The organism is Micromonospora sp. NPDC048887 (assembly GCF_040649715.1).
Lineage (GTDB): Bacteria > Actinomycetota > Actinomycetes > Mycobacteriales > Micromonosporaceae > Micromonospora.
This window is the reverse complement of the sequence record NZ_JBEZGA010000004.1, coordinates 340,225-396,378: the sequence shown is the minus strand read 5'-3', so window position 1 is coordinate 396,378 and position 56,154 is coordinate 340,225. Positions and strand designations below refer to the sequence as shown.

56 protein-coding genes and 1 riboswitch (2 of these 57 cut by a window edge) are annotated in these 56,154 nt (G+C 73.8%); of the genes, 6 read left to right on the top strand and 50 right to left on the bottom strand.

Going from position 1 to position 56,154, the window contains the following annotated elements:
* The 14 genes from AB0C17_RS09575 to rpe form a co-directional block, all read right to left on the bottom strand.
* Positions 1 to 80: the 5' portion of an RNA methyltransferase gene (locus AB0C17_RS09575; protein WP_357386444.1), read on the bottom strand. It extends 805 nt beyond the left edge of the window; only the first 80 of its 885 coding nucleotides appear in the window; its start codon is at positions 78 to 80; its stop codon lies off the left edge, out of view.
* 32 nt (positions 81 to 112) lie between these two features.
* A complete protein-coding gene (gene rplT / locus AB0C17_RS09570; RefSeq protein WP_043324928.1) occupies positions 113 to 505 on the bottom strand; it encodes a 50S ribosomal protein L20 in 393 nt (130 codons plus the stop codon).
* 32 nt (positions 506 to 537) lie between these two features.
* Entirely contained in the window at positions 538 to 732 is a 195-nt protein-coding gene (rpmI, locus tag AB0C17_RS09565) for a 50S ribosomal protein L35 (RefSeq protein ID WP_007075851.1), read from the bottom strand.
* Between the two features lie 19 nt (positions 733 to 751).
* On the bottom strand, positions 752 to 1,399 hold the full coding sequence (gene infC / locus AB0C17_RS09560) for a translation initiation factor IF-3 (RefSeq protein ID WP_043324929.1): 648 nt from the start codon (positions 1,397 to 1,399) through the stop codon (positions 752 to 754).
* A gap of 325 nt (positions 1,400 to 1,724) precedes the next feature.
* Positions 1,725 to 2,198: a PH domain-containing protein gene (locus AB0C17_RS09555; protein WP_357386447.1), complete on the bottom strand. Its 474-nt coding sequence runs from the start codon at positions 2,196 to 2,198 to the stop codon at positions 1,725 to 1,727.
* Positions 2,199 to 2,259: 61 nt separating this feature from the next.
* Positions 2,260 to 3,105 carry an ATP phosphoribosyltransferase gene (gene hisG, locus AB0C17_RS09550; protein WP_357386449.1) on the bottom strand — a complete coding sequence of 282 codons (846 nt, stop codon included), beginning with the start codon at positions 3,103 to 3,105 and terminating at the stop codon, positions 2,260 to 2,262.
* Between the two features lie 43 nt (positions 3,106 to 3,148).
* The gene (locus AB0C17_RS09545; RefSeq protein ID WP_198039659.1) at positions 3,149 to 3,430 is read right to left on the bottom strand and encodes a phosphoribosyl-ATP diphosphatase; all 282 of its coding nucleotides are present in this window, start codon (positions 3,428 to 3,430) and stop codon (positions 3,149 to 3,151) included.
* Positions 3,431 to 3,456: 26 nt separating this feature from the next.
* Entirely contained in the window at positions 3,457 to 3,954 is a 498-nt protein-coding gene (gene ribH / locus AB0C17_RS09540) for a 6,7-dimethyl-8-ribityllumazine synthase (protein WP_091424378.1), read from the bottom strand.
* Between the two features lie 4 nt (positions 3,955 to 3,958).
* Entirely contained in the window at positions 3,959 to 5,224 is a 1,266-nt protein-coding gene (locus tag AB0C17_RS09535) for a bifunctional 3,4-dihydroxy-2-butanone-4-phosphate synthase/GTP cyclohydrolase II (RefSeq protein WP_357386451.1), read from the bottom strand.
* A complete protein-coding gene (pnuC, locus tag AB0C17_RS09530) occupies positions 5,221 to 5,916 on the bottom strand; it encodes a nicotinamide riboside transporter PnuC (protein ID WP_357386584.1) in 696 nt (231 codons plus the stop codon). Before pnuC ends, AB0C17_RS09535 begins: the two co-directional genes overlap by 4 nt.
* Positions 5,916 to 6,527 carry a riboflavin synthase gene (locus tag AB0C17_RS09525; RefSeq protein WP_073827704.1) on the bottom strand — a complete coding sequence of 204 codons (612 nt, stop codon included), beginning with the start codon at positions 6,525 to 6,527 and terminating at the stop codon, positions 5,916 to 5,918. The genes pnuC and AB0C17_RS09525 overlap by 1 nt, the downstream gene beginning before the upstream one ends.
* 1 nt (position 6,528) lies before the next feature.
* Positions 6,529 to 7,590 carry a bifunctional diaminohydroxyphosphoribosylaminopyrimidine deaminase/5-amino-6-(5-phosphoribosylamino)uracil reductase RibD gene (gene ribD, locus AB0C17_RS09520; protein ID WP_357477791.1) on the bottom strand — a complete coding sequence of 354 codons (1,062 nt, stop codon included), beginning with the start codon at positions 7,588 to 7,590 and terminating at the stop codon, positions 6,529 to 6,531.
* A 170-nt stretch (positions 7,591 to 7,760) separates the two neighbouring features.
* A riboswitch (FMN riboswitch) is annotated at positions 7,761 to 7,933 on the bottom strand.
* 80 nt (positions 7,934 to 8,013) lie between these two features.
* A complete protein-coding gene (locus AB0C17_RS09515; RefSeq protein WP_357386456.1) occupies positions 8,014 to 8,970 on the bottom strand; it encodes a response regulator in 957 nt (318 codons plus the stop codon).
* Position 8,971: 1 nt separating this feature from the next.
* The gene (gene rpe, locus AB0C17_RS09510; RefSeq protein ID WP_357386457.1) at positions 8,972 to 9,652 is read right to left on the bottom strand and encodes a ribulose-phosphate 3-epimerase; all 681 of its coding nucleotides are present in this window, start codon (positions 9,650 to 9,652) and stop codon (positions 8,972 to 8,974) included.
* A 261-nt stretch (positions 9,653 to 9,913) separates the two neighbouring features.
* On the opposite strand from rpe, the gene AB0C17_RS09505 reads away from it, so the two are divergent.
* Positions 9,914 to 10,801 (top strand): septum formation family protein, encoded by an 888-nt coding sequence (locus tag AB0C17_RS09505; RefSeq protein WP_357386459.1) that lies wholly within the window; start codon positions 9,914 to 9,916, stop codon positions 10,799 to 10,801.
* 76 nt (positions 10,802 to 10,877) lie between these two features.
* A complete protein-coding gene (locus tag AB0C17_RS09500) occupies positions 10,878 to 11,768 on the top strand; it encodes a septum formation family protein (protein WP_357386461.1) in 891 nt (296 codons plus the stop codon).
* Between the two features lie 45 nt (positions 11,769 to 11,813).
* On the opposite strand, the gene AB0C17_RS09495 is transcribed toward AB0C17_RS09500, so the two are convergent.
* The 20 genes from AB0C17_RS09495 to pyrR form a co-directional block, all read right to left on the bottom strand.
* Entirely contained in the window at positions 11,814 to 13,559 is a 1,746-nt protein-coding gene (locus AB0C17_RS09495) for a M28 family peptidase (protein WP_357386463.1), read from the bottom strand.
* Between the two features lie 230 nt (positions 13,560 to 13,789).
* Positions 13,790 to 15,442 (bottom strand): transcription antitermination factor NusB, encoded by a 1,653-nt coding sequence (locus AB0C17_RS09490; protein WP_357477787.1) that lies wholly within the window; start codon positions 15,440 to 15,442, stop codon positions 13,790 to 13,792.
* Complete coding sequence (gene fmt / locus AB0C17_RS09485; RefSeq protein WP_357386467.1) at positions 15,439 to 16,365, bottom strand: methionyl-tRNA formyltransferase; 927 nt, start codon at positions 16,363 to 16,365, stop codon at positions 15,439 to 15,441. The genes AB0C17_RS09490 and fmt overlap by 4 nt, the downstream gene beginning before the upstream one ends.
* Before the next feature lie 5 nt (positions 16,366 to 16,370).
* A complete protein-coding gene (gene def / locus AB0C17_RS09480) occupies positions 16,371 to 16,931 on the bottom strand; it encodes a peptide deformylase (protein ID WP_043324943.1) in 561 nt (186 codons plus the stop codon).
* A 42-nt stretch (positions 16,932 to 16,973) separates the two neighbouring features.
* On the bottom strand, positions 16,974 to 18,236 hold the full coding sequence (locus tag AB0C17_RS09475) for a cytochrome P450 (protein WP_357477784.1): 1,263 nt from the start codon (positions 18,234 to 18,236) through the stop codon (positions 16,974 to 16,976).
* 95 nt (positions 18,237 to 18,331) lie between these two features.
* Positions 18,332 to 19,312: an AAA family ATPase gene (locus tag AB0C17_RS09470; RefSeq protein WP_357477781.1), complete on the bottom strand. Its 981-nt coding sequence runs from the start codon at positions 19,310 to 19,312 to the stop codon at positions 18,332 to 18,334.
* A 229-nt stretch (positions 19,313 to 19,541) separates the two neighbouring features.
* On the bottom strand, positions 19,542 to 21,500 hold the full coding sequence (locus AB0C17_RS09465) for a primosomal protein N' (RefSeq protein WP_357477778.1): 1,959 nt from the start codon (positions 21,498 to 21,500) through the stop codon (positions 19,542 to 19,544).
* A gap of 59 nt (positions 21,501 to 21,559) precedes the next feature.
* Positions 21,560 to 22,765: a methionine adenosyltransferase gene (gene metK / locus AB0C17_RS09460; RefSeq protein WP_357477775.1), complete on the bottom strand. Its 1,206-nt coding sequence runs from the start codon at positions 22,763 to 22,765 to the stop codon at positions 21,560 to 21,562.
* 82 nt (positions 22,766 to 22,847) lie between these two features.
* Positions 22,848 to 24,056, bottom strand: a complete 1,209-nt coding sequence (gene coaBC, locus AB0C17_RS09455) for a bifunctional phosphopantothenoylcysteine decarboxylase/phosphopantothenate--cysteine ligase CoaBC (RefSeq protein WP_357477772.1) — start codon at positions 24,054 to 24,056, stop codon at positions 22,848 to 22,850.
* A gap of 14 nt (positions 24,057 to 24,070) precedes the next feature.
* Entirely contained in the window at positions 24,071 to 24,337 is a 267-nt protein-coding gene (gene rpoZ / locus AB0C17_RS09450; protein ID WP_013285517.1) for a DNA-directed RNA polymerase subunit omega, read from the bottom strand.
* 3 nt (positions 24,338 to 24,340) lie between these two features.
* Positions 24,341 to 24,892 carry a guanylate kinase gene (locus AB0C17_RS09445; RefSeq protein ID WP_357477769.1) on the bottom strand — a complete coding sequence of 184 codons (552 nt, stop codon included), beginning with the start codon at positions 24,890 to 24,892 and terminating at the stop codon, positions 24,341 to 24,343.
* A 25-nt stretch (positions 24,893 to 24,917) separates the two neighbouring features.
* Positions 24,918 to 25,235, bottom strand: a complete 318-nt coding sequence (mihF, locus tag AB0C17_RS09440) for an integration host factor, actinobacterial type (protein ID WP_013285515.1) — start codon at positions 25,233 to 25,235, stop codon at positions 24,918 to 24,920.
* Between the two features lie 175 nt (positions 25,236 to 25,410).
* Positions 25,411 to 26,250, bottom strand: coding sequence for an orotidine-5'-phosphate decarboxylase (pyrF, locus tag AB0C17_RS09435; protein ID WP_357477766.1), 840 nt, complete (start codon positions 26,248 to 26,250; stop codon positions 25,411 to 25,413).
* Positions 26,251 to 26,336: 86 nt separating this feature from the next.
* Positions 26,337 to 27,611 carry an adenosylmethionine--8-amino-7-oxononanoate transaminase gene (locus AB0C17_RS09430; RefSeq protein ID WP_357477763.1) on the bottom strand — a complete coding sequence of 425 codons (1,275 nt, stop codon included), beginning with the start codon at positions 27,609 to 27,611 and terminating at the stop codon, positions 26,337 to 26,339.
* A 141-nt stretch (positions 27,612 to 27,752) separates the two neighbouring features.
* Positions 27,753 to 28,763, bottom strand: coding sequence for a quinone-dependent dihydroorotate dehydrogenase (locus AB0C17_RS09425; RefSeq protein WP_357477760.1), 1,011 nt, complete (start codon positions 28,761 to 28,763; stop codon positions 27,753 to 27,755).
* 103 nt (positions 28,764 to 28,866) lie between these two features.
* Positions 28,867 to 32,214 (bottom strand): carbamoyl-phosphate synthase large subunit, encoded by a 3,348-nt coding sequence (carB, locus tag AB0C17_RS09420; RefSeq protein ID WP_357477757.1) that lies wholly within the window; start codon positions 32,212 to 32,214, stop codon positions 28,867 to 28,869.
* Positions 32,207 to 33,379 (bottom strand): glutamine-hydrolyzing carbamoyl-phosphate synthase small subunit, encoded by a 1,173-nt coding sequence (carA, locus tag AB0C17_RS09415; protein WP_357386489.1) that lies wholly within the window; start codon positions 33,377 to 33,379, stop codon positions 32,207 to 32,209. Before carA ends, carB begins: the two co-directional genes overlap by 8 nt.
* Positions 33,376 to 34,653 (bottom strand): dihydroorotase, encoded by a 1,278-nt coding sequence (locus AB0C17_RS09410; RefSeq protein WP_357477754.1) that lies wholly within the window; start codon positions 34,651 to 34,653, stop codon positions 33,376 to 33,378. The genes carA and AB0C17_RS09410 overlap by 4 nt, the downstream gene beginning before the upstream one ends.
* Positions 34,650 to 35,576, bottom strand: coding sequence for an aspartate carbamoyltransferase catalytic subunit (locus AB0C17_RS09405; protein ID WP_091424316.1), 927 nt, complete (start codon positions 35,574 to 35,576; stop codon positions 34,650 to 34,652). The genes AB0C17_RS09410 and AB0C17_RS09405 overlap by 4 nt, the downstream gene beginning before the upstream one ends.
* 58 nt (positions 35,577 to 35,634) lie before the next feature.
* Entirely contained in the window at positions 35,635 to 36,216 is a 582-nt protein-coding gene (gene pyrR / locus AB0C17_RS09400) for a bifunctional pyr operon transcriptional regulator/uracil phosphoribosyltransferase PyrR (protein WP_357386493.1), read from the bottom strand.
* Positions 36,217 to 36,502: 286 nt separating this feature from the next.
* On the opposite strand from pyrR, the gene AB0C17_RS09395 reads away from it, so the two are divergent.
* Positions 36,503 to 36,991, top strand: coding sequence for a helix-turn-helix domain-containing protein (locus AB0C17_RS09395; protein WP_013285505.1), 489 nt, complete (start codon positions 36,503 to 36,505; stop codon positions 36,989 to 36,991).
* 64 nt (positions 36,992 to 37,055) lie between these two features.
* Here AB0C17_RS09395 and nusB read toward each other — a convergent pair whose 3' ends face one another.
* The 4 genes from nusB to aroB form a co-directional block, all read right to left on the bottom strand.
* The gene (gene nusB / locus AB0C17_RS09390; protein ID WP_357386586.1) at positions 37,056 to 37,466 is read right to left on the bottom strand and encodes a transcription antitermination factor NusB; all 411 of its coding nucleotides are present in this window, start codon (positions 37,464 to 37,466) and stop codon (positions 37,056 to 37,058) included.
* Between the two features lie 23 nt (positions 37,467 to 37,489).
* Positions 37,490 to 38,047 (bottom strand): elongation factor P, encoded by a 558-nt coding sequence (gene efp, locus AB0C17_RS09385; protein WP_357386495.1) that lies wholly within the window; start codon positions 38,045 to 38,047, stop codon positions 37,490 to 37,492.
* An 86-nt stretch (positions 38,048 to 38,133) separates the two neighbouring features.
* Entirely contained in the window at positions 38,134 to 38,574 is a 441-nt protein-coding gene (gene aroQ / locus AB0C17_RS09380) for a type II 3-dehydroquinate dehydratase (protein ID WP_357477751.1), read from the bottom strand.
* A complete protein-coding gene (gene aroB / locus AB0C17_RS09375; RefSeq protein ID WP_357477749.1) occupies positions 38,571 to 39,647 on the bottom strand; it encodes a 3-dehydroquinate synthase in 1,077 nt (358 codons plus the stop codon). The genes aroQ and aroB overlap by 4 nt, the downstream gene beginning before the upstream one ends.
* A 92-nt stretch (positions 39,648 to 39,739) precedes the next feature.
* Here aroB and AB0C17_RS09370 point away from each other — a divergent pair, with 92 nt between their 5' ends.
* Positions 39,740 to 40,282 carry a DUF2243 domain-containing protein gene (locus AB0C17_RS09370; protein ID WP_357477746.1) on the top strand — a complete coding sequence of 181 codons (543 nt, stop codon included), beginning with the start codon at positions 39,740 to 39,742 and terminating at the stop codon, positions 40,280 to 40,282.
* Entirely contained in the window at positions 40,279 to 41,082 is an 804-nt protein-coding gene (locus AB0C17_RS09365; RefSeq protein WP_357477743.1) for a cytochrome c oxidase assembly protein, read from the top strand. The genes AB0C17_RS09370 and AB0C17_RS09365 overlap by 4 nt, the downstream gene beginning before the upstream one ends.
* Here the strand turns inward: AB0C17_RS09365 and AB0C17_RS09360 are convergent.
* The 11 genes from AB0C17_RS09360 to AB0C17_RS09310 form a co-directional block, all read right to left on the bottom strand.
* Positions 41,072 to 41,581 (bottom strand): shikimate kinase, encoded by a 510-nt coding sequence (locus tag AB0C17_RS09360; protein ID WP_357477740.1) that lies wholly within the window; start codon positions 41,579 to 41,581, stop codon positions 41,072 to 41,074. The genes AB0C17_RS09365 and AB0C17_RS09360 overlap by 11 nt on opposite strands.
* Positions 41,578 to 42,756, bottom strand: a complete 1,179-nt coding sequence (gene aroC, locus AB0C17_RS09355) for a chorismate synthase (RefSeq protein WP_357477737.1) — start codon at positions 42,754 to 42,756, stop codon at positions 41,578 to 41,580. The genes AB0C17_RS09360 and aroC overlap by 4 nt, the downstream gene beginning before the upstream one ends.
* 158 nt (positions 42,757 to 42,914) lie before the next feature.
* Entirely contained in the window at positions 42,915 to 43,727 is an 813-nt protein-coding gene (locus AB0C17_RS09350) for a shikimate dehydrogenase (protein ID WP_357477865.1), read from the bottom strand.
* 34 nt (positions 43,728 to 43,761) lie between these two features.
* A complete protein-coding gene (gene mltG, locus AB0C17_RS09345; RefSeq protein WP_357386505.1) occupies positions 43,762 to 44,967 on the bottom strand; it encodes an endolytic transglycosylase MltG in 1,206 nt (401 codons plus the stop codon).
* Complete coding sequence (gene ruvX / locus AB0C17_RS09340) at positions 44,964 to 45,425, bottom strand: Holliday junction resolvase RuvX (RefSeq protein ID WP_194802882.1); 462 nt, start codon at positions 45,423 to 45,425, stop codon at positions 44,964 to 44,966. Before ruvX ends, mltG begins: the two co-directional genes overlap by 4 nt.
* Before the next feature lie 127 nt (positions 45,426 to 45,552).
* Entirely contained in the window at positions 45,553 to 48,234 is a 2,682-nt protein-coding gene (gene alaS, locus AB0C17_RS09335; protein WP_357386508.1) for an alanine--tRNA ligase, read from the bottom strand.
* Complete coding sequence (locus AB0C17_RS09330) at positions 48,231 to 48,536, bottom strand: DUF6167 family protein (RefSeq protein WP_354866963.1); 306 nt, start codon at positions 48,534 to 48,536, stop codon at positions 48,231 to 48,233. Before AB0C17_RS09330 ends, alaS begins: the two co-directional genes overlap by 4 nt.
* Before the next feature lie 32 nt (positions 48,537 to 48,568).
* The gene (locus tag AB0C17_RS09325) at positions 48,569 to 49,030 is read right to left on the bottom strand and encodes a DUF948 domain-containing protein (protein ID WP_357386511.1); all 462 of its coding nucleotides are present in this window, start codon (positions 49,028 to 49,030) and stop codon (positions 48,569 to 48,571) included.
* Between the two features lie 146 nt (positions 49,031 to 49,176).
* A complete protein-coding gene (locus tag AB0C17_RS09320; RefSeq protein WP_357477862.1) occupies positions 49,177 to 49,794 on the bottom strand; it encodes a hypothetical protein in 618 nt (205 codons plus the stop codon).
* Between the two features lie 2,765 nt (positions 49,795 to 52,559).
* The gene (locus AB0C17_RS09315) at positions 52,560 to 54,050 is read right to left on the bottom strand and encodes a replication-associated recombination protein A (RefSeq protein ID WP_357477735.1); all 1,491 of its coding nucleotides are present in this window, start codon (positions 54,048 to 54,050) and stop codon (positions 52,560 to 52,562) included.
* Between the two features lie 74 nt (positions 54,051 to 54,124).
* Entirely contained in the window at positions 54,125 to 54,337 is a 213-nt protein-coding gene (locus tag AB0C17_RS09310; protein ID WP_018785054.1) for a hypothetical protein, read from the bottom strand.
* A 227-nt stretch (positions 54,338 to 54,564) separates the two neighbouring features.
* Between AB0C17_RS09310 and AB0C17_RS09305 the strand changes: the two genes are divergently transcribed.
* A complete protein-coding gene (locus AB0C17_RS09305) occupies positions 54,565 to 54,699 on the top strand; it encodes a hypothetical protein (RefSeq protein ID WP_357477732.1) in 135 nt (44 codons plus the stop codon).
* A 153-nt stretch (positions 54,700 to 54,852) separates the two neighbouring features.
* Here AB0C17_RS09305 and AB0C17_RS09300 read toward each other — a convergent pair whose 3' ends face one another.
* On the bottom strand, positions 54,853 to 56,154 hold the 3' portion of the coding sequence (locus AB0C17_RS09300; RefSeq protein WP_357477730.1) for an MFS transporter. Its footprint extends 57 nt past the window's final position; the window shows 1,302 of its 1,359 coding nt (coding positions 58-1,359); its start codon lies off the right edge, out of view; its stop codon occupies positions 54,853 to 54,855.

Here is a 56,154-nt window from a genome sequence, read left to right as displayed (position 1 = left end):
GCCGCGATGACCCTGGGGGTACGCGGGGTGAACGGTCCGGGAACGGCGTCGAGGCGCCTCCCCTGCGACGGTGACTGCATGGGAGACGCCTCGATCTGCCGTACGGGGTGGGTCAGGCGGCCTGGGCCGCGGCGCCACCGGTGCCCTCGGCCGCCACGGCGGCGCGGGCCAGCTCGACGATCGCCGCGAACGAGGCGGCGTCGTTGACGGCCATGTCGGCCAGGATCTTCCGGTCGACCTCGATGCCGGCCAGGCGCAGGCCCTGGATCAGCCGGTTGTAGGTCAGGCCGTTGGCCCGGGCGCCGGCGTTGATCCGCTGGATCCAGAGCTGCCGGAAGTCGCCCTTGCGGTCGCGACGGTCCCGGTAGGAGTACTGCATCGAGTGCAGCACCTGCTCCTTGGCCTTGCGGTACAGCCGGGAGCGCTGACCGCGGTAGCCGCTCGCGGTCTCCAGCAGGGTACGACGCTTCTTCTGGGCGTTCACAGCCCGCTTGACGCGTGCCATCTCAACTCCTTCTTCGGTTCAGGTGGCTCGCGTCAGCGGCCGAGCAGCTTCTTGATGCGCTTGGTGTCGGCCTTGGCCAGCTCGACGGTGCCGGTCAGCCGACGGGTCTGGGTGCTGGGCTTCTTCTCCAGGTTGTGGCGAAGGCCGGCCTGCTGGGCAACGATCTTGCCCTTGCCGGTCACCTTGACCCGCTTGCCCATACCCGTGTGGCTCTTCATCTTCGGCATTGGAACGTCTTCTCCCCTGTTACTGGCCGCTGGTCTCAGCGGTCGTGCCGGTCTCGCCGGCTGCTGCGGTGTCGCCGGCCGCCGGGGTCTCGCCGGCCGGAGCGGCCGGTTCCTCCGCGGCCCGGTCGCGCGGTCCACCGCGGGACGCCGTGGCGGCGACCGCGGAGGCCTTGACGGCCCGGTGCGGAGCGAGAACCATGATCATGTTTCGGCCGTCCTGCTTCGGCGCGGCCTCGACGTATCCAAGGTCCGTGATCTCGGACTCGAGCCGGCGCAGGAGCCGGTAGCCCAGCTCCGGGCGGCTCTGCTCCCGACCGCGGAACATGATCGTCACCTTGACCTTGTCGCCGGCCTTGAGGAACCGCACCACGTGACCCTTCTTGGTCTCGTAGTCGTGCGGGTCGATCTTCGGCCGGAGCTTCATCTCCTTGATGACGGTCTGCTGCTGGTTACGCCGCGCTTCGCGCGCCTTCAGTGCGCTCTCGTACTTGAACTTGCCGAAGTCCATGAGCTTGCACACCGGCGGGCGCGCCATCGGCGCAACCTCGACCAGGTCCAGGTCGACGTCCGCGGCCAGCTGCAGGGCGCGCTCCAGCGGGACGATGCCCACCTGCTCACCCTCAGGACCGACCAGTCGGACCTCACGTGCCCGGATCTGCTCGTTCACGCGTGGTTCGACGCTGATGGGGCCTCCTCGAGTCGAGTGTCCTACGGTGCCGACTCCGCAGGCTCCCGGGTGGGAGCCGACCCGGAAAGCAGAAGGCCCCGGCGTATGCCAGGGCCCACTCGACCGGTCGGCACGATCACAGGATCGCGCATCCGGCGTCGGGACGTGCCCGAAACCGGGGACCGGACCCGGCCACCGTGGCGGCGACTCGGGTGGGAGCGGGCGCTCCGCTTCTCGACCGCCCGCGCGTCAGGGACGGGGGCAGTCTGGTCGACTCCGCAACACTACACCCTCGGCCCAGGCCCGCCCAAACCGGGCTCGCTGGTCAGCGGGGTGCCGACTGGTTGGCGGACAGCGCCGCCAGGTGCGCCTGGTGCAGGCGGCGCAGCGCGCGGACGGCCTCGACCGCGCTCTCCTTGTCGGCGGCCTGCAACGCGACCACCGGCAGCAGGTCGTCGTCGTGCAGCTCCAGGCTGGCCCACGGGGCGCCCCTGTCGAACCGGACCCCGCGGACGACCTCCCACGGCAGCTCGTACGAGCTGAACACGTTGCGCACCCGTACGCCCCTGGCGTCGGCGATCACGCGGGGGCGGGTGAACAGCAGGAAGCCGAGCGCGCCGAAGACACCCAGGCCGATCATGGCGAACTGGTCGCCGCGCTGGAACGTGCCGTAGCCGTTGCCGGTGGCGCCGGTCAGCGACGTCGCGACGAGGCTGAACACCACGAGCAGCGTGACGGCCGACACCCAGCAGACGACCCGGACGCGGCGGGGTCGCACGGTCACCACGGAATCGCTCACCCGACCAGTCTGCCATCCGGCTCACGCGCGCCTCCGGCCGCCACACGGAGCGGCAGCGGCCTCACAGCCGGCAGGCGTGGATGTTGGTGACCAGGATCGCGCGGGCACCCAGCTCGTACAACTCGTCCATGATCCGGTGCACGTCGTCGCGGAGCACCATCGCCTGCACCGCGACCCAGCCCTCCCGGTGCAGCGGCGAGACTGTCGGCGACTCGATGCCGGGGGTCAGCGAGCTGGCCCGGTCGAGCAGGCCGGCCGGGACGTCGTAGGCGAGCATCACGTACCGGCGGGCGACCAGCACACCGTGCAGCCGGCGCAGCAACTGCTCCTGCTGGGCGCCGCCGGGCGCGCCGGCGCGGCGGACCAGCACCGCCGAGGAGCGCAGCAGCGGCTCGCCGAAGACCACCAGGCCGGCCTGGCGCAGCGTCGCGCCGGTCTCCACCACGTCGGCGACCACGTCGGCCACGCCGAGGCGGATGGCGTTCTCCACCGCGCCGTCCAGGCGGATCACGTCGGCCTTGACGCCCAGCTCGGCCAGGTGCCGCTCGACCAGACCGGGGTACGCGGTGGCGATGCGGTGCCCGCCCAGCTCCCGTACGTCGTCGACGTCCTGCGGGCGGGCGGCGAACCGGAACGTGGCCCGGGCGAAGGCGAGGTCGACGATCTCCTCGGCCGGCGCGCCGGAGTCGACCAGCAGGTCCCGCCCGGTGATGCCGACGTCCAGGTCACCGGAGCCGACGTAGGTCGCGATGTCCTTGGGGCGCAGGTAGAAGAACTCGATGTCGTTGGCCTCGTCCCGGCAGACCAGGTCCTTCGGGTCGGTGCGCTGGCGGTAGCCCGCCTCGCGCAGCATCTGGGCGGCCTTCTCGGCCAGGGCGCCCTTGTTGGGTACTGCGACACGCAGCATGGGAGTGCTCCTTCGTTCGATCGGGTGATCAGCGGACGGGCACTCAGAGATGTCGGTAGACGTCCTTCAGTTCCAGACCCGTGGCGAGCATCAGCACCTGCGCCTGGTAGAGGAGCTGGGAGATCTCCTCGGCGGCCCGCTCCGGGCCCTCGTGCTCGGCGGCCATCCACGACTCGGCCGCCTCCTCGACGACCTTCTTGCCGATGAAGTGCACGCCCTTGGCGAGCGCCTCCACGGTGCCCGAGCCCGGGGTGCCGGCGGCGGCCTTGGCCTGCAGCTCGGCGAACAACTCCTCGAACGTCTTCACGGAAGGCGATTCTTCCAGCCGCCCCGGGTGACGGGCCGGGTGGGTCAGGCGAAGCCGACCCGGTGGGCGGACTGCGCGTCCAGCGCGCGGACCGCCAGGGCGGCGTCCAGCGCGGCGACGGTCGCCGACCAGCCCTTGTCCTCGGCCGAGCCGGGCAGCCCGGCCCGGTCCCGGGCCTGCTCGATGGTGTCCACGGTGAGCACCCCGTGCGCCACCGGCTTGCCCTCGTCCAGCGCCACCCGGGTCAGCCCCTCGGTGACCGACTGGCAGACGTAGTCGAAGTGCGCCGTCGCGCCGCGTACCACCACGCCGAGCGCGACGACCACGTCGAAGCGGCGCGCCATCGCCTGGGCCACCACCGGCAGCTCCACCGAACCGGCCACCCGGGCCACCACGGCCCGCGCGCCGCACGCCTGCGCCGCGGCCACGGCCCGCTCGGTCATGTGGTCGGTCAGGTCGCCGTGCCACCGGGCGGCCACCACGCCGACGGTCATCCCGGCGGCGTCCACCGCGGTCACGCCCGGCTCACCGAAACCCGCCATCGCCCTACGCTCCGATCTCGTCACCGGCGACCGGGCGGCCCATCGGCGCCTCGGTCACCTCGTCCAGTCCGTCCAGCAGGTGACCCATCCGGTCCCGCTTGGTGCGCAGGTAGCGCACGTTCTCCGGGTTGGACCGCACGGGCAGCCCCTCCCGGCCGGTCACGGTGAGGCCGTACCCCTCCAGCCCGGCCCGCTTGGCCGGGTTGTTCGTGAGCAGCCGCATCGACCGGACGCCCAGGTCGTAGAGGATCTGCGCGCCGGTGCCGTAGTCCCGGGCGTCGGCCGGCAGGCCCAGGTCGAGGTTCGCGTCCACGGTGTCGCGGCCCTGGTCCTGGAGCTGGTACGCCTGGAGCTTGTGCAGCAGGCCGATGCCGCGCCCTTCGTGGCCGCGCACGTAGAGGACCACGCCGCGGCCCTCCTGCGCGACCCGGGCCAGCGCGGCCTGCAACTGCGGCCCGCAGTCGCAGCGCAGCGAGCCGAACACGTCGCCGGTGAGGCACTCGGAGTGCACCCGCACCAGCACGTCCCGCCCGTCGCCGAGATCGCCCATGACCAGCGCGACGTGCTCGGCCGGGTCGTGCTCGGCGCGGTAGCCGAGCGCCCGGAACACGCCGTACGGGGTGGGCATGCGCGCGTCGGCGGCCAGCTCGACCTGCTTCTCGGTACGCCGCCGGTAGGCGATCAGGTCCGCGATGGTGACCAGCGTCAGGCCGTGCTCGGCGCAGAACTTCTCCAGGTCCGGCAGGCGCATCATGGTGCCGTCGTCGTTGACCAGCTCGCAGAGCACCCCGGCCGGACGCAGCCCGGCGAGCCGGGTCAGGTCCACCGCCGCCTCGGTGTGCCCGGGGCGGCGCAGCACCCCGCCAGCGCGGGCGCGCAGCGGCACCACGTGACCGGGCCGGGCCAGGTCGGCCGGGCCGGTGGCGGCGTCGGCGAGCAGCCGGATGGTGTGCGACCGGTCGGCGGCGGAGATGCCGGTGCTGACGCCCTCCCGGGCGTCCACAGTCACCGTGTACGCGGTGCCGCGCCGGTCCTGGTTGGTGTGGTGCATCGGCGGCAGGTCCAGCCGGTCGCACTCGTCCTCGGTCAGCGGCACGCAGATGTAGCCGGAGGTGTAGCGGACCATGAACGCGACCAGCTCCGGCGTGGCCAGCTCGGCCGCGAAGATCAGGTCGCCCTCGTTCTCGCGGTCCTCGTCGTCGACCACGACCACCGGACGCCCGGCGGCGATGTCCGCCACCGCCTGCTCGATCGAACCGAAAGTGGTCATGCCACGGCCTCCGAGTACGTCGCCGGGATCGGGGCGGGCGCGGTCGCGACGGCCCGGGAGGTGCGCCACCAGCTGTACAGGCCGGCGGCGCAGAACGCGCCGTAGACCAGGTACATGGCGGCTGACGGGTAGAAGCCGCCGCGCAGCAGCAGCGGCACGCCGACCGCGTCGACGGCGATCCAGATCAGCCAGAACTCGACCCAGCCGCGGGCCATGCCGTAGGTGGCGAGCAGGCTGCCGACCAGGATCCAGGCGTCCGGCAGCGGGCCCCACGAGCCCAGCGCGGCCAGCACCGGGTACGCGGCGGCGGTGCCGACGGCGGCGGCCACGAGCAGGCCGAGCCGTTCCGGCCAGGTGGCCCAGCGCGGCACCACGGCCGGCTCGTGCCCGCCGCCGGCTCGGCGGTTGCGCGACCAGCGCCACCAGCCGTACACGCTGACGGCGAAGAAGAAGACCTGCCGGCCGGCCTGGCCGTAGAGGTCGTGCGCCTGCGGGGTGACGAAGACGCCGCCGAGGAACACGGTGAGCAGCAGCGCGTTGCCGATCATGCCGACCGGCCAGGCCCAGACCACCCGGCGCAGCCCGAGCAGCGCCGAGGCGAGCCCGAAGCCGTTGCCGACGATCTCCCGGACCAGCACCGGCGAACCGGCCACGTGCACCTGGGCGTCGAGCAGCCAGCCGAGCGGGCCCATCACCGCACGCTCCCCGCGCCGCGGTCGCCGAGCAGCCGCTCGACGTACTTGGCCAGCACGTCCACCTCCAGGTTGACCGGGTCGCCGACCTGCTTCGTGCCGAGCACTGTGAGCTTGAGCGTGGTGGGGATCAGCCCGACGGAGAACCAGTCGTCGCCGGCCTCCGCCACGGTCAGCGACACGCCGTCGACGGTGATCGAGCCCTTCTCCACCACGTACCGGGCCAGCCCGGCGGGCAGCCGGAACCGCACCGTCTCCCACTGCGCGGCCGGCTCCCGGGCGACGACCTCGCCGACGCCGTCGACGTGGCCCTGCACCAGGTGCCCGCCGAGCCGGCTGTTAAGCGCGGCGGCGCGTTCCAGGTTGACCGGGTCGCCGGGGCGCAGTGCCCCGAGCGCGGTGCGGCGCAGCGTCTCGCCCATCACGTCGGCGGTGAACACGCCGCCGTCGACGTCGACCACGGTGAGGCAGACGCCGTTCACGGCGATGGAGTCGCCGTGCCGGGCGTCCGAGGTGACGAGCGGGCCGCGGATCGCGACCAGCGCGGAGTCGTCGCCGGTCTCGGTGCTCCGGACGATCTCGCCCAGCTCCTCGACGATGCCGGTGAACATGTCAGGCCTCCCTCTTCCGGGGCAGCGCGGTGATCCGCAGGTCGGGACCGACCCGCGTAACGTCGGTGATCTCCAGGTCGATGGCGTCGGCGATTGTCGTCACGCCGGCGTCGAGCAGCGCGGTGGGACCGGCGCCGAGCAGCTTCGGCGCGACGTACCCGACGATCTTGTCGACCAGGCCGGCGGCGAGGAACGCGCCGGCCAGCGTGGGACCGCCCTCCAGCAGCGCGGCCCGCACGCCCCGGTGGTGCAGCTCCGCGAGCAGCGCCGCCAGGTCGACCCGGCCGTCCGGCCCGGCGCCGACCTCCGCGGCGGTGGCCACCCAGGTGCGGGCGGCGCCGTCGCGCACGCGGGCGTCGGCCGGGGTACGCCCCGAGCTGTCCACCACCACCCGCAGCGGCTGCCGGATGGCCATGGTGCCGTCACGCAGGTTGCGGGCGGTCAGGCGCGGGTCGTCGGCGAGCACGGTGCCCACCCCGGCGAGCACCGCGTCGACGGTGCCGCGCAGCGCGTGCACGTCGATCCGGGCCGCCTCGGAGGTGATCCACATGCTGGTCCCGTCGGCGGCGGCGGAGCGCCCGTCGAGCGTGGCCGCGTACTTCCAGATCAGGTACGGCCAGCCGCGGCGCATCGAGGTGAGCCACGCGACGTTGCCGGCCTCGGCCTCCTGCGCGCGTACCCCCAGCGCGACCTGGACCCCGGCGGCGCGCAGCGTGGCCGCCCCGCCGGAGGCGACCGGGTTGGGGTCGGGCACCGCGATCACCACGCGGGACACCCCGGCGGCGATGAGCGCGTGGCTGCACGGGCCGGTGCGGCCGGTGTGGTCGCAGGGCTCCAGCGTGACCACGGCGGTGCCGCCACGGGCCCGGGTGCCGGCCTGGGCCAGCGCGACGATCTCCGCGTGCGGGCCGCCGGCGTACGCGTGGAAGCCCTCGCCGACGACCTCGCCGTCGGCGTCGAGCAGCACGCAGCCGACCACCGGGTTGGGGCTCGTGGTGCCGAGACCGCGCGCGGCCAGGTCGATGGCACGACGCATCGCCTCGTCGACGGAGACGCTCGCCATGGCCGCCTGTCCTCCCGCTCGCCGGTCACGCGCGGGCGGGTCGGGAGACGACGGCCACGAGAGCCGCGGACACGCGGCGGCGGAGAGACCCGGGGACGGCTACGCCGACCCCGGGGAGCCCGGGCGGCGGCTGAGGGTGCTCAGCGGCCGGCAGGGGCCTCCCCCGTTCCGCGCGCTGTCTCCCATCCGGACTGTCTGGGGGCGGACGAGCCGCACCCCAACCGTCGGCCCCGGATTCTCACCAGGTCCACCGTCCGGCCGAAGCCGTCCGGGTCGCGGGCTTACCACGGTCGGACCGTGGATCACCGCCGGTTCGGAATTTCACCGAGCCCCGCCAGCGCGTGGTGGGTATACGGGAAGTCTTACACGTTCCACCGCGGCGCGCGCCACAGAGGCGAGCTACCTCACAGCAGGACCGCACGATCACGTAACGCCGCGGCGGCGGTCCACCGCCACGTACGAGCCGGGCTGGCTCTTGGCCACCGTCTTCATCTCCGAAGCCACCGCGATCGCCTCCAGCGGGTCGGTGAACCGCTTGCCGGAATCGGAGAGCGACACGCCGATGGAGAGCGTGACGAGCGCGGCGCGGCGGATGTTGCCCCGCCGGTCCTTCAGCTCCACGAAGCCGCGTTCCCGGTCGGTGGGGTCGTAGAGCGCGTCCGCGGCCTTCTCGAAGTCGACGACGGCCCGGCTGGTCAGCGGCCGGACCTGGCTGGGGGTGCAGACGATGACGAAGTCGTCGCCGCCGACGTGACCGAGGAACGCCGGCGGCACCCCGATCGACACCACCGCCCGGTGCAGGCTGCGGGCCAGGGCCGAGATGAACTCGTCGCCGCGCACGAAGCCGTACCGGTCGTTGACGCTCTTGAACCGGTCGATGTCGATGTAGCCGACGGCGTAGTCGGCGCCGTTGCGTACCCGGTCGCTGATCTCCCGCCGGATCCGGCTGTTGCCGGGCAGGCCGGTCAGCGGCGAGACCTCCCGGAACTCCTTGTTGCGCCGCAGCGTGGAGTTGACCCGGGCCACCAGCTCCAGCGTGTCGAACGGCTTGACCAGGTAGTCGTCGGCGCCGACGCTGAGCCCGTTGACCTTGTCCTGGGTCATCCCCTTGGCGGTGAGCATGATCACCGGCAGGGCCGAGGTCATCGGGTCGGCGCGCAGCCGCCGGGTCAGCTCCAGCCCGTCGACGCGCGGCATCATCAGGTCGACCACTGCGAGGTCGGGCCGCTGCCGCTCGATGATCTCCAGCGCCTCCTGGCCGTCGGCGGCGTGCAGCACCTCGAAGCCGTGCAGGCGCAGATTGAACTCGACGAAGCGGGCGATGTCCTCGTCGTCGTCGACGACGAGGATCACGTCGGGTCGCTCGCCGGCCGGGTCCATCTCAGGCCCCGGTCATCGCACGTTCCGCCAGGCCCCGCAGGCGGCGTACGGCCTCCGCGGGGTCGTCGGCGCCGTAGACGGCGGTGCCCGCGACGAACGCGTCGGCGCCGGCCTCGGCGGCCTGCTCGATGGTGTCCGCGGCGATGCCCCCGTCGACCTCGATGCGCAGCTCCAGGTGCCCGCTGTCGACGTGCCGGCGGGCCGCGCGCACCTTGTCCAGCAGGTGCGGCAGGAAACGCTGGCCGCCGAAGCCGGCCTTGATCGTCATGATCAGTAGCGTGTCGAAGCTCGGCAGCAGCTCCAGGTACGGCTCGATCGGGGTGTCCCGGTCGATCGCCAGCCCCGCCTTCGCCCCGGCCGAACGCAGGTCCTTGGCCAGCGCCACCGGGTCGTCGCACGCCTCGGCGTGGAACGTGACGTTGTACGCCCCGGCGTCGGCGTACCCGGGCGCCCAGCGGCGCGGGTCGGTGATCATCAGGTGCACGTCGAACGGGATCCCGGTGACGGCGCGCAGGCTCTGCACCACGGGCAGCCCGATGGTCAGGTTCGGCACGAAGTGGTTGTCCATGACGTCCACGTGCAGCCAGTCGGCGGCGGACTCCACGGCACGGACCTCGTCGGCGAGGCGGGCGAAATCGGCGGCCAGGATGCTGGGCGCGACGATCGGCGGCGGTACGGTCACCGGGCCAGTGTACGAACGCGATGATCCGGAGGTCGCGGCACGCCTCCCGGAACGACCATCGGTCACCCCGCCGTCACCCGCGGTGCACAATCCGGCCGTCCGGAGAGAAAGTCGGCACGAATAGTCGCCCGTGACTGGCCGATCGATTGAAAGATGACGAAACTCCTACAGGGACGGTCACGTATGCTGCACGCCCGGGCGCGGGGGACGCCGGTCGGGCCTGTGTCGACCGGCTGCCATCTCTCCCGGAAGGGGCGGACGATGCGACGGTGGCTCCTCGTGCTCGCGCTGGCCGGCGCCGCGACCGCGGTGCTCGCGGGCTGCGCTCAGACACACCGGGCCGACGGCGACCTGATCGACGACTGGGCGGCGCTGCCGGCGCCGCAACTGTTCGTCCCGGCGACCGAGGCGTGCCTGCCGCGGCTGAGCACAGTGGTCGCCGCCGCCACGTACGAGACGGTGAACTGCGCGGGCAGCCACCTGGCCGAGACCGTGCACGTCGGCCGCTTCTCCGGCGCGGCGGCGCGGGGCGTACGCCCGGAACCCGGCTCCCCGGCGCTGCGCACCGCGCGCGCCGAGTGCGACCAGCGGGCCCGGGAGATGATCGGCGGGGACTGGCGGGCCGCCCGGCTGACCCTGAACATCGCGCTGCCGACAGTCACCGCCTGGACGTCCGGCGCCCGCTGGTTCCGCTGCGACCTGGCCGAGACCGACAGCATCGACAACACCCGCCCGGTCAACCGGGTCGGCAGCCTGCGCGGCGCGCTCGTCGGCGACAACCCGCTGCTGCACAGGTGTTTCGACCCGAAACTGATCGGCCAGAACCTCAACTACATGGCCCCGGTGCTGTGCACCGAACCGCACCGGGCGGAGTTCGTCGGCGTGTACGAGGAACGCGACATGAGCTGGGCGGAGTTCACCCGGGGCGCGCCCGCCACGCACCGGCGCTGCATGACGCTCATCGCCGCGTTCGCCGAGGTGCCGGACAACGCCGAACTGCCCTACCGGGCCGGGTCCATCTTCTACCCGCCGTCGCAGCGGGAGTGGGAGGAGGGCGACCGGGGCGTGCGCTGTTTCCTGTGGAGCGACGACCGCAAGCTGAACCGCTCGGTGCGCGGCGCCGGACCCGAGGGACTCCCTGTCACCTGAACGGCTGCCGTATGCTGCACCGCCGAGGCGTACCGGGTGACCGGACGGCGCCGGACGCGCGGGGAGGTCGGTCGGGATGCGGCGATGGTGGGTGGCGGTCACCGTGGGCGCGGCGCTGACGCTGGCGCTCGGCGGCTGCGCGGCGCCGGCCGGGGTGGACCGCGACCTGGTCGACGACTGGCCCGCGTTCGCCGCGCCGGTCGGTTTCGTGCCGAAGTCCGGGGCCTGCCATCCCACGGTCGCCGACGTCGGCTACCTCAGCGGCTACCAGCCGGTCGACTGCGCCACCCCGCACCGCACCGAGACGCTGCACGTCGGCACGATGACCGGCGCGGAGGCGGAGCGTTCCGCGCCCCCGCGTACCGGTTCGGCGGGAATGCGTGCCGCGCACGCCGACTGCGCCCGCCAGGTCACCCGGGCCGTCGGCGGGGACTGGCGCGGCGGGCGGCTGCGCCTGGCCGTGGTCCTCCCCTCGGCGCTCGCGTGGTCCGGCGGCGCCCGCTGGTACCGCTGCGACGTCGCGGAGATCACCGATCTGGACGAGGGCGCCGTGTCGCAGCGCACCGGCAGCCTGCGGGGCGCGCTGAAGCCCGGCTCCAAGCTCGCGCTCGGCTGTTTCAACCCGAAGCTGAGCAAGAACGAGGTGCAGTCGATGCGGCCGGTGGCCTGCACGAGCAAGCACCACGCCGAGTTCGTCGGCGTCTACCAGGCGCCGGACATCAGCTACGCGGAGTTCGACCGCACGTCGCTGCGGACGCACAAGGCCTGCCGCGGCCTGATCGCCAAGTACGCCGGGCTGCCGAACGACGGCAACATGCAGTACCGGGCCGGCACCATCATCTACCACCCGTACGAGGAGCAGTGGCGCGACGGCGACCGGGGGGTGCAGTGCTTCCTGTGGGTCTCCGGGCGGGCGCTGACCCGCTCGGTCAAGGGCGCTGGCGCCAAGGCGCTGCCGATCAACTGAGGCCCGGGCGGGGCGGGCACGCTCGCCCACCCCGCCCGGTACCGCTCAGCCGACCTGCAGCGTCACGTCGTCAACGACGAAGCTGGTCTGCAACGAGGCGTCCTCGACCCCGGTCCACTTCAGCGTGACCGTCTGACCGGCGTACGCGGCCAGGTTGAAGGTGCGCTGGGTGTAGCCGGTGGCCTTGTTCAGGTTCGAGTACGTGGCCAGCGTGGTCGAACCGACCTGCACGGTCAGCTTGTCGTACGCGGTCGAGGTGGTTGTCTCGGCCGTGTCGATGTGCAGCCAGAACGAGAACGTGTAGCTGCTGCACCCGGCCGGCAGCGTGACCGACTGGGACAGCGACTCGGTACGCGAGGAGCCGTACCCGTTCATCCACGCCTTGTACGACCCGGTGCGGGCCGCCTGGCTGGAGCTGTTGGTGATCACGCCGGAGCTGGCCGTCCACGGCGCGGTGCCGGACTCGAAGCTGCTGTTGCCGATGAGCTGGCCCCCGGTGCAGCCGCCGCTGCCGCCGGTCACGGTGATCGTGTAGCTGGCGGTGCGGGTGGCCGAGCCGGTGCCGGTCACGGTGAGGGTGAACGTGCCGGTGGTGGCCGACGACGAGGCGGTGACGGTCATGGTGGCCGAGCCGCCCGAGGTGACCGAGGACGGGCTGAAGCTCACCGAGACGCCGCTCGGGGCGCCGCTGGCGGACAGCGCCACGGTCTGCGCGCTGCCGGCGGTGGTGGCGGTGCTGACAGTGGCGGTGGTGGAGCCGCCCCGGGCGACGCTGCCGGAGGTGGGGCTCACCGAGACGGAGAAGTCGTTCGTCGGCGTGCCGCCGCCGACCGCGAGCGCCCAGATCGTGTACGCCACGCCGTCCGCGGCCCGGTTGAGGATGGTCGTGTTGATGTTGCTGGTGTTGTCGCAGGAGCGGTGGTAGCACCCGTCGTACGCCGCGCCCGCGGTGCCGCCCCACTTGCTGGCCTGCGCCGAGGTCTTGGTGTAGCTGGCGCCGGCCGCGTAGCCGGAGGTCTGGATGCCGGCGTTGGCGAACGAGTAGTCGTCCGAGCGGCCCTGCCCCTCGGTGTTCTCCTCCGGCGAGATGCCGAACGAGTCCCAGTACGCCTTCAGCGGGGCGGCGGTGGCCGAGGTGATCCGGTTGATGAAGTAGCCGCCGTTCGGCGAGCCCACCATGTCGAAGTTGTAGTAGCCCTTGATGTAGCCGCGCTGGGTGGAGCTGAGCTGGTTGACGTAGTGCTTGGAGCCCTGCAGGCCCTGCTCCTCGCCGTTCCACCAGGCGAACCGGACCCGCTTGGTCATGGTCGGGTTCTGCGCGGCGAGCACCAGGGCGTTCTCCAGCAGCGTGGCCGAGCCGGAGCCGTTGTCGTTGATGCCGGGGCCGGCGGCGACGCCGTCCAGGTGGGCGCCGAACATGACGACCTGGTCGGACGGGCCCTGCGGCCACTCGGCGATCAGGTTGTTGCCCGGGTAGGTGCAGGTGGAGCAGTTCTGCTCGGTGACCGTGTAGCCGGCGGCCTGGAGCTTGCTCTTGACGTAGTTGACCGACGCCGTGTAGCCGGCCGAGCCGGCCCGCCGGTTGCCGCCGTTGCTGGTGGCGATGGAGTTGAACTGGGTGAGGTGGGCCTGGACGTTGCTCAGCGAGACGTCCGGCGCGGCGAGCGCGGCGACGGCCGGGGCGGGGGCGGCCGGGGCGGGCGCGGCGGAGGCGGTGCCGGCCAGGCTCGCCGTCGTCAGGGTGGCGACGAGGGCGAGCGCGAGGCTCGTGGTCGGCGTTCTGCGTCTCATGGAGACTCCTCGTGGGGGTTCGGCGGGCGGGGTGCCGGGACCGGTGGTCGAAACAGTTACATGCATCGATCACGCAGTCAACGGGCTGTCACATCCCACCGACCCCCTCTGCCCACCGGGATGCCGCACACGCTCCATCCCTCCCCATTTCTCCGCATGGTGATCAAGGAGTTCGTGTCCGGGCACGGCCCGGGAACACGAACTCCTTGATCGACTGCGAGAGGTGTGGGTCAGGCCCGGCGCAGGACCGCCAGGAACATGGCGTCGGTGCCGTGGCGGTGCGGCCACAGCTGCACCGTGGGGCCGTCACCCAGGCCCGGCATGCCGGCCGGCAGCAGCGGACGCGCGTCGACGAAGTCGACGGCGAAACCGCACCGCCGGGCCGCCTCGGTCACCGTCACGTGCGTCTCCACCACGTGCGGCGAACACGTCACGTACGCCACCACGCCGCCCGGCCGGACCGCCCGCAGCGCGGCGGTGAGCAGTTCGCGCTGCAACCGGGTCAGCGGCGGCAGGTCCGACGGCTGGCGGCGCCACCGCGACTCCGGGCGGCGGCGCAGCGCGCCCAGCCCGGTGCACGGCGCGTCCACGAGCACCCTGTCGAAGTGGGCCTCCGGCAGCTTCGGGTCGCCGCCCACCGTGCGTCCGTCGGTGTGCAGCACCGTCACCGGCAGCCCACGGGTCGCCTGCTCCACCAGTCGGGCCCGGTGCTCGGCCACCTCGACCGCGGTGAGCCGCGCGCCACGGATCGCGGCGAGCGCGCCGAGCAGGCCCGACTTGCCGCCCGGACCGGCACACAGGTCCAGCCAGCGGCCGTCCGGACCGTCCAGCGGGGCCGCCGCCAGCGCGTCCGCCACCAACTGGGAACCCTCGTCCTGGACGTGCGCGCGGCCGTCGGCCACCGCCGCCAGGTCACCCGGCGCGCCGCCGGGCAGATAGACCGCGTACGGCGAGAACGCGCCGGGGGCGCCGCCCACCTCGTCGGCGAGCGCCACCGGATCGGCCAGGCCCGGCCGGGCGCACAGGTGCACCGGCGGGCGCTCGTTGTCCTCGATGAGCAGCCGGGTCGTCTCACCCATGTCGCCGCCGAGCGCCTCGGCGAACGACCGCACGATCCACTGCGGATGGCTGTACGCCAGCGCGAGGTGCCCGATCGGGTCGGTCTCCGGCGCCGGGGCGAGCTTGGCCACCCAGGCGTCGGCGTCCCGGGTGGTGATCTCGCGGAGCACCGCGTTGGCGAACCCGGTGGCACCCGGCCCGACGGACCGGACCAGGTCCACAGTCGACGACACCGCCGCGTGCGGGGGCACCCGGGTGTGCAGGATCTGGTACGCCCCGAGCCGCAGCGCGTCGCGCACCGGCGGGTCGATGCGCTGCACGTCCCGCCCGGCCGCGTCGGTGACGATCGCGTCGAGGGTGCCGGTGTGCCGCAGCGTGCCGTAGGTCAGCTCGGTGGCGAACGCGGCGTCCCGGCCGGACAGGCCGGCCTCGCGCAGCATCGCCGGGAGCACCAGGTTGGCGTACGCGTCGTCGCGGTGCACCGCGGCGATCGCCTCGTAGGCGATCTGCCGGGGCAGGTCGACGGCCGGACGGACCGGGCGCCCGCCCCGCCGGTCCCCACCGAACCGGTCGCCGCCGCGCCGGTCGACGCCGGGCCGGTCCCCGCCCCGCCGGTCACCGCGCTCACGGTCACCGCCGAACCGGTCGCCGGCACGCCGGTCCGCGGCGGGCCGGTCGGAAGGCTGCCGGGCGCCGCGCTCACGGTCGCCGAACCGGTCGCCGCCAGGTCGCTCGGAGCCGGGCCGCTCGGAGCCGGGCCGGTCGGCGTACCCCCGGGAGCGCTCGTCCCCGGCGGGCCGGTCCGGACGCGACGGCCCCGTCACGCGAACACCTCGCCCGCGGTGACCCGGGCGCCCCGCGCCCAGTCGCCGGCGGGCATCGCCTTCTTGCCGGCGGCGCGCACCTCGCCGAGGCGCACCGGCGTGGTGGCGGTGCCGACGAGCACGCCGGACTTCTCCACGTGCAACTCCCCCGGCTTCAGCTCCGGGCCCTCGGGCAGCGGGGTGACCGGGCCGAGCTTGACCCGGTCGTCGCGGAACGTGGTCCACGGGCCGGGCGCGGGCGTGCAGGCGCGGATGCGCCGGTCGACAGCGAACGCGGGGTCGCCCCAGCGGACCCGGGCGTCCTCCACCGTCAGCTTCGGGGCGAGCGAGACGCCGTCGGCGGGCTGCGGCACGGCCCGGGCGGTGCCGGCGCCGATCGCGTCCAGCACGGCGACCAGCAGCCCGGCACCGGAGTGCGCGAGCCGTTCCAGCAGGTCGCCGGAGGTGTCGGCGGGGCGGATCTCGTCGGTGACGGTGCCGTAGACCGGGCCGGTGTCCAGCCCCTCCTCCAGCTCGAAGACGCTGGCCCCGGTCAGCTCGTCACCGTGCAGCACGGCGTGCTGCACGGGCGCGGCGCCGCGCCAGGCGGGCAGCAGCGAGAAGTGCAGGTTGATCCAGCCGTGCCGGGGGATCTCCAGCGCCACCGGCGGCACCAGCGCGCCGTAGGCGACCACCGGTACGCAGTCCGGCGCCAGCTCGCGCAGCCGGTCGAGGAACTCCGGCTCGCGCGGACGGGCCGGGGTGAGCACCTCGACGCCGTGCGCGTCGGCCCACGCGCCCACGGGCGAGCGGACCAGCCCACGGCCACGACCGGCCGGGGCGTCGGGGCGGGTGACCACGGCGAGCAGCTCGTGCCCGGAGGCGGCGATCGCGTCCAGGGCCGGTACGGCGACAGCCGGCGTGCCGGCGAAGACAAGGCGCATCCGGGTCACCGCCCCAGGCCGAACGGGTTGCCGGCGGCGTGCGGGCTGAGCTTGACCGTCGGCGGGGCGGCCTGGTCGTACCACTCGGCCTGGCGGATCGCCTTCATGGCCTCCTTGCGGCCGGCCGGGTCGAGCCGGTCGACGAAGAGGACGCCGTCGAGGTGGTCGGTCTCGTGCTGCACGCAGCGGGCCATCAGGCCGGTGCCGACGATCTGCAACGGATCGCCGTAGCCGTTGAAGCCCTTGGCGATCACGTTCTGCCGGCGCTTGGTGTCGAAGTAGAGCCCGGGGATGGACAGGCAGCCCTCCGGGCCGTCCTGCTCCTCTTCGTCGGGGAACTCCAGCACCGGGTTGACCAGGTGGCCGAGGACGTCGTCGACGTCGAAGGTGAACACCCGCAGGCCCACCCCGAGCTGCGGCGCGGCCAGGCCGGCACCGCTCTGCTCGCGCATCGTGTCGGTCAGGTCGGCGATCAGCTTGCGCAGCTCGGCGTCGAAGTCGACGACCGGGTCGGCCGGCGTGCGCAGCACCGGATCGCCGAACAGACGGATGGGCTGGACGGTCACTCGGCGTGGCTCCTTGTCTGGGTCGAACGATGCGCGTCCAGTCTACGGAGTCGGCCCGGCCGCCCCGGGTGGCGTACCGGCAACGGTGACCGGGGACGCCTCCCGGCCCACGCGCACCGGCATCGTGGCGTGGCCACGCAGGGTGAGCCGGACCCGCCGTTCGGGCCGGCCCGCGAGGGCCAGCTCCGGCAGCCGGCGCAGCAGCAGCGGGAACGCCACCTGCGCCTCCAGCCGGGCCAGCGCCGCGCCGAGGCAGTAGTGCGGCCCGGCGCCGAAGGACAGCGGCGCGCTCTGCGCCCGCCACGGGTCGAAGCGGGCCGGATCGGGATAGCGGCGGGGATCGCGGTTGGCCGCGCCGAGCAGCACGATGACCCAGCTCTCCGGCGGCAGGTCGACGTCGCCGTACCGGGACGGCGCGGTGCTCATCCGCGAGGTGAGCTGCACCGGCGAGTCGTAGCGCAGCAGCTCGTCGACGTAGGCGGGCGCGAGGTCGGACCGCTCGCGCAGGGCCGCCGCGGCGCGCGGATGCTCCAGCAGCGCCACCAGGCCGTTGCCGAGCAGGTTGGTGGTGGTCTCGAAGCCCGCCACCAGCAGCACGATCAGGTTGGCCAGCAGCTCGTCGCCGGAGAGCCGGTCACCGCCGTCGTGTGCCTGGACCAGCGCGGTGGTGAGGTCGTCGGCCGGCGCGCGGCGGCGGGCCGCCACCAGCTCGGTGAAGTAGGCGCGCAGCTCCGCCGCGCCCCGGTCGGCCACCGCCAGCTCGTCGGCGGTGATCTCCGGCTCGAGCACGCCGGTCAGGTCGGTGGCCCAGCGCCGGAACAGCGGCCGGTCCGCCGCCGGCACGCCGAGCAGCGCGCAGATCACCCCGACCGGCAGCGGGTACGCGAACGCGGTCATGAAGTCGACCGGCTCGTCGGCGGCGAGCATCGCGTCGACCAGTTCGTCGGCCTGTGCCCGCACCACGTCGCGCATGGCGGCGATCCGGCGCGGGGTGAACGCGCCCGCGGCCAGCCGCCGCATCCGGCTGTGGTCGGGCGGGTTGGTGCGCAGCATCGACCGGGAGATCGACATCACCGCTGGACTCTCCCGCCAGCCCGGCATGAACTGGTCGCGCAGCGCGTCGTCCATCACCCCGAACCGGGGGTCGCGCAGGATCGCGTCGGCCTCGGCGTAGCCGGTGACCACGTAGAAGACCGGCCCGGCCTGGACCACCGGGCCGTGCGCGCGCAGCCGCTCGTACGTCGGATAGGGGTCGATGCGACCCTCGGGGGACATCAGCAGCGCGAGCGCGTCGGTGGGATCCACGATTCCGCCTCCCCAGGCATCGGAGGCCTTCATCATGCTCCGGCCCGCCGGGCCGGGTGAACCCGTGCCGGCGAGGTGGCGGTGTCCCCGCGCGGTCAGGCGCCGGCGCCCGGCTCCCCGGCGAGCACCGGGCCGCCGCCGAGCAGCGCGTGCTCCGGCAGCGGCAGGGTGATGCCGTGGGCGTCCTCCCAGTCGTGGATCAGCCCCGGCCGGGCCTGCGCGGTGAAGTAGTCGACGGCGCTGATCCCGCCGACCACCGGCTCGTCCACCTCGGCGACCAGCCGGGCCGCGACCATCGGCAGGCCGGCGCGCACGGCCGCGCTGAGCCGCCGGTGCCCGTCGACGACGAAGAAGTACTCGCCGGTGTAGCCGATGCTCAGCGGCTCCGGCTCGTCGCCGCTGTCGGCCGCCTCGGCGGCGGCGTCGGCGTCCCAGAGGCCGCGCAGCGTCGACACGTCCTCGGTGGGGTACACCCGGTTCGGGTCGAGCAGCAGCAGCGGCCGGCCGGCACGCAGCACGTCCGCGCCGAGGCGGCCCTCGTAGACGTCGATGACGTGCGAGATGACCTGCTCCGGGTTGGCCCGGGTGGTGTCGCAGACCAGGTCGTAGTTGCGCAGGCGGGCCTTGTCGACGCCGTACCGGACGATGAACCGGCCGCGCTCGCTCTCGCTGCGCTCGCGCAGCTTGGTCCGCGCCTCCTCCAGCGAGGTGTAGCTCTCGGCCGGGCCGGACGGGCGGGCCAGCACCCGCCGGGCCGCCTCGCTCGGCTCGGTGATCATGTGCACCTTGAGCGCGTCGGTGAAGAAGTGCCAGGCCAGGCGGGAGTCCATGACCAGGGACTCGCCCGAGGCGGCGATGTCGCGCTGGAGCTGGTCGACGTAGCCGTCGACAGCCTGGTCCAGCTCGGCGTGCAGGTTGAGCTGGAGGGCGGTCATCTGCCGCTCCTGGGCCATCTGGCGGTAGAGGTCGCCGACGCTGACGCGGCGCAGCCCGAGCCGCTTGGCGATCTCGACCGAGACGGTGCTCTTGCCACTGCCGAGGTCACCGTTGAAGACGATCGACTGACGAACGGTCACGACTGGTCCACCCCTGCTCACCGGCTGACTGACGACATCGAGTGTCGGCCCGACGTGCTCTGGCACCCGCCGCGCCGCGTCCCGCGCGGGGAAACCGCGCGGCTGGGCATGACGGGCGATGCTATCACCGCCCGCTACTCGATTGCCGGACCAGGTGTGCGGCAAACCCCAGCTCACGACCGTGCGCGAGGGCGCGCGTGCGCACCGTCACGCCGCTCGCGTCCGTCTGTCAGAACAGGGTGAGCGGATCGACCTGGAGCCGCACCGGGTCAGGCGCCTTGCGGGCGCTGCGCTGCCCGGCGGCGGCGTGCAGCGCCTCGGCCAGCGCGACTGCCCGGGACCGGGGCACCCGTACCAGCATCCGCTCCCGGCCCTCGTCGGCCGGCACCGGGCCGAGCACCTCGGCGTCGCCCGGCAGCCGGGCGCCGGCGAGCAGGTCGGCCACCGCCCCGGCCGCGCCGGTGACGCTCGCCATCCGCACGGCGGGCGGGAAGCCCAGCTCCCGCCGCTCGGCCAGTTCCCGGGCGGCGAACCACGCGGAGTCCCAGCGCAGCAGCGCCTGCACCGGGGCCAGCGCGCCGTCGGCGACCACCACCACCCGGCCGCCCGCCGTACCGGGCCGGGCCAGCGCGGCGGCGGCCATCCACCGCCGCAACGCCTCCTCGCCGGCCCGCAGGTCGGCCCGGGTCAGCAGCGCCCACGAGTCGAGCAGCAGCACCGCGCCGTAGCCGCCCTCGGCGACCGGCTCGGCGCCCGGGGTGGCGATGACCAGCCCGGCACCGCCCGGCACGCTCGCCAGCACCTCCTCGCGCCCCGAGGTGCGCACCGGCACGCCGGGGAACGCCCGGCCCAGCTCCTCGGCGGTCCGCCGGGCGCCGGTCACCGAGGCGCGCAGCCGCCGCCCGCCGCACTCCGGGCAGGCGTACGCGGCGGCCACCCGGCCGCACCAGCGGCAGGCGGGTGTGCCCCGCGCCGAGGGCAGGGCGAGCGGCCCGGCGCAGTGCGGGCAGCGGGCCGGGGCGCGGCAGTCGGCGCAGGCCACCGACGGCACGTAGCCCCGGCGAGGCACCTGCACCAGCACCGGCAGGTCCGCGCGCAGCGCGTCCCGGGCGGTGCTCCAGGCCAGGCTCGGCAGCCGCGCCGAGGCCGCGCCGGGATCGCGGGCCAGTTGCGGGTCGTCGCCGGTGGGCGCCATGGCCGGGGTACGCGCGCGCACCACCGCCCGGTCGGCCGTCACCTCGCGCGCCCAGCCGGTCTCCACCAGCAACTGCGCCTCCGCGGTACGCGCGTAACCGCCGACCAGCGCGGCGGCCTCACCGAGCCGCGCCCGGGTGAGCAGCACGTCCCGGGCGTGCGGGTAGGGCGCGCGGGGCTCGGCGTGCAGGTCGTCGCCGTCGTCCCAGATCGCCACCAGGCCGAGCCGCCGCACCGGGGCGAACATCGCCGCCCGGGTGCCGATCACCACGTCGGCCTCGCCCGCGCGGGCGGCGAGGAAGGCCCGGTAGCGGCGGGCCGGGCCGTCGGCGGCGGTGAGGCGTACGTGCCGTCCCGCGCCGAGCACGGCGGTCAGGGCGGCGTCGAGGCGGTCCAGGTCGCGGGCGTCGGCCACCACGACCACCGCGCCCCGGCCGCCGGCCACAGTGGCGGCGACCGCGTCGGCGTACCGGTCGGCCCAGTCCTCCCCCGGCAACGCGGACCAGACCGCGCGGGCGGGCCGGCCGTCGGTGAGCGCGCGCAGCAGCGCCGTCCCGGCCGGGTAGTCCCGCCAGCCGCGCGGGTCCACCTCCGCCCGGGCGGACGCGGTGCTCTCGGCGGGCGCTTGACCGCCGTCGGGTGCGGGCCCGTCGGTGGACGGCGCGGCGGCGTCCGTGACTGCCTTCTCGGCGCGGGCGTGCCGGGGCGGCACCGCGAGCCGGAGCACGTCGGCCAGGCTGCCCGCGTACCTGTCGGCGACCGCGCGGGCCAGCCGGGCCACCTCCGGGGAGAGCACCGGCACCGGGGAGACGACCTTTTCCAGGTACGCGAGCTTCGGGTGCTCGGACGACTCGGCGCGCTCCAGCAGCCAGCCGTCGACGAGTTGCCCGGCGAACCGCACCTTCACCCGCACCCCGGCCCGGGCGTCGGCGTCGAGCGCCTCGGGCACCAGGTAGTCGAACGGGCGGTCGAGGTGCGGCAGCGGGACGTCCACGCAGACGCGCGCGACCGGCGACCCCGGTGCGGGTCGCCGGTCGCGGCGCGTGGTGGCGGTCAGGCTCCCGCGGCCGACTTGAGGTCGGCGGCCCGGTCGGTGCCCTCCCAGGTCAGCTCCGGCAGCTCCCGGCCGAAGTGGCCGTACGCGGCGGTCTGCTGGTAGATCGGGCGCAGCAGGTGCAGGTCCCGGATGATGGCGGCCGGACGCAGGTCGAACACCTCGGCCACGGCCTTCTCGATCGAGGCGACCGGCACGGTCTCGGTGCCGAACGTCTCGATGAACAGGCTCACCGGGTGCGCCTTGCCGATCGCGTACGCGACCTGCGCCTCGCACCGCTCGGCCAGCCCGGCGGCGACCACGTTCTTGGCCACCCAGCGCATCGCGTACGCGGCCGACCGGTCGACCTTCGACGGGTCCTTGCCGGAGAACGCGCCGCCGCCGTGCCGGGCGTATCCGCCGTACGTGTCCACGATGATCTTCCGGCCGGTCAGGCCGGCGTCGCCCATCGGGCCGCCGATCTCGAACCGCCCGGTCGGGTTCACCAGCAGCCGGTAGCCCTCGGTGTCCAGGCCGAGGCCCTCCAGCTCGGGGGCGATGACGTGGTCCCGGATGTCCGGGGTGAGCAGCGACTCCAGCGAGATGTCCGCCGCGTGCTGGCTGGACACGACCACGGTGTCGAGCCGGACCGGGCGCAGCCCGTCGTACTCGATCGTCACCTGGGTCTTGCCGTCCGGCCGCAGGTAGGGAACCGTACCGTCCTTGCGCACCGCGGCGAGCCGGCGGGACAGCCGGTGCGCCAGCGCGATCGGCAGCGGCATCAGCTCGGGCGTCTCCGAGCAGGCGAAGCCGAACATCATGCCCTGGTCGCCGGCGCCCTGCGCGTCCAGCGCGCTCTCCGACCCGCCGGTACGCAGCTCGAAGGCGTTGTCGACGCCCTGGGCGATGTCCGGCGACTGGGCGCCGATGGACACGCTGACGCCGCAGGACGCGCCGTCGAAGCCCTTCTTCGACGAGTCGTAGCCGATGCCGAGGATGGTCTCGCGGACGATGGTCGGGATGTCGGCGTACGCCTTCGTGGTCACCTCGCCCGCCACGTGCACCTGGCCCGTGGTGATCAACGTCTCCACCGCGACCCGGCTGTGCGGGTCCTGGGCGAGCAGGGCGTCGAGAATGCCGTCACTGATCTGGTCGGCGATCTTGTCCGGGTGGCCCTCCGTGACCGATTCGGACGTGAAGAGACGTGTCACGGCACTCCTAAGCATGTGAAGACTTCTAAAGGTCGCTCGGCGGCAGTTTAACCGTCCTCGTTACGCCGTGACCCTCTTAAAACGTGCTGACCAACCGTCAGGAAGGCAACGGCAGTCGCTGGCGGACGAGGTCCCAGACCGCGTCGGCGACGGCCTCCTTGGGCTGCTCGGCCAGCCGGTGCACGGCGCCGTCGGCGCCGATCACGGTAACCGCGTTGGTGTCGGCGCCGAAGACCTTGTCCACGCCGACCTCGTTGACGACGATCAGGTCGGCCCTCTTGCGGGCCAGCTTGGCCCGGCCGTTGGCCTCCGCGTCGTCGGTCTCGGCGGCGAAGATCACAAGCACCTGCCCGGGCCGGCGGACGCGCCCCAGCTCGGCGGCGATGTCGGGATTGGTGACCAGCTCGATGGTCGGCGCGACGCCGTCGTCTGACTTCTTGATCTTCCCGCTGGCATAGGTGGCGGGCCGGAAGTCCGCCGGGGCGGCGGCCATCACCACGGCGTCCGCGTCGGCGGCCGCCGCGATCGTGGCGGCGCGCAGCTCCTCGGTGGTGCCCACCCGCACCACGTCCGCCCCGGCCGGGTCGGGCAGCGCCACGTTGGCCGCGACGAGCGTGACCCGGGCGCCCCGGGCCACGGCCGCGCGGGCGAACGCGTACCCCTGCTTGCCGGACGACCGGTTGCCCAGGAACCGGACCGGGTCCAGCGGCTCGCGGGTGCCCCCGGCGGTGACCACCACGTGCCGGCCGGCCAGGTCGGCCTCGGCCTCCACGCCGCGGGCCAGCGCCCGGCGGGCCACCGCGAAGATCTCCGCCGGGTCGGGCAGCCGGCCCTTGCCGGTGTCCCGCCCGGTGAGCCGGCCCACCGCGGGCTCGATCACGCGGACGCCGCGCGAGCGCAGCGTGGCCACGTTCGCCACGGTGGCCGGGTGCTCCCACATCTCGGTGTGCATGGCCGGGGCCAGCAGCACCGGGCAGCGCGCGGTCAGCAGCGTGTTGGTGAGCAGGTCGTCGGCGAGGCCGTGAGCGGCCTTGGCGATCAGGTCGGCGGTGGCCGGGGCGACCACGACCAGGTCGGCGTGCTGCCCGAGCCGCACGTGCGGCACCTCGTGCACGTCGGACCAGACGTCGTCGGCGACCGGCCGGCCGGACAGGGCCGCCCAGGTCGGCGCCCCGACGAAGCGGAGCGCCGAGGCGGTCGGCACCACCCGGACCCGGTGACCCGACTCGGTGAAGAGCCGGAGCAGCTCACACGCCTTGTAGGCGGCGATGCCGCCGCCGACCCCGAGGACGATCTCGGCGGGCATCGGCGCGGGCGCGGTTACGGCTGGTCGGTCGGCTCGGCGGTGAGCAGGCCCGCGTTGATCTCGCGCATGGCGATGGAGAGCGGCTTCTCCTGCGGGGTGGTCTCCACCAGCGGGCCGACGTACTCCAGCAGGCCCTCACCGAGCTGGCTGTAGTAGGCGTTCACCTGACGGGCACGCTTGGCGGCGAAGATGACGAGCGCGTACTTCGAGGTGGTCTTCTCGAGCAGCTCGTCGATCGGCGGGTTGGTGATGCCCTCGGGGTTGGTGGCGATGGATCCCACGAATTAAACCTCTGCGTCTCGTGCGCCGCCCGCGGGCGGTCGGGCCGGAGCCAGGAAGGACGAACCGAGTAATCCTACCAGCTCCGCCGCGGCGCGCTCGGTGTGGTCGTGTGAGACCTCGTGGGCGAGGAGGGCCGCGACGTCCGGGTCGGCCCGGTACGCCGGCGGCGCGAGCAGCACCAGCCGGGCGCCGGGCGCCGCCGCCCGTACCGTCAGTGCGCCGGCCGGGTCGAGCGGCAGCAGCACGGGCCGCCCCTCGGCCAGCCGCGCGCGCACCTGGGCCCGGGGCACCCCCCGGCGGTACGGCCCGATCCGGCACCACTCCAGCAGCTCCCCGGCGGCGATCAGGCGGTCGAAGCCGGGCGCGTCGAGGAAGACGCGGTCCACGCCGTCGCGCTCGTCCGGGCGCGGTGGCCGGGTGGTGGCGACCACCGGGACCCAGACAGACGCAAGGCGCGCCCGGACGGCCTCGACGACACTGCTCCGGCCGGACCCGGAGGGACCGGTCAGGACAGTGAGCCGAGCCACCGAGCGCGCCTCGTCATCCGTGCTCACCGCTTGTTTCTACACGGCGGGCCGTTCAGTTCGCGGCGAACTCTCCGAGCAGAGCCTTGCGCTGCTGCTCGCCGAGGCCGCGCAGGCGACGGCTGTCCGCGATCTTGAGCTTCTCCATGATCTGGGTGGCCCGGATCTTGCCGATGCCCGGCATCGCCTGGAGCACGGCCGAAACCTTCAGCTTGCCCACGACGTCGTCGGACTCGGCCCGCTCGAGGACGGTGGCGAGGGTGGTCTTGCCCTGCTTGAGCTGCTCCTTCAGCTCAGCGCGGGCCTTGCGGATCTCCGCGGCCTTCTCCAGCGCGGCAGCGCGCTGCTCGGGGGTCAGTGACGGGAGCGGCACCAGTTCTCCTCAGGTCCCTAGTACGGCGGGCTGAGCGCCCCACCGCATCTGTGAAACGTGGTGTCGCTGGAAACCAAAGGGGTCCGTGGTTCCCAGCGCGGGGAAAACTAGCGGTCAACGGAGATTTCGGCAACGTGGACGCGCGATGATCAACACAAAGTGACCGAGCCGTCAGTCAGTCGGCGACGCCCAGGGCGGCCCGGCAGTCGGCAAGCACCCGCTCCGTCGCGGCCCGCAGGCGCTCCGGGTCGGGGCCCGCGCCGAGCACCTCCCGGGAGTACGAGGGAAGCACCGACGGCAGCGCGGCGCCGAACACGGTACGCAGCCCGGCCGGCGTCCCGCCCTGCGCGCCCATCCCCGGGGCGAGCAGCGGACCGTTGAACGATTCCAGATCGTGACCTGTCTCACCGACCGTCGCGCCGACCACCAGACCGAAGCTGCCGAGCGGCTCCGCACCCCGGTTGAGCTGGGAAATCTCGTCGATCACGGTCTGCGCCACGGTGCGCCCGTCGGCACCCACGGCGCGCTGCACGGAGGCCCCCTCCGGGTTGGAGGTGAGCGCCAGCACGAAGACCCCACCACCGTGCGCGGTGGCGGTGGAGAACATCGGGGCGAGCGAACCTACTCCCAGGTAGGGGCTAGCGGTGACCGCGTCGACATACAGAGGGCTGGATGGATCTAGGTACGCCGAGGCGTACGCGGCGACTGTCGAGCCGATGTCGCCGCGCTTGACGTCAAGCAGAGTTAACGTTCCCAAATCTCGCAACTGTCGGATAGTTGACTCAAGCACACCGACGCCACGCGCGCCGAAACGCTCGAAGAACGCCGACTGCGGCTTCATCACGGCGACCCGGTCACCGATCGCCTCCACCACGGTGCGGCAGAACCGCTCCAGGCCCGTCACGTCGTCGGACAGGCCCCAGGCGGTCAGCAACCCCGGGTGCGGGTCGATCCCCACGCAGAGCGGCCCTCGTTCCGCCACGGCCCGGTGCAGGCGGGCGCCGAACGTCTCCATCGTGTCTCTCCCTCTCCCGACGGCCCCGGGCCGCCTGGCGTGTCCGGCGACGGCCTCCCGTCGCGCCCTGTCGAAATCGGCCGGACTCAGCCGGCCTTGACCGCGGCGGCCACTCCGGCCGCGATCCGCGCCACGTCCGCGTCGTCGCAGACGTACGGCGGCATCGTGTAGACGAGATCCCGGAACGGGCGCAGCCACACCCCCTCGGCGGCCGCCGCGGCGGTCGCCCGGGGCAGGTCCACCTCGTGGTCGAGCTGCACCACGCCGATCGCGCCGAGCACGCGTACGTCGGCCACGCCGGGCGCGTCCCGCAACGGTTCCAGGCCGGCCCGCAGGCCGGCTTCGACGCCCGCCACCCGTCCCGCCCAGTCCCCGCCCCGCAGCAGGTCCAGGGAGGCGTTCGCGACCGCGCAGGCGAGCGGATTGCCCATGAACGTCGGCCCGTGCGCCAGCACCCCGTCGGCGGAGATCGCCCGCGCCACCTCCGGCGTGCACAGCGCCGCGGCCAGCGTCAGGTACCCGCCGGTGAGCGCCTTGCCGACACAGAGCACGTCCGGGGCGACTCCGGCGTGCTCGGCGGCGAACATCCGGCCGGTCCGGCCGAAGCCGGTGGCGATCTCGTCGAAGACCAGCAGGATGCCGTGCCCGCGGGTCACCTCGCGCAGCACGCGCAGGTAGTGCGGATGGTGGAACCGCATGCCCCCGGCGCCCTGGACCACCGGCTCGACGATCACCGCGGCCAGCTCGTCGGCGTGCCGCTCGACCGCCTCCACCAGCGCCGCCTCGTACGCCGGATCCGGTGGCGCGTCGAAGCCGGGCGGGGGCACCGGCGCGAACACCTGCCGGGGCAGCACGTCGCCCCAGAGGTGGTGCATACCGCCCTCCGGGTCGCACACGCTCATCGGGTGGAACGTGTCACCGTGGTAGCCGCCGCGCCAGGTGCCCAGCCGGCGGCGTCGCGGGCGGCCCAGCGCCCGCTGGTACTGCAGGCACATCTTCACCGCGACCTCGACGCTCACCGAGCCGGAGTCGGCCAGGAAGACGTGTTCCAGGCCGTCCGGGGTCAGCTCGACGAGCGTGCGCGCCAGGCGTACGGCGGGCTCGTGGGTGAGCCCGCCGAACATGACGTGGCTCATCCGCCCGAGCTGGTCGGTCACCGCGGCATCCAGCACCGGGTGCCGGTAGCCGTGGATCGCCGCCCACCACGACGACATCCCGTCGACCAGCTCCCGCCCGTCGGCGAGCCGCAGCCGCACCCCTTCGGCGCTGTCCACCACGTACGGCGAACTGGCGGGAGGGATGGCGGCGTACGGGTGCCACACGTGCCGCCGGTCCGCCTCCAGGATCTCCTCAGGCGTCATGACTCCTCCTCGTTCCCCCTCCCGCCCCCGCCCTCTCCCTCCCCCGCGATCTTGCGGTTGCTGCCCCGGCCGCGCCCGGAATGAGGCGGTGTGCCGGGGCCGGAAGTGCAAGATCGCGAGGGTCAGGGGGCGGGGCGGGGGTCAGGGGGTGGCTCGGGTTATGGCTCGGGTGAGGGCGGGGCCGCGGTAGATGAAGCCGGTGTAGAGCTGGAGCAGGGCGGCGCCGGCGTCGAACATGCGGGTGGCGTCGTCCGGGTCGAGGATGCCGCCCACACCGATCACCGGCAGCCGGCCGCCGGTCTCCCGGTGCACGAACGCGACCATGTCGCGGGCCCGGGCGGTGAGCGGCCGGCCGGACAGCCCGCCGGCCTCGGCGGCGCGCTCCCGGTCGGCCGGGGCGAGCCCGTCGCGGGCGAGCGTGGTGTTCGTGGCGATGACCCCGGCCGCGCCCCGGTCGAGGCACACCTCCAGCAGTTCGGCCACGGCCGGCTCGGTGAGGTCCGGGGCGATCTTCACCAGCACCGGCTTCTCCCCCACCAGCGCGGCGAGCAACGCGTCCAGATGTGATCGGTCCTGAAGCGACCGCAGGCCGGGAGTGTTCGGTGAGGACACGTTTACGGCGAAGTAGTCGCCGTGGTCCTTGAGCGCCCGGTAGGACGCGAGGTAGTCCTCGACCGCCTCGTCCAGCGGGGTCACCTTGGACTTGCCGAGCGAGATGCCCAGCGGCACGCCGAGCGGGCGCGGCAACGCGGCCAGCCGGTCCGCGAGCGCCGCCGCGCCGGCGTTGTTGAAGCCCATCCGGTTGATCACGGCTTCGCTGTCACGCAGCCGGAACAGCCGGGGCCGGGGGTTGCCCGGCTGGGCGTGCGCGGTCACGGTGCCGACCTCGACGAAGCCGAAGCCGAGCGCCGGCCACGCCGGCAACGCGAGTCCGTTCTTGTCCATGCCGGCGGCCAGCCCGACCGGGTTGGGGAAGCGCACCCCGAACACGGTGCGCGGCGCCGACCGGAAGTACGCCGCGCGCAGCGCCGCGAGAACGGCCGGCCGCCGCGACACCGCCGCCAGCCGCGCCAGCGTCCACTCGTGCGCGCCTTCGGCGTCCCCGCCCGCGAGCGAGAACAGCCGGGGCCGCACCACCTTCTCGAAGATCACGCCCCGGCCCCCCGCCCGGCCTCCCCGTCGATCATGAGGTTGGCGGCGGATTTGGAGATCCACATCGCCGCCAACCTCATGATCGGCGCGTGAAGGCGCGCTGTCACTCGCCCGCCCGCAGGGCGGCGTGCAGGTCCTGCAGCGGGCGGACCTTCAGGTCACCCCGGATGCGGGCCTCGATGCCCATGACGGCGGCGGCGGCGCCGGGCACCGTGGTGACGCACGGGATGTCCACGCTCACCGCCGCGCTGCGGATCTCGTACCCGTCGGAACGGGCGCTCGCGCCGGAGCCCTGCGGCGTGTTCACCACCAGCGCCACGTCGCCGCCGAGGATCAGCGAGACCGCGTCCGCGCCCTCACCCGACTCGTAGTGCTTGCGGATCTGCTCGCAGGCGATGCCGTGCCGGCGCAGCACCTCGGCCGTGCCGGTGGTGGCCACGATCTCGAAGCCCAGGTCGGCCAGGCGCTTGATCGGGAAGATCATGCCGCGCTTGTCCCGGTTGGCGACCGAGACGAAGATCTTCCCGGCGGTCGGCAGCGACCCGTACGCGGCGGCCTGCGACTTGGCGAACGCCTGCCCGAAGCCGGTGTCGATGCCCATCACCTCGCCGGTGGACTTCATTTCCGGGCCGAGCAGCACGTCGATGCCCTTGCCGGCCGGGGTGCGGAACCGCTTGAACGGCAGCACCGCCTCCTTGACCGCGATCGGCGCGTCGGCCGGCATGGTGCCGCCGTCGCCGGCCGGCAGCAGCATCCCCTCGGCGCGCAGCTGCGCGATGGTGGCGCCGAGCGCGATCCGGGCCGCCGCCTTCGCCAGCGGCACCGCGGTGGCCTTCGAGACGAACGGTACGGTCCGGGAGGCGCGCGGGTTGGCCTCCAGCACGTAGAGCATGTCGCCCTGCAACGCGTACTGGACGTTGAGCAGGCCGCGCACCCCGACGCCGCGGGCGATCTGCTCGGTGTAGTGCCGCACCTGGGCCAGGTGCGAACCGGCCAGGGTGATCGGCGGCAGCGCGCAGGACGAGTCGCCGGAGTGGATGCCGGCCTCCTCGATGTGCTCCATCACGCCGCCCAGGTAGACGTCGCCGTCGGCGTCCACGAGCGCGTCCACGTCGATCTCGATGGCGTCGTCCAGGAACCGGTCCACCAGCACCGGGCGGTCCGGCGAGATCGCTGTGGCCCGGCCGATGTAGTCACGTAGCGTGGCGTCGTCGTACACGATCTCCATGCCGCGGCCGCCGAGCACGTACGAGGGGCGGACCAGCACCGGGTACCCGATCTCGTCGGCGATCGCCTTCGCCTCGTCGTACGAGGTAGCCATGCCGTGCGCGGGCGCGCGCAGGCCGGCCCGGGCCAGCACCGCGCCGAACGCGCCGCGCTCCTCGGCCAGGTGGATCGACTCCGGCGAGGTGCCGACGATCGGCACCCCGGCGTTCTTGAGCCGCTGGGCCAGGCCGAGCGGCGTCTGCCCGCCGAGCTGGACGATCACCCCGATGACGCCGGGCCCGCCGGCCTCCTTGCCGGAGGAGTCCTCGGCGTGCCAGACCTCCAGCACGTCCTCGAACGTCAGCGGCTCGAAGTAGAGCCGGTCGGCGGTGTCGTAGTCGGTGGAGACGGTCTCCGGGTTGCAGTTGACCATGACGGTCTCGTAGTCCACGTCCCGGAGCGCCTGCACGGCGTGCACACACGAGTAGTCGAACTCGATGCCCTGACCGATCCGGTTCGGCCCGGAGCCCAGGATGAGCACCTTGGGCCGGGCCGAGGGCGCCACCTCGGTCTCCGAGTCGTACGTCGAGTAGTGGTACGGCGTGGTCGCCTCGAACTCGGCCGCGCAGGTGTCCACCGTCTTGTAGACCGGCCGGACGCCGAGCCGGTGCCGCAGCGTGCGGACGCCGTCCTCGGCGGCCAGCTCCGGACGCAGCGCGGCGAGCTGCCGGTCGGACAGCCCGGCCCGCTTGGCCCGGCGCAGCAGCGCGGCGTCGAGCACCGGCGCGTCCACGATCTCGGCGCGCAGCTCGACCAGCGAGGCGATCTGGTCCAGGAACCACGGGTCCATGCCGCCGGACGCCTCGGACACCTCGGCGATCGACGCGCCGAGACGCAGCGCCCGCTCGACCGTGTAGAGCCGGCCGTCGTGCGGCACGCGCAGCGCGGCGAGGGTGTTCTCCTTCGTCGCGCCCTCCGGATCCGGAGTGGTCCAGAAACCGGACGCCTTGGTTTCCATCGAACGCATCGCCTTGTTCAGCGCCTCGGTGAAGTTGCGGCCCAGGCTCATCGCCTCGCCCACCGACTTCATCGTGGTGGTCAGCTCCGGGTCCGCGCCGGGGAACTTCTCGAACGCGAACCGGGGGATCTTCACCACCACGTAGTCGAGCGTCGGCTCGAACGCGGCGGGCGTCTTGAGCGTGATGTCGTTGGGGATCTCGTCCAGCGTGTAGCCGATGGCGAGCTTCGCGGCGATCTTCGCGATCGGGAAGCCGGTGGCCTTCGACGCCAGCGCCGAGGAGCGCGACACGCGCGGGTTCATCTCGATCACGACGATCCGGCCGTCGGCCGGGTTCACCGCGAACTGGATGTTGCAGCCGCCGGTGTCCACACCGACCTCGCGCAGCACCGCGATGCCGAGGTCACGCAGCCGCTGGTACTCCCGGTCGGTGAGCGTCATCGACGGCGCGACGGTGACGCTGTCGCCGGTGTGCACACCCATCGGGTCGACGTTCTCGATCGAGCAGACCACCACCACGTTGTCGTGGCGGTCGCGCATCAGTTCGAGCTCGTACTCCTTCCAGCCGAGCACGCTCTCCTCAATGAGCACCTCGTGCACCGGGCTGGCCGCCAGGCCGGAACCGGCGATGCGCTCCAGGTCCTCGTCGGTGTGCGCCATGCCGGAACCGAGGCCGCCCATGGTGAACGACGGCCGGATGACCACCGGCAGGCCCAGGTCGGCGACCGTCTCGCGGACCTCGTCCATCGAGTGGCAGACCCGCGAACGCGGCACCAGCGCCGACGGGTCCGCCAGGCCCAGCCGTACGCCGGCCTTTGCGACGATCTCCTTGAACAGCTGCCGGTCCTCGCCCCGGTTGATCGCCTCGATGTTCGCGCCGATCAGCTCGACGCCGTACTTCTCCAGCACGCCCGCCTCGTGCAGGGCGACGGCGGTGTTCAGCGCGGTCTGCCCGCCGAGCGTCGGCAGCAGCGCGTCCGGGCGCTCCTTGGCGATGACCAGCTCGACGAACTCACGCGTGATCGGCTCGACGTACGTGGCGTCGGCGAACTCCGGGTCGGTCATGATCGTCGCCGGGTTCGAGTTGACCAGGCTGACCCGGATCCCCTCGCTGCGCAGCACCCGGCAGGCCTGGGTGCCGGAGTAGTCGAACTCGCAGGCCTGTCCGATCACGATCGGCCCGGAGCCGATCACCAGGACGTGCTTGAGGTCGGTCCGCTTAGGCATTCTTGCCGCCTTCACTGTGGTTCCGGTCGAAGCCACGGCCTTCGATCAACTCGGCGAAACGGTCGAAGAGGTAGTCCGCGTCGTGCGGGCCGGCCGCCGCCTCCGGGTGGTACTGGACGGTGAAGGCGGGCACGTCCACGGCCCGCAGCCCCTCGACCACGTTGTCATTGAGGCAGACGTGTGACACCTGGACACCGCCGAACTCGGTCTGGATCACCTGATCCGGCACCACGGCGCCGTCCCCGGCACCGGGCACCTGCACCGCGAAGCCGTGGTTGTGGCTCGTCACCTCGACCTTGCCGGTGGCCCGGTCGAGCACCGGCTGGTTGATGCCACGGTGGCCGTACCCCAGCTTGTAGGTGCCGAAGCCGAGCGCCCGGCCGAGGATCTGGCTGCCGAAGCAGATGCCGAACAGCGGGATCCGCCGGGCCAGCACCTCCCGGGCCAGCGCCACCGGGCCGTCGGCGGTCGCCGGGTCGCCCGGGCCGGGCGAGAAGAAGACCGCGTCCGCGCCGGTGGCGAGCAGGTCCTCGATCGTCGACCCGGCGGGCAGCACGTGGGTGGTGACGCCGCGGGCGGCGAGCCGGCGCGGCACGTTGCGCTTGATGCCCAGGTCCACGGCGGCCACCGTGAACCGGTGCTCGCCCTGCGCCTGCACCACGTACGGCTTGGCGGTGGTCACCTCGTCGGACAGGTTCGCGCCGACCATCTGCGGCGAACGGCGTACCCGCTCCAGCAGGGCGGCCGGGTCGTCCTCGACGCTGGAGATGCCGACCCGCATCGCGCCGCGCTCACGCAGGTGCCGGGTCAGCGCCCGGGTGTCCACCCCGCTGATGCCGACCACGCCCTCGGCGGCGAGCCGGTCCTCCAGGCCGCCGGTGGCCCGCCAGTTCGAGCTGATCCGGGCCGGGTCGCGCACCACGTAACCGGCCACCCAGATCCGGTCGGACTCGTCGTCGGAGCCGTTGACGCCGGTGTTGCCGATGTGCGGCGCGGTCTGCACCACCACCTGCCGGTGGTAGGAGGGGTCGGTGAGCGTCTCCTGGTAGCCGGTCATGCCGGTGTTGAAGACCGCCTCGCCGAAGGTCTCCCCGACGCTGCCGTACGCCTCGCCGTGGAACGTGCGCCCGTCCTCCAGGACGAGGATCGCAGGACGTCTCTTCACTTAACAGCCTTTCCGTCCAGGACCGTCGCCTCGCCGCGCAGGAAGGTCGCCACGATGCGACCCGGCAGCGTCATGCGGGCGTACGGGGTGTTGCGACTGCGACTGGCCAGCTCCGCCGGTTCGATGACGCGCCGGGCGGCCGGGTCGACGAGGGTCAGGTTGGCCGGTACGCCGGGCGCCGGGTCGAGGCCGTGCCCGGCCAGCCCGGCGATCCGGGCCGGTGTGCGGGACATCCGCTCGGCGATCAGGTCCCAGCGGGGGCCGAACACGTCGAGCGCGATGGACAGCGCCGTCTCCAGGCCGACCATGCCCGGCCGGGCGTACGCCCACTCGCACTCCTTGTCCTCCACGGCGTGCGGCGCGTGGTCGGTGGCGATGATGTCGATCACGCCCTCGGCCAGCGCGTCGCGCAGCGCGGCGATGTCGGCGGCGGTACGCAGCGGCGGGTTGACCTTGAAGACCGGGTCGTAGCTCTCCGCCTTGGCGTCCGTGAGCAGCAGGTGGTGCGGCGTCACCTCGGCGGTGACGCGTACCCCGCGCGCCTTGGCCTGGCGCAGCACCTCGACGCTGCCGGCGGTGGAGACGTGGCAGACGTGCAGACGGCTGCCGACGTGCTCGGCCAGCAGCACGTCCCGGGCGATGATCGCCTCCTCGGCGACGGCCGGCCAGCCGGTCAGGCCGAGGCGGGTGGACACCTCGCCCTCGTGCATCTGCGCGCCCTCGGTCAGCCGGGGCTCCTCGGCGTGCTGGGCGATCACGCCGTCGAACGCCTTGACGTACTCCAGCGCGCGGCGCATCAGCCGCGGGTCGGACACGCAGTGCCCGTCGTCGGAGAAGATCCGCACCCCGGCGGCCGAGTCGGCCATCGCGCCCAGCTCGGCCAGGCGCTCGCCGGCCAGCCCGACGGTGACCGCGCCGATCGGCTGCACGTCGACCAGGCCGGCCTCGCGGCCGAGCCGCCAGACCTGCTCCACCACGCCCGCGGTGTCGGCGACCGGCGAGGTGTTCGCCATCGCGCACACCGCCGTGTAGCCGCCGAGCGCCGCCGCCCGGGAGCCGGACTCGACGGTCTCGGCGTCCTCCCGGCCGGGCTCACGCAGGTGGGTGTGCAGGTCGACCAGGCCGGGCAGCGCGACCAGGCCGGTCGCGTCGATGACCGTGGCGTCGTCGGCGGTGGGTCCGCCGCCGACGGCGGCCACCACGCCGTCGCGGATGAGCAGGTCGGTCGGCTCGCCGCCGACGATGCTGACGCCTGTGATGAGGTACGCGGTCACCGGTTGTTCCCTCCGAGCAGCAGGTAGAGCACGGCCATCCGCACGGAGACCCCGTTGGCGACCTGTTCGACGATGGTGGAGCGGGGCGAGTCGGCCACCTCGGGCGTGATCTCCATGCCCCGGTTCATCGGGCCGGGGTGCATGACGATCGCGTGCCCGGGCAGCCGGCGCATGCGCGGCCCGTCGAGCCCGTAGCGGCGGGCGTACTCGCGGGCCGACGGGAAGTAGGAGTCACCCATCCGCTCACGCTGCACCCGCAGCATCATCACCACGTCCACATCTGGGAGAACGGCGTCGAGGTCGTAACAGACGTCGGTACCGGGGGCCAGGGCGGCGGCGATGTCGACCGGGATGAGCGTGGGCGGGCCGACCAGGGTGACCTTCGCGCCGAGCGTGGACAGCAGCAGCACGTTGGAGCGGGCCACCCGGGAGTGCAGCACGTCGCCGACGATCGCCACGTGCAGCCCGTCGAGCCGGCCCAGCCGGGACCGCATCGTGTACGCGTCGAGCAGCGCCTGCGTGGGGTGCTCGTGGGTGCCGTCACCGGCGTTCACGACCGAGCCGTCGACCCACTCGGCGAGCCGGTGCGGGGCGCCGGAGGCGGGGTGCCGGACGACCACCGCGTCCGCGCCCATCGCCTGGAGCGTGAGCGCGGTGTCCTTCAGGCTCTCCCCCTTGGCCACGCTGGAGCCCTTGGCGGAGAAGTTGATCACGTCGGCGCTGAGCCGCTTGGCCGCCGCCTCGAACGAGATCCGGGTCCGGGTGGAGTCCTCGTAGAAGAGATTGACCACGGTGCGCCCGCGCAGCGCGGGCAGCTTCTTGACCTCACGCCCGGCCACCGTCGCCATCTCCGCGGCGGTGTCCAGGACCAGAGTGGCGGTGCCGGCGTCCAGGTCGGCGCCGGAGAGCAGGTGCCGGATCATGCGCAGAGCCGCCTTTCGTTCGCGACTGCGGGGCTCCGCTTCGCTGCACTCCTCGCGCTCACAGTGACCCCCCGTACAGCTTGACCTCGTCCGTGCCGTCGGTCTCGGCGAGGGTGACCTTGACGTTCTCGGCCAGCGCGGTGGGGATGTTCTTGCCGACGTAGTCGGCGCGGATCGGCAGCTGGCGGTGGCCGCGGTCGACCAGGACCGCGAGCTGCACTGACGCCGGGCGGCCCACGTCGCTGAGCGCGTCCAGCGCGGCCCGCACGGTGCGGCCGGAGAACAGCACGTCGTCGACGAGGATCACCCGCTTGCCGTCGATCCCGCCGGGCGGCAGGTCGGTCGGGCCGACCGCGCGGGTGGCGTGCCGGCGCAGGTCGTCGCGGTAGAGCGTGATGTCGAGCACGCCGACCGGGACTGTGACGTCCTCGAAGGTGCTGATCCGGGCCGCGAGGCGGTGGGCCAGCGGCACGCCCCGGGTGGGGATGCCGAGCAGCACGGTGTCGGCGGCGCCCTGGGTCTTCTCCAGGATCTGGTGGGCGATGCGGTCGACCACCCGCGAAACGTCCGCTGCGGCGAGGATCACCTTCACCGAGGGTTGTCGCGGCGGCGACGAGTGGGCAGCCGGTGGGTAGGCCACGGCGGACCTCCTTCCCCGCCTCACGGGACGGGTCGTTAAAGGACGTCTGGTCGGCTCCGGCCGGCCCGCGCGGGGCCCGGACCGGGGCTTCACGCCACGTTACCAGCGGTCACCGGGCTGCCCGCCGCCGGTACTGACCTGCTGGTCAGCCCGGAGAAATGGGGACAAGCCACACAGGGGTGCGGGACCCGGTGGACGGCAACACTTGACCACTTGTCGCAATCCCCGTACCGTCACGCTCCGTAGCGATAGCTCGGAGAACCCGAACAGCACTGGGAGTGTCCGAATGCCCTCTGAATACGCCAAGTCGCTGGGCGCCCGCCTGCGCTCCATCCGCCAGCAGCAGGGTCTGTCCCTGCAGGGGGTGGAGGAGAAGTCGAACGGGCGGTGGAAGGCCGTGGTGGTCGGCTCGTACGAGCGCGGCGACCGCGCCGTCACCGTGTCCCGCCTGGCGGAGCTGGCCGACTTCTACCGCGTTCCCGTCTCGGAGCTGCTGCCCGACGGCAGCGGGGTGCGTCACGAGCCCACCAGCAAGATCGTGCTGGACCTGGAGCGGCTCTACGACGAGGCCTCCGAGGACCTCGCGTACGTGGCCCGGTACGCGCGTGCCATCCAGCAGCAGCGCGGTGACTACAACGGCCGCGTGCTCTCGATCCGCGCCGACGACCTGCGCGCCCTCGCGATCGTCTACGACGCCTCGCCGTCGGGCCTGATCGAGCGGCTGACCGAGCACGGCGTGCTGGTCGCCGACCCGCGGGCGTTCTTCGCCTCCTGAGACCCCCGTACGACGAGAAGGGCCCGTGCCGCCTGGCACGGGCCCTTCGTCGATCCGGCACGCGTCAGCGCGTGGCGTACTCGGCGATCCGGCCGAGGATGCCGTTGAGAAAGCGGGGCGAGTCGTCTGTCGACATCTGCCGGGCCAGCTCCACGGCCTCGCTGATCGCCACCGCGTCGTCGATCTCGTCGACGTAGAGCAGCTCGTACACGGCGATCCGGGCCAGGTTGCGGTCGACCACCGGCATGCGCTCCAGCGTCCACCCCTCGGCGTAGCTGGCGATCGTCTCGTCGATCCGGTCGAGGTGCGCCGCCACGCCCTCGACCAGCCCGATCGCGTAGCCGAGGTGGTCGGGGCGCGGCTGCTCGATCCGTTGCAGGTAACCGGCGAGCACCTCGACCGGCGGGCGGTCCCGCAGGTCGGCCTCGAAGAGCACGTCCAGCGCCCGCTTGCGCGCCTTACGACGCGCCGGCATCTGCTGCTTGGGACCCTCGGCCATCAGGATCGGCCGAGGTAACGGCCGTCGCGGGTGTCGACCTTGATCTTCTCACCGGTGGTGATGAACAGTGGCACCTGCACCGTCGCGCCGGTCTCGACGGTGGCCGGCTTGTTGCCGCCGGTCGACCGGTCGCCCTGCAGGCCCGGCTCGGTGTAGGTGACCTCCAGCACGACCGAGGTCGGCAGCTCGATGTACAGCGGTACACCCTCGTGGGTGGCGACCGTCGCCTCGGCCTCGGGGAGGAGGTAGTTGGCGGCCTCGCCGACGACGCCGCCCATGACGGTGATCTGGTCGAACGTCTCCAGATCCATGAAGACGTAGTCCTCGCCGTCGGCGTACAGGTACTGCATGGTGCGCTTGTCCACGGTCGCGGTCTCGACCTTGGTGCCCGCGTTGAAGGTCTTGTCGACCACCTTGCCGGACAGCACGTTCTTCAGCGTGGTGCGCACGAAGGCACCACCCTTACCGGGCTTGACGTGCTGGAACTCGACGACGGCCCACAGCTCGCCGTCCAGGTTGAGTACCAGGCCGTTCTTCAGGTCGTTGGTGGTGGCCATTTCCTGCCTTGATCATCAATTGGCGGACAGACCGTCCAAGTCTACTCGCTCTGTCGAATCGGACTCGCGCCACGGAACTGAGGGGCTCAGGCGCCCGCGGCGAGCCGGGCGGCCAGGTGGTGCAGCGCCAGCCGGTAGCCGTCCACGCCCAGGCCGCAGATCACGCCGGTGGCCACGGCGGAGACCACCGAGTGGTGCCGGAACTCCTCCCGGGCGTGGATGTTGGAGATGTGCACCTCGACCAGCGGGCCGCGCAGCATGGCGCAGGCGTCCCGCACCGCGATCGAGTAGTGCGACCAGGCGGCCGGGTTGAGCACCACCGCCGCCGCTTCGTCGGTCGCCTCGTGCAGCCAGGCCAGCATCTCGTGCTCGGCGTCGGTCTGCCGGACCACCACGTCCAGGCCCAGCTCCCGGCCGTACCGCTCGCAGTCGGCCACCAGCTGGGTGTAGCTGGTCACCCCGTACACGTCGACCTGGCGGGTGCCGAGCCGGCCCAGGTTCGGCCCGTTGAGCACGTACACCCTCACGAGCTGATCTCCGCGTACGCGGCGGCGAGCAGGTCGTCCGGCGGCGCCTCCAGGATCGCCGGGCGGGCGAGCCCGTCGAGCACCACGAACCGCAGCCGGCTCCCCCGGGCCTTCTTGTCCACCCGCATCGCCGCCAGCAGCTCCGGCCAGGCGTCGGCCCGGTAGCCGGTGGGCAGGCCGAGCGCGGTCAGCACCCGGCGGTGCCGCTCGGCGTCGGCCGCGTCGAGGCGGCCGGCGAGCCGGGCCAGCGTGGCGGCGTACACCAGGCCGACCGCCACGGCGTGACCGTGCCGCCAGCGGTACCCCTCCACCTTCTCGATCGCGTGCGCCAGCGTGTGCCCGTAGTTGAGCACCTCGCGTACCCCGGATTCGCGCAGGTCCCCGCCGACCACGCCGGCCTTCACGCGGACCGCGCGCTCGACCAGTTCCCGCAGCACCGGCCCGGCCGGGTCCAGCGCGGCGGCCGGATCCCGCTCGACCAGGTCGAGGATGACCGGGTCGGCGATGAAGCCGCACTTGACCACCTCGGCCATCCCGGCCGCCAGGTCGGCCGGGGGCAGGCTGTCCAGCGTCGCCAGGTCGGCCAGCACGCCGGCCGGCGGGTGGAACGCGCCGACCAGGTTCTTGCCGGCGGCGGTGTTGATGCCGGTCTTGCCGCCCACGGCGGCGTCGACCATGCCGAGCAGCGACGTGGCGACCGGCACCCAGCGCACCCCGCGCAGCCAGGTGGCCGCGACGAAACCGGCCAGGTCGGTGACCGCGCCGCCGCCCACCCCGACCACCGCGTCGGTACGGGTGAACCCGGCCTCGCCGAGCCGATCCCAGCAGGCCGCCGCCACGTCGACGTGCTTGCCCGCCTCCGCGTCCGGCACCTCGATGAGCAGCGGAGTCACGCCGGCCCCGCGGACGCCGGCGGCGAGCCGGTCGGCCAGCGCCTTGAGCGGCGGCGAGTGCAGGAAGGCCACCCGCTCGGCGCCGGGTAGCAGCGCCGGCGGCGGGTCCAGCAGGTCACGTCCCACGAGCACGTCGTACGGCCGCTCGCCGCCGACCGGGATCCGGGTCACCTCGTCCATCGCGGGCAGCCTAGTCCAGCGCGCCGCCCTCGCGGGGCGACTGTCCACTCCCTGGGTGTTTGCCCGGCCGCACGCCGGGTAGGGCGGCCGGAATGAGCGAGACGACGGCACCCGCGACCCGACCGGAGTCCGCGACGAGCATCCGGCTGCCCGCCACCATCCTCGGCGTCGGGCTGGGCGGCTTCGTCGACGGCATCGTCCTGCACCAGGTCCTCCAGTGGCACCACATGCTCAGCAGCACCGGCAGCGACCGGGCCGGCATCCGCGAGTACCCGGTCGACACCGTGGCCGGGTTGCAGATGAACACGCTCTGGGACGGGCTGTTCCACGTGGTCACCTGGGTCGCGGTGCTGACCGGCCTGGCCCTGCTCTACGCCCGGGTCACCACCTCGCGGGGCCGGCTGTGGCGCTCGCCCATGCTGTGGGGCTGGGCGCTGATCGGCTGGGGCCTGTTCAACCTGGTCGAGGGCGTCGTCGACCACCACCTGCTCGGCATCCACCACGTCCGCGGCGGTCCGAACCAGCTCTGGTGGGACCTCGGGTTCCTCGCCCTCGGCGTGGTGCTGATCGCGGTGGGCTGGGCGATCCAGCGCCGGGCCCGCGAGGTGGACCTCTGCGCGCCGGAGCGGCGGTGATCCCGGCCCACGCCGGGCACGCCGACGGCGGCTTCCCGGCCGTCGCGCTGCTGCCGCTGGTGCTGTTCTGGGCGTACCTGGCCGCCGCGCTGCGCCTGCGCGACCCGGGCGGACCGGGCTGGCCGCACGCCCGCACGGCGAGCTTCGGGTTGGGCACGCTGCTGCTGGTGGCGGGGCTGCTCTGGCCGGCCGGTGACTTCGTCGGGCACATGTGGCAGCACCTGCTGATCGGCATGCTCGCGCCGCTGGCGCTGGTGCTCGCCGCCCCGGTCACGCTGCTGCTGCGCACGCTGGACCGGCGTACCGGCCGGGCCCTGGCCCACCTGCTGCGGCACCCGGTCGCGCGGGTGCTCGGCCACCCGGTGACCGGGCTCCTGCTCACCGCGGGCGGGCTCTGGCTGCTCTACCTCACCCCGCTGTACCGGGCCACGCTGGACAACCCGGCCCTGCACACGCTGGTGAACCTGCACTTCCTGCTCAGCGGCTGCCTATTCGCCTGGTCGATCGCCGGGCCGGACCCGGGACCGCACCGTCCCCGCGTACCGGTGCGGCTTGTGGTGATCGGGTTCGGGGTCGCGGCGCACGCCACCATCGCCCAGTTGCTCTACGCCGGGCTGTTCGTGGACGTGCCCGCCACCGCCGCCGAGCTGCGGGCCGGGGCCACGCTCATGTACTACCTCGGCGACCTGGCCGAGATCGCGCTGGCGCTAGCGCTGCTCGCCACCTGGCGGCCCGAACCGGCCCGGCGCCGCCGCGCCGCGCGGTCCGCGCCGGTCGCGGCCGTGCGGGTCAGGGCTTGAGCAGCGCGGCGATCTCCGCCGCCAGCTCCTGCGGGGTACGCCCGTCGGTGACCACAGTCGCGGTCGCCACCTCGGCGTAGAGCGGGCGGCGCTGGTCCATCAGGTGCTTGAGCGTGGCGCGCGGGTTCAGCGCGAGCAGCGGCCGGCCGGCGCCCAGACCGACCCGCTTGAGCGCGTCCGGCAGCTCCACCGACAGGTGCACCACCGTGTGGCCGATCAGCGCGGCCCGGTTCTCCTCGGCCAGGACCGCGCCGCCGCCGAGCGCGAGCACGCCCGCGTGCGACGCGAGCGCCGCCGCCACGGCGGCCCGTTCGAGGGTACGGAAGTGGTCCTCCCCCTCGTCCACGAAGATCTCCGGGATGGGCTTGCCGGCGAGGTTCTCGATGTCGGCGTCGGTGTCCCGGAAGCCGACGCCGAGCGCCTCGGCGAGCGCCGTGCCGACTGTGGTCTTGCCGGAGCCGGGCGCACCGACCAGCACGCAGACCGGCCGGGTGCTCATTTGATCACCAGGCTGTCGAGGTAACCGGCCAGGTTGCGGCGCATCTCGGCGATCGAGTCGCCGCCGAACTTCTCCACCGCCGCCTCGGCCAGCACCAGCGCGACCATCGCCTCGGCCACCACGGCCGCCGCCGGCACCGCGCACACGTCGGAGCGCTGGTTGATGGCGGTGGCCGGCTCGCCGGTGGTCACGTCGATCGTGGCGAGCGCCCGGTTCAGCGACGAGATCGGCTTCATGGCCGCCTTCACCCGCAGCGGCTCACCGGTGGTGATGCCGCCCTCCAGGCCACCGGCCCGGTCGGTGATCCGCCGCACGCCGGTGGCGGTGGGCACGATCTCGTCGTGCGCCTCCGAACCGCGCGAGCGGGCCTGCTGCCAGCCGTCGCCGATCTCCACGCCCTTGATCGCTTGGATCGACATGAGCGCGGTCGCGAGGCGGGCGTCGAGCTTGCGGTCCCACTGCACGTGGCTGCCCAGGCCCGGCGGCACCCCGTACGCGAGCACCTCGACCACGCCACCGAGTGTGTCGGCGGCCTTCTTCGCGGCGTCGACCTCGGCGACCATCCGGGCGCTGGCCTCGGCGTCGAGGCAGCGCAGCGGGTCGGCGTCGATGCGCGCGGCGTCCTCCGGCGTGGGGCGCAGCCCTGGCTTGACCGCCACCGGGCCCAGCTCGACCACGTGCGAGACGATCTCCACGCCGAGCGCCTGCCGCACCAACGCCTTGGCGACGGTGCCCACCGCGACCCGGGCGGCCGTCTCCCGGGCGCTGGCGCGCTCCAGGATCGGCCGGGCGTCGGTGTGCCCGTACTTCTGCATGCCCGCCAGGTCGGCGTGACCGGGACGAGGGCGGGTCAGTGGCGCGTTGCGGGCCTGGCTTGCCAGTTCCTCCGGGTCGACCGGGTCGGCGGCCATCACGGTGCGCCACTTCGGCCACTCGGAGTTGCCGACCCGGATCGCCACCGGGCTGCCCAGCGTGACGCCGTGCCGGAGCCCGCCGATGATCTCGACCTCGTCCTGCTCGAACGACATCCGGGCGCCCCGGCCGTAGCCGAGCCGGCGCCGGGCCAGCTCGCCGGAGATCTCCCCGGTGGTCACCTCGATGCCGGCGGGTACGCCCTCCAGCATCGCGACGAGGGCGGGTCCGTGCGATTCACCTGCAGTCAGCCAGCGCAACACGACGGTCAGTGTGTCACGCCCGGTGGTCACCGGCGTACGCCGCCCGCCGCATCCCGCCAACCGGACAGGCCACCTCCGCGCGCTGGTCCGCCGCCCGGCGGGTGAGGTGTTAACAGGGGACCCTTCCCCTACCGGAGGCGTTAAGAAGGGGCCCTTCCTTACACCGGCAGCGCGGCGCGCATCGCGGCCCGTGGAGCGGGGACGCCGGTGAACTGCTCGAACTGACCGAACGCCTGGGCCAGCAGCAGATCCAGCCCGGAGACCACCCGGCAGCCGGCGGCGAGCGCCGCCGCGGCGAGCGGCGTCGGCCACGGATCGTAGACCACGTCGAAGAAGACGGACTCCGGCCGCCAGTCGAAGTTGTCGGCCAGGGGGTCGGCGACGCCCTTCGGCACCGTGGAGATCACCACGTCGGCGCGGGCGTGCGCCGGCGCCCCGTCCCACTCCGCGCCCGCCAGCGGCACCCCGGCCGCCGCCGCGACCGGGCGCAGCTCGTCGACCGCCTCCGGGCGGCGGGCCACCACCGTCACCTCGGCCGCCCCGATCCGGGCCGCCGCCGCGATCGCGGCCCGGGCGGTGCCGCCCGCGCCGAGCACGGTGACGACCGCCCCGGCCACGCAGCCGGCGCCGGTGAGCACCTCGACCATGCCGGTGACGTCGGTGTTGTCCGCGTACCAGGTGCCGTCGGGCCGGCGTACCAGCGTGTTGGCGGCGCCGACGGCGGCGGCGACCGGCGAGACCTCGTCGGCGAGCGCGAGCGCCGCCTCCTTGCCCGGCATGGTCACCGACAGGCCGGCCCACTCCGGGCCGAGGCCCGCGACCAGGCCGGGCAGCTCGTCGGCGCCGGCTTCGATCCGGGTGTACGACCAGCCGGTCAGCCCGGCCGCCGCGTACCCGGCGGTGTGGATCACCGGGGACAGCGAGTGGGCGATCGGCCTGCCGACCACAGCGGCACGACGGGGAGCCGAAATGTGCACTGCCTCTGTCTCCCGGGTGACGTCGTGCCTAGAGAACGCCGTTCTCCTTGGCCTTCTCGATGTTGCGCTCATGCTCGGCGTTTGTCGTCGCGAAGGCCGAGTGTCCCTGCCTGTCGATGGCGACGAAGAAGAGCCACTTGCCGTCCGGCGGGCTCAGCGCCCCCTCCAGGGCCTGCTTCCCCGGGTTGTTGATGGGGGTCGGGGGCAGACCCGGGCGGGCGTGGGTGCTGTACGGGTTCTTCTCGTCGTACAGTTCCTCTCTGCGCATGTCCTTCGACGCCTTCGTCGGCTTGCCGGTCAGCTCCCAGTAGTAGTTGACCGAAACGTCGAACTGCAGACAGTTGCAGGGGAAGTTGCCGCTGTAGGCCCGGTTGTAGGCGACGCGGGCGATCTTGCCGAGGTCGTCCTTGTTGCCCGCCTCGGCTTGGGCGAGCGACGCCACGGTCAGTACCTCGTACGGGCTGATGCCGCCGCGGTTCGCCTGCACGTTCTCGGCGAACTTCAGGTTCCCGGTGACGGTGAGGAAGTTGTCCACCATCAGCTTGAGCACCGTCTCGGCGGTGGCCTTCGGCGGGATCTCGTAGGTGTCGGGGAACAGGAAGCCCTCGACCGACGGCTTGGCCTTCTTGCCGTCGGAGCGCTTGAACCACCAGTCCGGTACGCCGAGCGCCTCCGGGTCCTTCGCGGCGGCCTCGAAGTCCTTGACCGGGATGTCGGTCTTCTCGGACAGCCGCTTGTAGACCGTCTTCGCGGTGAGCCCCTCGGGGATGGTGATCCCGTTGACGATCTTGTTCTTGAGGTCCAGCAGCGCCACGACCGCCGCGTCACCGCTCATCTGCTTGCGCAGCTTGTAGGTGCCGGGCTGGATGTTCTTGCTGCGCGAGTTCTCCTCGGCGGCCTCGATGAACGCCTTGGTGCTCTTCACCACGTCGGCCGCGACGAGCGCGTCGGCCATGTCGGCGATCAGCGCGCCCTGCTTGATCTCGACCGTCACCTCGCCGGTGCCGGAGCCGTCGTAGTCGGGCGTGACGAAGTAGTTCTGGACCCGGTCGAAGCCGTAGAACGCGCCGCCGCCGATGCCACCCAGCAGGACCAGAGCGAGCGCGAGGGCGAGAAGGGTCTTGCCCCGGCCGCCGCCGGACTTGCCCTGACGCCGGCGCACCGCGCCGCGCCGGTGCCGGCCCTTCTCCCCCCTGTCCGGCTCGTCGAACCCCAGATCAAGATCGTCGATCATTGCGTCCGCCTCCGCTGTGCGTCCAGCCAGCTCTGCAGAATCTCCACCGCGGCAGCCTGGTCGACCACCGCCCGTTGGCGCTTTCCCCGGACGCCCCGTTCGGCAAGCCTACGACTCGCGACGACGGTAGACATCCTCTCGTCCGTCAGCGTCACCGGAATCGGCCGCATCACATCAGCCAAACGGCTGGCATATGCCGATACGTTCGCCGCCGCGGGTCCGTGCTTCCCGGCGAGATTGACCGGCAGCCCGACCACGATCCCCACCGCCTCGTGCTCGGCGGCGAGCCGGACCAGCTCGGCCATGTCGCCGGGCACCGCGTCCGGTTCCGCCGTCAGATCACGGGCCAGCGTGACCAGGGGCGTGGCGAGGATGCCGTGCGGATCACAGCGGGCCACCCCCACCCGCACCTGGCCGACGTCGACACCCAGCCGGACACCTCGGGACAGCTCGGTCACTGACGGACACCTCCCCGCCGATACGGGCCAGGGCGGACCGGGTGGTCCGCCCTGGCGTACATCCGTGCGCTCATGCCGTGCCGGCTGGGCATGCCCTCACGGCCCTCGCTCCGCTCGGTGCGTTCGCTCATGCCGCGTCGGCGACCGCCCGCTCGACGGTGACCAGCAGGTTCGGCGCCTCCGCCGCGGGCAGGCCGCCGCCCTGGGCCAGGTCGTCGCTGCCGCCGCCCCGGCCGGAGAACGCCGCCTTGACCAGGTCCTTCGCGCTCAGGTTCCGCCCCCGGGCGGCCTGGTTGACGGCCACCACCAGCGACGCCTTGCCGTTGGCCCGGGCCGCCACCGCGACCACCGCCGGGCGGGCCGCGTCGATCCGGCCCCGGATCTCCTGGGCGAGGGTCCGCACGTCGTTCGCGGCCGCGCCCTCCGGCGCCTCGGTCCCGACGTACGCGACCCCGCGCACGTCCTTCGCCTGCGCCGCGAGCGCGCCGGCGCCGCCGAGCACGAGCTGGGCGCGCAGCTTCTCCAGTTCCTTCTCCGCGTCGCGCAACTGGGTGACCGTCTGCTCCACCCGGTCGGCCACCTGCTCCCCCGGCACCCGGAACAGCTCCGCCAGCCGGGACACCAGCAGGTGCTCACGGGCCAGGAAGCCGAACGCGTCCATGCCGACGAGCGCCTCGATCCGGCGGACCCCGGAACCCACAGACGCCTCGGAGAGGATCTTCACCAGGCCGAGCTGGGCGGAGCGGGCCACGTGCGTGCCGCCGCACAGCTCACGGGCGTAGTCGCCGACCTCGACGACCCGGACCCGCTCGCCGTACTTCTCACCGAACAGGGCCATCGCCCCGATCCGGCGGGCCTCCTCCTGGCTGGTGACGAACGCGTGCACCTCCAGGTCGGCCAGCAGCACCTCGTTGACCTGCTGCTCGACGTCGTGCAGCACGCTCGGCGCCACACCCGTCGGGGTGTTGAAGTCGAACCGCAGCCGGCCCGGCGCGTTGAGCGAACCCGCCTGGGTCGCCGACTCGCCGAGGAAGTTACGCATCGTCTGGTGCACCAGGTGCGTCGCCGTGTGCGAACGGGAGATCGCCCGGCGGCGGGACGCATCGATCTCGGCGTACCCGGTCTCCCCGGCCCGCACCTCGCCGCGCACCACCTTCGCCCGGTGCACGATCAGGCCGGGCACCGGCTGCTGCACGTCGAAGACCTCGACCTGGCCGCCGCCGACGGTGATGAGGCCCTGGTCGGGCTGCTGCCCGCCGCCCTCGGCGTAGAACGGGGTGGTGTCGAGCACCAGCTCGATCGTGTCGCCCTCGGCAGCCGCCGCCACCGTGGCACCGCCGGACAGCAGCGCGCGCACCCGCGACTCCCGGCTCAGCTCGGTGTAGCCGGTGAACTCCACCGGCCCGCCGCCGTCGAGCACCGACCGGTACGCCGACACGTCCGTGTGCCCGGTCTTGCGCGCCTGCGCGTCGGCCTTGGCCCGGCTGCGCTGGTCGGCCATCAGCCGGCGGAAGCCCTCCGCGTCGACCTGCAAGCCCTGCTCGGCCGCGATCTCCAGGGTCAGGTCGATCGGGAAGCCGTACGTGTCGTGCAGCTGGAACGCCTTGTCACCGGAGAGCGCCGCCTTGCCGGCCGACTTGGTCTCGGCGATGGCGGTGTCCAGGATCGTGGTGCCGGCGCGCAGCGTGGCCAGGAACGCGTCCTCCTCGGCGTACGCGTACTGGGAGATCCGGCCGAAGTCCTCGGCCAGCTCCGGGTACGACGGCGCCATGCAGTCACGGGCCACCGGCAGCAGCTCGGGCAGAGCCCGGTCGGCGTAGCCCAGCAGCCGCACCGCCCGGATCGCCCGGCGCATGATCCGCCGCAGCACGTAACCACGGCCCTCGTTCGACGGGGTCACCCCGTCGCCGATGAGCATCAGCGAGGTGCGCACGTGGTCGGCGATCACCCGCAGCCGCACGTCGTCCGGGTGCGACTGGTTGGCCGCCTGGCCGGAGTGCGCGCCGTAGCGCTTGCCGGTCAGCTCGGCGGCCCTGTCCAGGATCGGCCGGACCTCGTCGATCTCGTAGAGGTTGTCCACGCCCTGCAGCAGCGAGGCCATCCGCTCCAGGCCCATGCCGGTGTCGATGTTCTTCGCCGGCAGGTCACCGAGGATCGGGAAGTCCTCCTTGCCGGTGCCCGGACCCCGCTCGAACTGCATGAAGACGAGGTTCCAGAACTCCAGGTAGCGGTCCTCGTCGACCTCCGGCCCGCCCTCGCGGCCGTAGGCCGGGCCGCGGTCGTAGTACAGCTCGGAGCACGGGCCGCACGGGCCGGGGATGCCCATCGACCAGAAGTTGTCGGCCTTGCCCCGGCGCACGATCCGCTCGGCCGGCACCCCGGTGGCGCGCCAGATGTCGTACGCCTCGTCGTCGTCCAGGTAGACGGTCGCCCAGATCCGCTCCGGGTCCAGCCCGAAGCCGCCCGCCTCGACCGGCTTGGTGGCCAGGTCCCAGGCGAGCGGGATCGCCCCGGACTTGAAGTAGTCACCGAAGGAGAAGTTGCCGTTCATCTGGAAGAACGTGCCGTGCCGGCTGGTCTTGCCGACCTCGTCGATGTCCGGCGTCCGGATGCACTTCTGCACGCTCGTCGCCCGCGCGTACGGCGGGGTCTGCTGGCCCAGGAAGTAGGGCACGAACTGCACCATGCCCGCGTTGATGAACAGCAGGTTCGGGTCGCTGATGGCGGGCAGCGGAGCGGACGGCACCACGGTGTGCCCGTTCGCCTCGAAGTGGGCGAGGAACCGCCGCTTGATCTCCGCCGTCTTCATCGCTGGTGGTCCTCCGGGAAAATCTCTCGATCACCGATGCGCGGGTCCTCCCGCAGCTCGGCGAACTGGTCGTCGTACACCTCGCCGCGGGCGAAGGCCTCGTGGATCTCCTGCTCACGCTCGGCCATGCCGACCCGGACGTCGTCCATGAACGCCCGGACCGACTCGACCAGACCGCCGGCGGACTCGGACAGCCCGCTGGCGATGCCGGCCGGGGTGTACGCCTGCGCCGTCCGGGTGGCCTTGCGCACCACCAGGACGCCCACGGCCAGCCCGATGCCCAGCCAGAACAACCGCCTCATGTTCTCATCCTTCCCGCGTACGCCGGTCGGGGTCAGCGGTTGCCGCGCTTGGCGGCGCGACGCTGCTGCTTGATCGTGTCGCGCACCTCGCGCTCGGTCTCGGCGTGCCGGCGGGCGGAGGCGGCCCGGCGCACGCCGTACCCGAACGCGGCCACCTTGACCAGCGGGTTCGCGGCGGCGGCGGAGACCACCGTGGCCAGGTTCGCCACGTTCGCGGTGACGTTCTGCGCGTGGCTGGTCATGGTGTCCACCTTGGCGAGCTGGAGGTTCACCCCGTCCAGCGAGGTCTGCACCTGCTCCAGCGCCACGTTGACGTTCTTCACCGTGGTGTTCACGTCACCGAGCAGCGGCGTGGTGCGCTCGTTCACGTCGGTGATCATGCGGGTCGTCGCGTCCACGGTGTGCCGCAGCCGCAGGATCGGCACCGCCAGCACGAGCACCAGCATCAGGAACGCGCCGGCCGCGATCAGCGCAGCGATCTCTCCACCACTCACGCGTAAGTCCTCCTCAAGCAGTGTCCCGGGACCCGACGCCCCGGAACGCGCGACCGTACCTACCCACTTCGCGCCACGCCGACCCGGTCACCGGGCGCGGACGGGCGTGCCAGCCCCAGACCCTACCGTCCGTGATGAAAGTCGGCTCACGACGGTGAGGGGGTCGCCTCGCCCAGCGGGTCGTCGGTCAGGGTCGGATACGGATCCTCGCCGGTGAGTGACGGGTCGGTGGTCGGCGTCGGCCCGGTGCGCTCGTCGTCGATCGCGTTACGCACCTTCACCGACACCAACGAGCCGGTGCAGTCCGCCGCTGCGGGCTCGGCCGGCGCGGACGGCGCGGGCGCACCGTCGACCGGCGGGGGCGTGCAGGTGCGGTCGCGTACCCACAGGTCGAGCGTGAGCTCGTCCCGACGCCAGCAGGTGTAGCTACCCGGGACCTTCTCGTCCGGGCAACGGTCGACCTTCCAGCGCCGCCACCCGTCGCCGGCCAGCGCCTGCTCGTAGACCGCGACCGTCTCCTTCCACCCCTGTTCCGATTCGACGGAGCGTTCCCGCAGGCGGCAGTCCTGCAGGCACCAGCGGCTGCCGCTGACGTTGTCCACCGTGTTGCTCTGCGCCCAGCCGGGCACCTTGAGCTCGTCGAGGGTGTCGAAGACCGGATCGTGGCTGAGCGTGCGAATGCCGAAGTAGAGCGGCACCGCCCCCAGTAGCACGAGGCTGACCAGGGCGAGGATGCCCAGCCGAAGCCGGCTGCGCTCGCGCATCTGCCGACGCAGCTCGGACCGGGCGCCGCGCAGGCCCCCGGCCTCCGCACCGCTGTCGTCCGCGCCGGGACCGCCGGGCCGCGGTGCGCCGACCGCGCCGGGCCGTGGTCCCGCCGGCTCCCCCGGGGGTACGGCCACAGCCGCCCGGGCCGCCACCGCGTTGCCCGGTCCGGGCCGGTCCGGGTCCGCTCCCGGTGGTGTCGCCCGGGCGGCGGTCCGCTCGTCCGGCGCCACCGGACGGGCCACACCCGCCGCCGCGCGGGCGGTCACGGGCGCACCGGGCGGCACCGGGCCGTCGCCCGACGGTCCCCGCGCGCCGGGGGCCACCGGCGGACGAGGCGCGGCACCGGGCCGGAGGGTGTCGTCGGGGCGGGCCACCCCACGCCCGTCGCCACCGGCCGGAGCACCACCGGGTCGACCGCCACCGATCGGGATCCCGCCGGTGCGCTCGCTGTCGCCGCGCGGGCCGGGGGCGACCGGAGCGCCACCGGGACGTCCACCGCCCACCGGGATCCCACCGGTGCGCTCACTGTCGCCGCGCGGACCCGGCCCGGCCGGACCGCCACCGGCAACGGGCGGGACACCGGGGCGGGCCGCGCCTCGGGCCGGGGCGGGCCGGGCCGGTCCCGGGTCGGACGGCTGGGGGCGGGCCGACGGCACGACCGGACCGGACTGGTCGGGGCGGCGCGCCGGGCCGGCCGGTTCGGCATGCTCCGGCGCACCGGGACCGGACTGCCCGGGTCGCCGGGAGCCCGGCTCGGGACGCACCGGCGGGACGGCGACGCCGGCCCGGCCGCCGGGCGCCTCCGGCACGGCGCCCCGGCCGCGGGGCGCGTCGGGCGCGGCATCCCGGCCACGGGCCACGTCGGGTGCGGCATTCCGGGCGGTGGGTGCCTCGGGGGCGGCACTCCGGCCGCCGGGTGCCTCGGGTGCGGCGCTCCGGCCGCCGGGCGTGCCACGACGGGCGGCCGGCGGGGTCGGGCCGGTCGTCGGACCGCCGGACACCGGCGCGCCCGGCAGGTCCGGCGCGTTTCCGCTGCGCGGCACGCCCGGGGCTCGGTCCTGGGCGGCCCGCCGGCCGGCACCCGGCGCGGGTGCCGCCGCGGGTCCAGGAACGTGGTGACCGGCCGTGGGCTCCTCGCGCCGCGCGCGTCGCCCGCCACCGGAGACGGGAGCGGCGTCCGGAACGGCGCGACCGGCCGGCCCGCCGGGCACGCCGCCTTCCGGCGCGGCGCGACGGCCCGCGCCGGAGACCGGCCGGGTGCCTGGTGGAACATCGTCGGTACGGGTCCGGCGGCCCGCCCCCGAGACCGGCCGGGTGCCGGGGGCCACGTCGTCGGGCCGCGCCGGGCGCGCTCCACCGGGGACCGCCTGGACGGCTCCGATGTCCTCGGCGCGGGCCCGGCGGGCCCCACCGGAGACCGGCTGGATGCCGGCGGTGTCGTCCGGCCGGGCTCGTCGTCCGACCGGGGCCGGCGGCATCGCCGGGTCGCCTCCGGCCGGATGCGGGCCCTCCGGCCCGGCGCCGTGCCGACCGCGAGGGGTCGGTGGTACGCGGGTGTCGCCGTCGACGGGCGGCCGGCCCAGGTCGGCGGGTACCCGGCCGGACGGCGGCGGCGGGCCGGGTGGGACGCGGGTGCCGGCGACCGGCGGCTGCTGGCCGGTCGGTCCGTCCGCACGGCGGCGGTACGGCGCATCGGGCGGCCGGGGCGCCTCGGGCACGCCGGGCCAGGGACCGTCGGCGGGCCGGCGCGGGGCGGCGGTTTCGGGGCCGCCGGGCCAGGGACCGTCGGCGGCCCGGCGCGGGGCGCCGGTCTCGGGGCCGGTGGGTCGCACCGGCGGCGCGGCCGGAGCAGGCCCGCCGGGGCGGCGCATGACCGGGGGACGTGGACCGGGCCGGCCGTCGCCGGGCGTCTCCGGACCGGGCCGGCCACCGCCGGAGGGCGCGTCCACCACAGGTGGGCGGACCCCCGACGACGGGCCCCCGGCCGGGGGCGGGTCCATGCCGGGCCGGCCGGCCGGCGGTGACGGGTCCATGCCGGCCCGACCCGGGAACGCGTGCGGGTCCACGCCCGGCCGTCCGGGGGTCGGAGGCACTGCGGCGCCGGGGCGGCCGGCGCCCGGTGCGCCGGGGCGGCCCGCGGCCGGGGGCGCCGCCGGGCCGGAACGGCCGGTCGCGGGGGGCATCGCCGGGTCGGTTCGGTCGCCCGGGACGGGACCGCCCGGCCGGGAACGACCCGCGGTCTGTGGCGCGACGGGCGACGGCGGTACGGACCGGCCCGGAGCCTGGGGTGGCGCCGCCGGGGGCGGTACGGGCCGGCCGGGACCCTGGGGTGCGGTGGCCGGGGGCGGTACGGCCCGGCCGGGACCCGGGGGCACGGCGGCCGACGGCGCACCCGGCGGGGCTGCCGACGGAGGCGGCACCGGCTGACCGGTCGAGGGCTGCGGCGCGCCCCGAGCCGGGGGCCGCGGGGCCGTGTGGCCGGCGGCCGGCGGCATGCCGGGGCCCGGGGCGGCCGGCCGGGCCGGGCCGGGACGCGACGGGTCGGTGCCGGGATGCGACGCCGGGAGATTCCCGTCCGGCCCGAGTTCACCGCCCTGCTGCTTGGCGGTACGCAGGTCGTCGATCCAGCCGAGCTCCTCGCCGACGACTGTCGGGTCCAGCTCGGGCTCGGCCCGGCCGCGTCCCCACCGGCGGCCCTTGCCCCGCGGGTCGCGCCGCTCGTCGGGGCCGTCCGCCGGCCGCTCCGGACCACGCGCCATCACTACTGACCCCCCTCGGCGGCGTCGCTGCCGCCCTCACTCGCCCCGCTGGACTGCTCGCCGCCCCCCACCCGGGCCCCGTTCGCGGCGGCCGGGGCGCCGGCCTCCGCGCGGGTCGCCGGAGCCGGCAGCCCGCGGACGATCCGGCGCAGCAGCGGCAGCCGGGTGGCCACCGCCCGCTCCGCGCCGTGCCCGCTGGGCTGGTAGTAGTCGGTTCCGACGAGGTCGTCCGGAGCGTACTGCTGGGTGACCACCCCCCGGTGGTCGTCGTGCGGGTAGCGGTAGCCGGCGCCGTGACCGAGACCCCGCGCGCCGGAGTAGTGGGCGTCGCGCAGGCCGCGCGGCACCGGGCCACCACGACCGGCGCGTACGTCGGTGACGGCGGCGCCGATAGCTGTGGTGGCCGAGTTGGACTTCGGCGCGGTGGCCAGGTGGATGACCGCCTGGGCCAGGTTGAGCTGTGCCTCCGGCAGGCCCACGTACTCGACCGCGTGGGCGGCGGCGGTGGCCACCGTCAGGGCGGTGGGATCGGCCATGCCGACGTCCTCACTCGCGAAGATCACCAGCCGGCGGGCGATGAACCGGGCGTCCTCCCCGGCCACCAGCATCCGGGCCAGCCAGTGCAGTGCCGCGTCCACGTCCGAGCCGCGCATGCTCTTGATGAACGCGCTCGTCACGTCGTAGTGGGCGTCGCCGTCCCGGTCGTATCGCACGGCCGCCACGTCGACCGCCTGTTCGGCCACGGCCAGGTCGATCCGGCCGGTGCCGAGCGCTGTGGCGGTGGCCGCCGCCGCCTCCAGCGCGGTGAGCGCCTTGCGCACGTCGCCCCCGGCGAGCCGGACCAGGTGGTCCTCCGCCTCCTCGGCCAGCACCAGCGCGCCGCCGAGCCCGCGCTCGTCGGCCACCGCGCGGCGCAGCAGCCCGCGTACGTCGTCGTCGTCGAGCGCCTGGAGGGTGAGCAGCACGCAGCGTGACAGCAACGGCGAGATGACCGAGAAGTACGGGTTCTCCGTGGTCGCCGCGAGCAGCGTGACGGTACGGTCCTCGACGGCGGCGAGAAGCGAGTCCTGCTGGGTCTTGCTGAACCGGTGCACCTCGTCGATGAACAGCACCGTGGGCGGGCCGCCGGACCGGCGTTGGCGACGGGCGGTGTCGATCACGGCACGGACGTCCTTCACGCCTGCGGTCAGCGCGGACATCGCCACGAACCGCCGGTCGGTGGCCCGGGCCACGAGGTGGGCGATGGTGGTCTTGCCGCTGCCCGGCGGCCCCCAGAGGATCACCGACATCGGCGCCGCGCCCTCGACCAGCTGACGCAGCGGGGCCCCCGGCGCGAGCAGGTGTTCCTGCCCGACCAGCTCGTCGATGCCCGCCGGCCGCATCCGCACAGGCAGGGGCGAATCCGCCCGGGTGTCGGTGAAGCCGTCGGTGCCGCCCGCGCCCGCGGGTGCGCCGGCCGGCTCGCCGAGGGTGAAGAGGGCGTCCGATTCCATCACGAGAACAGTACCGGGCCGGGCCGACGACGCCGGAATCGCGCCGCCGACCCGACCCGGGTGGTCTTTTCCGGTCAGCCGCGACCCGGCCGCCGGCCCCGGTACCACCGGCCGCCACCGCCGCCGCGCGGGCCGGAGCCGACCCCGGCCAGGTAGAGCGAGAGCAGCAGGAAGCCGATGAGCATCAGGGTCGAGGTGCTGAACAGATCGGGGGCGCCGAGGTCGGTGTTCATGAAGTCGAGCAGCAGCGCGAAACCGAACACGATGGCCGCGAGAATGGCGAGCATGTCGTTCCTCCGGTGGGGGTTCCCAGCAGGTCGGCGACGGATGTACCCAATCGGTCTGTTCGTCAATCTCCACCGTGGAACGGACGGTGCCTCGACCTCCGGCACCGGCCCTGATGCTCGTACGCTGACGGAATGATCACGGTCGACGAGGTGCTGACCGGGCGGGCCGCGCTGCTCGCCTGCGGCGCGGATCGCGGCCGAGGGCTGGGCGCGGCGCTGACCGCCGGATGACGCGTGCCCTGTTCGGCAGGTACGACGTCGTGGCGCTGGGCGTCCACCCGGACAACGTGGGCGCGATCCGGCTGTACCGGCGGCTCGGCTTCACCGCCGCCGGACGCCGCACCTCCGTCACGCTCGCCTGACCCGCAGCGCCCCGCCCGGGCCCGCTTCCGCGTGAGTGGAACGCCATGGGTGTCAAACGACGGCTGAGACACCCATGACGTTCCACTCAGCGGAGGGCCACCGGCATGTGAGCGGCTCGCAACGGGGGCCCGGGCCGGGTGCGGGGGCCGGGCTCAGGCGCGGCCGGCGGGGGCCGCTGCGGCGGTCGCGTCGTGGGACGGGCCGGGCTCGGCGACCAGGCCGGCGTGGCCGGGGCCGCCACCGGTCACCTCCGGTTCCACAGTGGTGCCCGGCGGGGTACGGCGACCGGCGCGCCAGGCCGGCAGGTAGAGCGGCGCGGCCACTGCCAGCACCACACCGCCGACGACCATGGCGACGCCGACGCTCGTGGCGTCGGCCAGCGCGGTGAGCGTGACCGCGCCGAGCGCGCCGGCCGGCTGGGCGGCCATCGAGTTGAGCGACAGCACACTCGTCCGGTACGGCCCGTCGACCTGCCGGTGCAGCAGTCCCATGTGCAGCGGGTTCGACGCGCCGTGCACGGTGTAGCAGGCCAGGAAGGCGATGAGGATGCCGACCGGGCCGGCCAGCAGGCCCATGCCGACCACCGTCACGCCCTGCAGGATCCGCATCAGCGCGGCGGCCGGGGCGGCGCCGAGACGGCGCAGCAGGAACGGGGTGAGGGCGGCGCCGGCGGCGTTGGCGAGCCAGGCCGCCGTGCTGGCCGGGCCGAGCAGCGCCGCAGCGCGGTCCGGGTCGCCGAGCACCTCGGCGAGGCGCACCGGCAGCAGCGACTCGAACGTGACCATGCCGAAGCCCCAGAACAGTTCGACGGCGACCAGGGCCGCGAGCACCCGGTTGCGGCGCAGCAACCCGACTGCCTGCCCGACCATCCGGGGCGCGTCGACCACGGAGGCGCGCAGCGCGGCCGGGCCGGACGCGGGCCGCCGCTCGGCCATCAGCGCCAGCAGCGCCACGATGGAGACGGCCTGTAGGACGGCGGCGACGATCACCGGCAGCGCGAGGGCACTGACCGGGCCGACCGGGCCGAGCGCGACCAGGCCGCCGCTGAGCAGGGCGCCCGCGCCGATGGCGACACCGATCACGGTGCCGGCCCAGCCGAGGCCGCGCTCGTACTCGGCCTTCGGGTCGACGGCGAGCGTGGCGTCGACGTACCAGGATTCCATCGGACCGCTGTCGAGCGCCCGGTAGACGCCCTGCAATGCCCAGACCAGGAAGAACATCCAGAACGAGTCGGCCACCGCCATCAGCGCCAGCGAGCCCAGGCCGAGCACCCAGGCGACGACCAGCACCGGTTTGCGCCCGAGCGCGTCGGCGAAGCCGCCGGTGGGCAGTTCCAGCGCCAGCACGACGAGGCCCTGCGCGGTGGCGACGAGGCCGATCTGGGACAGCGTGAGCCCGCGCTCCTGCATCAGCAGGATCATCACCGGCATGAGCAGGCCGCTTGGTAGCCAGCG

Excerpts from the sequence above, each read along its gene's own strand:
- nusB (WP_357386586.1), bottom strand. The coding sequence starts at position 37,466 with ATGCCGGCGCGTCGTAAGGCGCGCAAGCGGGCGCTGGACGTGCTCTTC.
- AB0C17_RS09330 (WP_354866963.1), bottom strand. The coding sequence starts at position 48,536 with ATGAGGCGGTTGTTCTGGCTGGGCATCGGGCTGGCCGTGGGCGTCCTG.
- AB0C17_RS09310 (WP_018785054.1), bottom strand. The coding sequence starts at position 54,337 with ATGCTCGCCATTCTCGCGGCCATCGTGTTCGGTTTCGCGCTGCTGCTC.
- AB0C17_RS09535 (WP_357386451.1), bottom strand. The coding sequence starts at position 5,224 with ATGACCACTTTCGGTTCGATCGAGCAGGCGGTGGCGGACATCGCCGCC.
- coaBC (WP_357477772.1), bottom strand. The coding sequence starts at position 24,056 with ATGCCCGCCGAGATCGTCCTCGGGGTCGGCGGCGGCATCGCCGCCTAC.
- AB0C17_RS09430 (WP_357477763.1), bottom strand. The coding sequence starts at position 27,611 with ATGACGCCTGAGGAGATCCTGGAGGCGGACCGGCGGCACGTGTGGCAC.
- AB0C17_RS09395 (WP_013285505.1), top strand. The coding sequence starts at position 36,503 with ATGCCCTCTGAATACGCCAAGTCGCTGGGCGCCCGCCTGCGCTCCATC.
- AB0C17_RS09370 (WP_357477746.1), top strand. The coding sequence starts at position 39,740 with ATGAGCGAGACGACGGCACCCGCGACCCGACCGGAGTCCGCGACGAGC.
- AB0C17_RS09525 (WP_073827704.1), bottom strand. The coding sequence starts at position 6,527 with ATGTTCACCGGCATCGTCGAGGAGCTGGGCGAGATCGTCCGGAGCACC.
- pnuC (WP_357386584.1), bottom strand. The coding sequence starts at position 5,916 with ATGGGCCCGCTCGGCTGGCTGCTCGACGCCCAGGTGCACGTGGCCGGT.
- metK (WP_357477775.1), bottom strand. The coding sequence starts at position 22,765 with ATGCTTAGGAGTGCCGTGACACGTCTCTTCACGTCCGAATCGGTCACG.
- mltG (WP_357386505.1), bottom strand. The coding sequence starts at position 44,967 with ATGATCGACGATCTTGATCTGGGGTTCGACGAGCCGGACAGGGGGGAG.
- AB0C17_RS09320 (WP_357477862.1), bottom strand. The coding sequence starts at position 49,794 with ATGCGCGAGCGCAGCCGGCTTCGGCTGGGCATCCTCGCCCTGGTCAGC.
- fmt (WP_357386467.1), bottom strand. The coding sequence starts at position 16,365 with ATGCGCCTTGTCTTCGCCGGCACGCCGGCTGTCGCCGTACCGGCCCTG.
- carB (WP_357477757.1), bottom strand. The coding sequence starts at position 32,214 with ATGCCTAAGCGGACCGACCTCAAGCACGTCCTGGTGATCGGCTCCGGG.
- rpmI (WP_007075851.1), bottom strand. The coding sequence starts at position 732 with ATGCCGAAGATGAAGAGCCACACGGGTATGGGCAAGCGGGTCAAGGTG.
- AB0C17_RS09495 (WP_357386463.1), bottom strand. The coding sequence starts at position 13,559 with ATGAGACGCAGAACGCCGACCACGAGCCTCGCGCTCGCCCTCGTCGCC.
- AB0C17_RS09505 (WP_357386459.1), top strand. The coding sequence starts at position 9,914 with ATGCGACGGTGGCTCCTCGTGCTCGCGCTGGCCGGCGCCGCGACCGCG.
- AB0C17_RS09315 (WP_357477735.1), bottom strand. The coding sequence starts at position 54,050 with ATGGAATCGGACGCCCTCTTCACCCTCGGCGAGCCGGCCGGCGCACCC.
- aroB (WP_357477749.1), bottom strand. The coding sequence starts at position 39,647 with ATGGACGAGGTGACCCGGATCCCGGTCGGCGGCGAGCGGCCGTACGAC.
- AB0C17_RS09405 (WP_091424316.1), bottom strand. The coding sequence starts at position 35,576 with ATGATCCGGCACCTGCTCTCCGGCGCCGACCTGGACGCCGGCACCGCC.
- AB0C17_RS09515 (WP_357386456.1), bottom strand. The coding sequence starts at position 8,970 with ATGGACCCGGCCGGCGAGCGACCCGACGTGATCCTCGTCGTCGACGAC.
- efp (WP_357386495.1), bottom strand. The coding sequence starts at position 38,047 with ATGGCCACCACCAACGACCTGAAGAACGGCCTGGTACTCAACCTGGAC.
- ribD (WP_357477791.1), bottom strand. The coding sequence starts at position 7,590 with ATGGCGAGCGTCTCCGTCGACGAGGCGATGCGTCGTGCCATCGACCTG.
- hisG (WP_357386449.1), bottom strand. The coding sequence starts at position 3,105 with ATGCTGCGTGTCGCAGTACCCAACAAGGGCGCCCTGGCCGAGAAGGCC.
- alaS (WP_357386508.1), bottom strand. The coding sequence starts at position 48,234 with ATGAAGACGGCGGAGATCAAGCGGCGGTTCCTCGCCCACTTCGAGGCG.
- ribH (WP_091424378.1), bottom strand. The coding sequence starts at position 3,954 with ATGGCGGGTTTCGGTGAGCCGGGCGTGACCGCGGTGGACGCCGCCGGG.
- pyrF (WP_357477766.1), bottom strand. The coding sequence starts at position 26,250 with ATGGAGACGTTCGGCGCCCGCCTGCACCGGGCCGTGGCGGAACGAGGG.
- AB0C17_RS09500 (WP_357386461.1), top strand. The coding sequence starts at position 10,878 with ATGCGGCGATGGTGGGTGGCGGTCACCGTGGGCGCGGCGCTGACGCTG.
- AB0C17_RS09360 (WP_357477740.1), bottom strand. The coding sequence starts at position 41,581 with ATGAGCACCCGGCCGGTCTGCGTGCTGGTCGGTGCGCCCGGCTCCGGC.
- AB0C17_RS09305 (WP_357477732.1), top strand. The coding sequence starts at position 54,565 with ATGACGCGTGCCCTGTTCGGCAGGTACGACGTCGTGGCGCTGGGCGTC.
- rplT (WP_043324928.1), bottom strand. The coding sequence starts at position 505 with ATGGCACGCGTCAAGCGGGCTGTGAACGCCCAGAAGAAGCGTCGTACC.